The sequence below is a fragment of the Massilia sp. BKSP1R2A-1 genome (assembly GCF_050586525.1).
Lineage (GTDB): Bacteria > Pseudomonadota > Gammaproteobacteria > Burkholderiales > Burkholderiaceae_D > Telluria.
In genome coordinates this window covers 1-53,581 of sequence record NZ_JBOBRE010000022.1, presented here as the reverse complement: position 1 = coordinate 53,581, position 53,581 = coordinate 1, and the positions used below count along the sequence as shown (strand labels likewise).

Sequence of the window (53,581 nt, the reverse complement as noted above, 5' to 3'; positions counted from 1 at the left end):
GACGCGCGCCAGCCACCTCCTGAAGCCCGCCGCCTGCATTGCCGCCTCCGCTATCGACCGAGATGGCAATCAGACAGCGAAGCAGCTCGAGAGTTCAACTTGGCCCAACAGCCAACGGTGACAGCGCCAAAGAATATGAGGCGTGTCTATTGTGGCAAGCCATCCACGAATACCTTCAGCTCGCCGGGCTGGAACTCGGTCCAGGTTTCGTTATTGGTCAGCGGTTCGGTGACGATGATGGCGACCCGGTCGTTCGGCGTCGTCTCCTGCGAGAAGTCCACCGACAGGTCTTCGTCGGAGAGGCATGCGGAGGCGAAGGGATACTGGCGCACGATGTAGCACAGCTTGGTCGAGCAGTGCGTGAACAGCGCCGTGCCGTCCGAGAGCAGCATGTTGAAGGTGCCGTGGGCGGCGATTTGCGGCACCAGGCGTTCGAGCGCCGTGCGCAGGTCGGCGACCGCCGGCGGCGTGTCGCCGAAGGTATTGCGCAGCTCCTGCATCAGCCAGCAGAAGGCCAGCTCGCTGTCGGTGTTGCCGACCGGGCGGAACGGGCCGTGCAAGGTTGGCGCGAAGTCCTTCAGGTCGCCGTTGTGGGCGAACACCCAGTAGCGGCCCCACAGCTCGCGCACGAAGGGATGGCAGTTCTCGAGCGCGACCTGCCCTTGCGTGGCCTTGCGGATGTGGGCGATGACGTTGGTGGACTTGATCGGGTAGCGCTTGATCAGTTCGGCGATCGGCGAATCGATGGCGGCCTGGTGGTCGACGAAATGGCGTACGCCGGAACCTTCGAAGAATGCGATGCCCCAGCCGTCGTGGTGGGTGTCGGTGCGTCCGCCGCGGTGGGCGAAGCCGGTGAAGGAGAAGACGATGTCCGTGGGGACGTTGCAGTTCATTCCGAGGAGTTGGCACATGCGCGAGAGCTTACCACGCCAGAGGTGCCGGTGTCGGCCACTGTCCCCTCGAAACGGACAGTGGCTTCTTCCTGATGGATCAGTGCAGCACGACCGGCTGGCTCATCAGGGTGTCGTAGGAACCCAGGAAGTCGTCGATTTCTTCCATGGTCGGCTCGCTGGCGATGAGATTGTTCACATCGCGGCGGAAAGATTGAGCCAGTTTGCCGCCGATGAACGCTTCGCGCCGGCCGGCCTTGTCGACGATCTCGTACCCGCCGAAGCGCAGGGCTTCGAGGTCGCGATCCACGCCGAATTCGACGACGCTGTACTGTTCGCTGTTATAGATCATGTTCATGATGACTCCTTCTCTTGATCAGAGTAATTGTGCTGCCAGGCGCTTGGCGGCAGGTGCCTGGCTGATCACTTCGCTTAAGAGGTGGGGCTGGCTGGACCGATTTCAAGTGCGTTGGCCTGAAGGAGCCGACAAGGCCGAACATCAGGCGCGTACTACGGGTTCCAGTGCCAACAGCTGATCGTATGGCGCTTCTTGCAGCCACGATCGCAACTGATCAAGGTGTTCGCTGCTGGCCAAACCGATGAACAAACGTTCCGGCCCCTGGCGCAACAGACGATTCAATGTTACACGCAAAACCAGGTTCCCGGCGCAGCAAGGACACCCGACTGCGAGTCGGACAAGTCTTACGGAAGAGGATGCATGAAGGGGCGAGCTGCCTGAAGCCAGTCCTTCGAGGATGACGGCGCTGAACGCTCCATCGGAAGAAAGAGGCGTCGCGGCGAGCTGCGCGGCGATGGCCTCCTCGCGCTGCGCCGCGCTCGCGCCCGTGACCAGGATGGTCGGCAGGCGCGCAGCCGGCAAGGCCAATCAGCCGCCTTTCTTGGCGAGCTTGCCCGGCTCCACGCCGAGCTGCTTGAGCTTGCGGTACAGGTGGGTGCGTTCCAGCCCGGTCTTCTCGGCCACGCGCGTCATGCTGCCGCCTTCGCGGCCCAGGTGGTGTTCGAAATACATGCGCTCGAAGGCGTCGCGCGCCTCGCGCAGCGGCAGGTCGAAGGACAGGGTGTAGCCGGTGCCCTCGCCCTGCGAGATCGCATGCACCAGGCGCGAACCGTTGGGCGCCAGCGGCGCGGCCTGCGGCGCGTACATCGGCGCGGGCGCTGCCGCGGTGGCGGCCTCCATGGCCGGCATGGTGGTGTTCGGGACCACGGCCGGGCGCGGCGGCGCCATCGGCGCGCGCGCCACTTCCTGGGCGCGGGTCAGGCCCTGCTGCACGGCCTTGAGCAGCTTTTGCAGGGCAATCGGTTTTTCGAGGAAATTCAGGGCGCCGATGCGCGTCGCCTCGACGGCGGTGTCGATGGTCGCGTGGCCGGACATCATGATGACCGGCATGGTGAGCAGGCCGTCGCGCTGCCATTCCTTGAGCAGGGTAACGCCGTCGGTGTCCGGCATCCAGATATCGAGCAGCACCAAATCGGGAGCGCCCGCGGCACGCGCCTCGCGTGCCTGCTGCGCGTTCTCCGCCAGCGTGATGGCATGGCCTTCGTCGCCCAGGATTTCCGAGAGTAACTCCCGGATTCCCATTTCATCGTCCACTACGAGTATGTTCGCCATCTGTCTGCCTTCCTGATCTCTTACCCGTTTCGTGCGCGCTGCTCTCCCGGAACACGCCGCGTCACTGTTTAGTGAGATTTTATGCGTGTTTTATATTTCGGCCAAGTTCGCCTCGGGAGCTAACTTTAACAGCAAAATGAATACCGACGCGCCACTTCCGTCCGCCCGGTTGCCGATATCGATGCGTCCGCCATGTTCGTCGATGATCTTCTTGACCATCGGCAGGCCCAGGCCGGTGCCGCGCGCCTTGGAAGTCACGTAAGGCTCGAAGGCGCGCGCCAGGATGCGCGGCGAGAAGCCGGGGCCGTTGTCCGTGATCGCCAGGCGCACCGCGGTGCCGGCGGCGCCGTCCGCGCCCTCGTAGTGGATGGCCTCGGTGACCACGTCCACCCGCGCGGGCGGCGCGTCCGGGCCGCGGTCGGCCAGGGCGTCCTGGGCGTTCTGCACCAGGTTGTGGATCACCTGGCGCAGCTGGGTCGGGTCGCCCATCACCTGCGGCAGGCTCGGGGCCAGCGCGGCGTGGATGATGTCCGAGCCGTCCTCGGCCAGGTAAAGCTGCAGGATCTCGTCGATCAGGCCGTTCAGGTCGAGCGGCTCGAGCACCGCCGGCGGCGTGCGCGCGTAGTCGCGGAAGTCGTCGACCATGCGCTTCATGGCGTCGACCTGGTTGACGATGGTGGTGGTGCTCTTCCTGAGCAGTTCCGCTTCCTGCGGCGGCAGGCTCGATTCGAGCTTCATCTGCAGTCGCTCGGCCGAAAGCTGGATCGGGGTCAGCGGGTTCTTGATCTCGTGCGCCAGGCGGCGCGCCACCTCGCCCCAGGCCACCGAGCGCTGGGCCGAGATCACGTCCGAGATATCGTCGAACACCACGATGAAGCCGTTGCCCGAGCCGACCGGCAGGCGCGAGCCGCGCGCCAGCAGCGTGATGTCGTGGTCGTGTTCGTGATCGTGATCATTGCTGCCGCGGCGCGGGATCTCGATCTGCTGCTGCCAGTGGGCGCGGCGGCGCCGGTCGCCGTTTGCAGGCGCGGCGGCCGACTGCGCGCTCTGCGCCGAGATGGCGCGCGTGACGCAGTTGTAGAAGGTCTCCAGTCCCGCGATGCTGGCCAGCGGCCCGGCCAGCGCGCCCGGCTCGACCTGCAGGATGCGGTAGGCGGCGTCGTTCGAGTTCACTACCCGGCCTTCGGCATCGAGCACGATCACGCCCGCCGACATGTTCGCCAGCACCGACTCCAGGTGGGCCTTGGCGTTCTGCAGCGCGGCGCGGTTGCGCTCGACGGCGCTGCGCGCCTCGAACAGCTGGCCGGTCATGGCGTTGAACGAGCGCGTCAGCGTGCCCAGTTCGTCGTTGGTCTCGACCGTCGGCCGCGGCGACAGGTCGCCCTCGGCCACGGCCTGCGTGCCCTCGGCCAGCACCAGCAGCGGCTGCGCCAGGTTGCCCGCGATGAGGAAGGCGCTGCCGATCGCCCCGAAGATCGCCAGCAGCAGCGTCAGGGTCAGCGTCTCGATGTACATCTTGCGCAGGCCCAGCCTGGCCTGCGCGCGACTTCGGTATTCGTCGGAGGCGCTCCTGAGCACCACCGCGTTCGACGCCAGGTTGACCGGCACCGACTGCAGCAGCTGCAGGTAGCGCGGCTCCAGGCCGGGAGATTCGGGCACCGCCAGCACCACCCGCAATCGCAGGCCGGTGGCGGCGTCGAGCGCATTGGGACCGTTGGCCATCCCTTCGCTGCTGCCCTCGGGCCGCGCATAGCCGCCCGGCAGCGCGGCGGACTTGAGCATGTCCGGTGTGGGTTTGTCGAGCTCCAGGCTGGCATTGCGGTCCTGGGCGCTGGAAGCGAGCACGGTCCCGTCGGCGGTGAGCAGCATGGCGCTCTGCATGCCGCGCACGTCGTTGGTCAGCCCGCTCAGCACGCCCTGCACCATCACCGCATCCTGGCCCGCCAGGGTGGCGGCCGCGGTCTGTCCGGTGGCGCTTAGTTCGGCGACGGCTTCGTCGAGCGCGGCGCGCCCGAGGTTCAGGCCCGATTCGATCGCGGCCTCGATCTTGACGTCGAACCAGGATTCAATCGAGTGCGAGACGAAGCGCACCGAGACCATGAAGATCAGGAGGCCCGGCAGGATGCCGATGGCGGCGAACAGCAGCACCAGCCTCGCCACCAGGCGCGAGCCGAACTTGCCGGCCTTGTAGCGCACGTACAGACGGCCCAGCGCGACGACGACGAGCACCAGCAGCAGCACCGCCATGCCGGCGTTCACGCCCAGCAGCCAGGTGTAGTAGCGGTCGAAGAAGCCCGAATTGTCCGAGGCGGACGCGAGCAGGAACAGCAGGATCGAGACGATGGCGCCGCCCACCACGAGGGCGTAGCGCAGCGCACGGTTGATCGACCTAACCCGCACTTGGCCCCGCTTTATAGGTGAAGGTCTTGCGGTTGGAGGCGAGGCGCCAGCTGGAATCGTTGATGGCGTTCACCTGCAGCGGCTTGGACAGGAAGTCGCGGTCCATGAACATGCGGATCGACACCTCGTAGGTCTCCCCAAGCTTGAGCGCGCTCTTGGGCGCGATCAGCCAGCGCGCCGGACGCCGGATCAGGGACAGGGCTTCGTCCAGCGTCGGGAAACTCTGGGGCACGGTGCCGCCGCTCGACACATTGTACTGGCGCGTCAATACATCGTAGGAGATGCTGATGGTGCGCTTCGAGAACACCGCCTTTTCGTCGCGCCACCACCAGCGCGGGCGCGTCATCTCGATCTCGGTGGTGAAGGCCAGCTTGATGCCGTTCTGGACCGCTTCCTGCAGCTCGTGATTGAGCTCGAAGGCGAAGCGGGTGTTGAGGCGGTAGCCTTCGTCGGTGAGCTGGATCTCGGCCTGCGTGATGTCGACCCCGTCGGCCGCCCGCGCCTGCGTGCACGCGAAGACCAGCAGCAGCTGGCAGGCGAGTAGGCAGAAGAATCGTAACGTCACGGGTGAGCGGGGCCTTGGTTTAAACGTGATGAGGGAAGGTCATCACGCCGCGTTTTTCTGGAACAGGGCGTAGAACAAGCCGTCATGATCCTGCGCGGCACCGCTGGCTGGCAGCAGCTGGCCCGGCGCGTCGAGGCGGAGTGCATTATGGCGGGCCGCAAAAGCAGCCGCCTGCGCCTCCGATTCCTGGGGCCAGAGCGAACATGTCACGAACAGCAATTTACCATTGGGCAGCAACATCTGCCAAAGGTTGTCGAGTATTTTGCTGGAAAGTGTTGCAAGTTGGAGCGTATCGGACTTGCGGCGCAGCCAGCGGATGTCGGGGTGGCGGCGCACGATGCCCGAGGCCGTGCAGGGCACGTCGGCCAGGATGCGATCGTACTGCTGCCCGTCCCACCAGCCGCTATCCTGGGCCTCGGCCGCGATCAGCTTCGCCTGCAGGCCCAGGCGCCCTAGATTGTCGCCGACCCGCGCCAGGCGCTGGGGGTCGGCGTCGACCGAGGTGAGGTCGACGTCGGCCGTCTCGAGGATGTGGCCGCTCTTGCCGCCCGGGGCGGCGCAGGCGTCCAGCACCCGCATGCCATCGTGCAGGTCGAGCAGGGGCGCGGCCAGCTGGGCGCCGGCATCCTGCACCGACACCACGCCCTCGTGGAAACCCGGGATCTGGCTGACATTCACGGCCTGGGCCAGGCGCACGGCGCTGGGGCCTACCCTGCCCGCTTCGATGCCGGCCTCCGCCAGGGTCGCCAGGTAGGTGTCGACGTCCGTGCGGCGGCGGTTCACGCGCAGGGTCAAGGGTGGATGCACGTTGCCGGCCGCGAGGATGCTTTCCCATTGCTCGGGATAGGCGGCGCGGGTGCTGTCGATCCACCACTGGGGGTAGTTCCAGCGCGCCAGCGGCTGCCCGAGCGCTTGCGCGACCAGGGCCTCGCGCTCGCGCAGGAAGCGGCGCAGCACGGCATTGACCATGGCCTTGGCATGGGCGAAATCGGGGTGGCTGGCGGCCGCGTTCACGGCCTGGTCGACCACGGTGAAGGCCTCGTAGGGCGGCTGGGTCCCCTGCGGCGGATCGAGCAGGGCCAGGGCCGCCGACAGCAGGCCGGCCAGCATCGGCGGCTCGGGCGCCTTGGTGGTCATCAGGCCGAGCAGGGTATCGCTGCGGCCCAGCTGGCGCATGGTGCGGTAGGCGATGTCCTGGATCGCGCCGCGCGCCTGCGGGGTGACGTCATAGGCCGTAAACACGCCGGCCAGCGCCTGCGGCAATGCGCTGCCGCCGCGCACGCGGGCCACGGCATTGGCCGCGCCCAGCAGGGCCAGGGCCAGCGAGTCGGATTTCAGGTCGGGGCGGTAGTCGCGCTGCGGAGCGACCTTGGCCTGGTGGCTCTCGCGCAGTCGCGGCGCTTCCCTGGTGAGCGGCGCGCGGCGCTCAGGCGTGGCCGCTTCGCGCTCCGCCGAAGGGCGGTAGGTCGGCTTGGCGGCCGGCTTGGCAGGCATCGCACCGTCAGTACGGCTGCCGGATGGCCGGACCCTCTCCGACGTGGTGGAACGCGCCGGCTTGGCTTTCGGTTTGAGGGTGAGCGTCGGGCGCTTGTCGGTCATGGCAGGGTCACTACAGATGCAAAAGGCCCTCATTGTAACGGTTTAGGCTTTGGCGCCGCTTAAATAACAATCAACCCATAGAGGGTGTGAAAAAACCGCCGTGGCAAGGCGCCGAGTCGAAGACAGTACGCTAGTACGGCGAGACGAGGCAACGCAGCCATGGCGGAATTTTTCACACCCTCGTACACTGGGGAACATGTTTCCGTGCCCCGCCAAACCAGTATAATGGCCGCTGTTTGCCTGCCTGCAGGCCTCCCTCTTTTATCAGACAGACATCCCCATGCTCGCCCAACAAAAACAAGAAATCGTTGCCCTGTTCCAGGCCGCCCTTGCGCCGATCGTTGCCGGCACCGATCTGACCCCTAACGTGGTGCTGGAGCGTCCGCGCGACCCCAGCCACGGCGACATCGCCTGCAATATCGCCATGCAGCTGGCCAAGCCGCTGAAAACCAATCCGCGCGACCTGGCCACCCGCCTGGTCGCCGCCCTGCTCGCCGAACCTGCTGCCGCCGAGCTGGTCGAGTCGGCCGACGTGGCCGGCCCCGGCTTCATCAACCTGCGCGTGGCTGCCGGCGCCAAGCAGTCGGTCGTGCGCACCGTGCTCGCGCAGGGTGAAGTGTTCGGCCGCGGCGCCTCGGGCAAGGGCCACCACGCCATCATCGAATTCGTCTCGGCCAACCCGACCGGTCCGCTGCACGTCGGCCACGGCCGCCAGGCCGCGCTGGGCGACGCGCTTTCGTCGCTGTTCGAATCGCAGGGCCATGAGGTGACCCGCGAGTTCTACTACAACGACGCCGGCGTCCAGATCGCCACCCTGGCCACCTCGGTGCAGGCACGCGCACGCGGCTTCAAGCCGGGCGACGCCGAATGGCCTGAGTCGGCCTACAACGGCGACTACATCGCCGAGATCGCCGCCGACTTCCTGGCGAAAAAGACCGTCTCGGCCAGCGACGGCGAGCCAGCCACTGCCTCGGGCGACGTCGAAGACATCGAATCGATCCGCCGCTTCGCGGTGACCTACCTACGCAACGAGCAGGACCAGGACCTGCAGGCATTCGGCGTCAAGTTCGACAACTACTACCTCGAGTCCTCGCTGTACGCGGACGGCAAGGTCGAAGCGGCCGTGAAGGCGCTGGTCGATGCCGGCGTCACCTACGAGCAGGAAGGCGCGCTGTGGCTCAAGACCACCGACTACGGCGATGACAAGGACCGCGTGATGCGCAAGTCGGACGGCGGCTTCACCTACTTCGTGCCGGACGTGGCCTACCACATCCAGAAATTCCGCCGCGGCTTCGACCAGGCCATCAATATCCAGGGCAGCGACCACCACGGCACCATCGCGCGCGTGCGCGCCGGCCTGCAGGCGGTCAATATCGGCATCCCGAAGGGCTATCCCGACTACGTGCTGCACAAGATGGTCACCGTGATGAAGAACGGCGAAGAGGTCAAGATCTCCAAGCGCGCCGGTTCCTACGTCACTGTGCGCGACCTGATCGAATGGTCGGGCAACGGCGACATCACGCGCGGCCGCGACGCGGTGCGCTTCTTCCTCATCTCGCGCAAGGCCGACACCGAATTCGTGTTCGACGTCGACGTCGCGCTGAAGACCTCGGACGAGAACCCGGTCTACTACGTGCAGTACGCCCACGCGCGTATCTGCTCGGCGCTTGCCAACTGGGGCGGCGACGCATCGCAGCTGGCCGGCGCCGACCTGTCGCTGCTGACCGAACCGCACGAAGCCAGCCTGCTGGTCAAGCTGTCCGCCTATCCGGAAATGCTGGAGCGCGCCAAGGTCGAGCTGAGCCCGCACCACGTCGCCTTCTACCTGCGCGAACTGGCCGGCGAGCTGCACAGCTACTACTTCGCGCACAAGTGGCTGCTCGACGACAACGAGCCCCTGAAGCTGGCGCGCCTGGCGCTGGCCGTGGCCACCCGCCAGGTGCTGCGCAACGGCCTGGCCCTGATCGGCGTTTCCGCCCCCGACAAGATGGAACGCGCGCCCCTCGACGCTCAAGAGTAATCGCAACATGACCACCCTTCGTTCCTTTTCTTCGCTGCGCCAGCGCGGCAGCACCCTGACCGGCATCATCATCGGCCTGATCATCGGCCTGGGGATCGCGGTGGTGGTCGCGCTCGTGATCACCAAGGGCCAGTCGCCCTTCACCGACCGCTCCAACAAGATGGGCCGTCCGGCCGATCTCGCGCCGAGCCAGGCGACCGATCCGAACAAGCCGCTGTATGGCAACCGCGACGCCGCGCGCGAAGCCAACCGCGAGATCGCGGAACGCGCCAACCGTCCGGAACCGGCGCCCGCGCCGGCGCCGGCGGCTGAGGCCGACCCGCTGGGCCAGGCGATCGCCGGCATGCAGGGCGGCGCGGCGCAGCCTGCCGCACCGAGCGCGCCCGCCGCGGCGCCCGCTCCGAGCGCACCCGCGCCAGCAGCCGCACCGGCCGGCGCCGGCGACGGCTATATCTACTACCTGCAGGCGGGCGCCTTCCGTGAGATGTCGGATGCCGAGAACACCCGCGCCAAGCTGGCGCTGCTCGGCTTCGAGGCCGCGATCAGCGACCGCAGCACCGACGGCGGCGTGCTGCACCGCGTGCGCGTCGGCCCCTACAACCAGGTCGAAGCCATGAACAAGGCGCGCGCCAAGCTGCTCGACAGCGGCATCGACGTCGCCATCGTCCGCAACCAGCGCTAGGGAACACCATGCAGCCACTTCGCCGCCTCGCCTGTGCCGCCGTCCTGCTCGCCGCCACCGCGCTCGCGGGCGCTTCGCCGACCAGCCCCCGGGAAGGCGCCGAGTTCCTGAGCTTGCCGGATCCGCAGCCGACGGACAGCGGCAGGAAGATCGAGGTCATCGAGTTCTTCGCCTATTACTGCCCGCACTGCTACGCCTTCGAGCCCAAGCTGGCGGCCTGGGTGAAGAAACAGGGCGACAACATCGTGTTCCGCCGCGTGCACGTGCCGCGCGGCGAGGCGGTGGCGGCGCAGCAGCGCCTGTTCTTCACGCTGGAATCGCTCGGCATGCTCGAGCAGTACCACGACAAGGCCTTCAAGGCCATGCACGTCGACCGCCTGCCGCTGGCGCAGGACGAGCAGGTGTTCGACTGGGCCAGCCGCGCCGGCATCGACCGCGCCCGCTTCATCGACACCTACCGCTCCTTCGGCGTGCAGGCCAAGGTGCGCCGCGCCCAGGCCATGATGGAAGGCTACCGCATCACCCACTGGCCCATGGTCGCCATCGACGGACGCTTCCTGACCTCGCCAGGCATGGTGTCGGAAGCGAACGACAGCAGCGGCGAGCAGGCCCTGGCCGGCACCCTGTCGGTGATGGACGTGCTGGTCGCGCGGGCGCGAGCGGACAAGAAATGACCCTCGTGCCGGGCCGCGCGGACCGGGTGTTCATCACCGGCGCCTCGAGCGGCATCGGCGCGGCCCTGGCGCGCGAATACGCGGCGCGCGGCGCCGTGCTCGGCCTGCTGGCGCGGCGCCGCGAGGCCCTGGCCGAACTGGTCGAAAGCCTCCCCCACCCCGAACGCCACCGCATCTACGCCGTCGACGTGCTGGACCGCGAGGCGCTGGCGAACGCCGCCGCCGACTTCATCGCGGCCAATGGCGGCGCCGACATCGTCATCGCCAGCGCCGGCATCTCGCACGGCACCCTCACCGAACGTCCGGACGACCTGCCGGTGTTCGACGCGGTGTTCGCCACCAACGTCAACGCCACCGTGTCGACCTTCGCGCCCTTCATCTTCCAGATGAAAGTGGAAGGCACGCCATGCCGCCTGGTCGGCATCGGCAGCGTGGCGGGCATCCGCGGCATGCGCGGCGCCGGCGCCTACTGCGCCTCGAAAGCGGCCGTGCACAGCTACTGCGAAGCGCTGCGCCTCGAATTGCGCGCCTCGAACATCCGGGTGGTGACCATCGCCCCCGGCTACATCGATACCCCCATGACCCGCAACAACCGTTTTCCCATGCCTTTCCTGATGCCGGCCGGGCGCTTCGCCATGCAGGCCGCCAACGTCATCGCGCGCGGCCGCAGCTACCGCGTCCTGCCGTGGCAGATGGGCGTGACCGCCAAGGTCCTGCGCCTGCTGCCCAACGTCCTCTTCGATGCCCTCTTCTCGCGCGCGCCGACCAAGAAGCGCCTGCAGGCCGGGAGGAAGGCATGAAGGCGGAGCGCATCGCCGCGCTCTCCACTTCCGGCGTCGCCGTCGAAGTGGTGGCGCAGACCGGCTCGACCAGCGCCGACCTGCTCGCGCGCGCGGCGACCCTCACGGAACCCCTGCTGCTGGTGGCCGAACACCAGACCGCCGGGCGCGGACGCGCGGGACGCAGCTGGCTCTCGTCCAGCGAAAACTCGCTCACTTTTTCGCTGGCCTGGAAGTTCGCTGGCGGGCCGCAGGCGCTGCTCGGCCTGCCGCTGGCGATCGGCGCGGCGCTCGGCGACGCTCTCGGCCAGCTGGGCGTACAGGTGCAGCTCAAGTGGCCGAACGACGTGCTCAAGGACGGCGACAAGCTGGCCGGCATCCTGGTCGAGACCCAGGCCGCGCCGGGCGGCGGCACCTGGTGCGTGATCGGCATCGGCCTGAACCTGATCATGCCCGACGAGGTGGAGGCGCAACTCGGCCGCAGCGCCGCCGGCGCGCCCTGGCTGGCGCGCATGGAACGCGACGTCCTGATGGCCGCCCTGCTCGACGCCCTGGCCGACTGCCTGCGCCTGTTCGAACGACAAGGCTTCGGCGCCTTCTGCGCGCGCTGGAACCTGCGCCATGCCTGGCAGGGCGAAACCGTGGTCGTGCTCGACAACGGCGTGGTGCTGCATGAAGGGCGCGCGGCCGGCGTCGACGAGACCGGCCGCCTGCTGCTCGATACGGATGCAGGCCGCATCACCGTCATGGCGGGCGACGTGTCGCTGCGGGTGAAGGCATGAAGCTGCTCCTGATCGACGCCGGGAACACGCGTATCAAGTGGGCCGTCGCCGGCCCCGATGCAGCCCTGGGCGCGTGGGAACTGGCCGATGCGGCGCCGCATGCGGAGCTGGACACGATGGCCGGCGCCTGGCGCGCGGCCGGCGTGACGCGCGCCCTGGTCTCGAACGTGGCCGGACACGAAGCGCGCGCGCGCATCGCGGCGGCGCTGCCGGACGGGATCGACATCGAGTGGTTCGCCTCCACGCCCGAGCGTGCAGGCCTGCGCAACGGCTACCGCAACCCCGGCCAGCTGGGCTGCGACCGCTTCGCCGCCGCCATCGGCGCGCACGCGCTGGCGCCGGGCGAGAACCTGGTCGTCGCCACCTGCGGCACCGCGACCACGGTCGATGCAGTGACGGGCGACGGCCGCTTCGTCGGCGGCATGATCCTGCCCGGCCTCGCCCTGATGGCCGGTTCGCTGGCCCGCGATACCGCCCAGCTGCCGCAGGTCAAACCGGGCGCCGCTCCGCCTCCGGTCTTCGGCGACAACACGGTCGACGCCATCGTCTCCGGCTGCCTGTCGGCCCAGGCCGGCGCCATCGAACGCGCCTGCGCCGCCCATGGGGCGACGGCCTGCATCGTCTCGGGCGGCGCGGCGCCGTATATCTCCCCTACCCTCAAGCTTGCCCACCGCCTGGTCGATAATATCGTGCTGGTCGGCCTGCACGCGGTGGCCAGGGATTGATCAAGGGAGAGCGCACTTGTTGAAATTGATATTCTGGGCCCTGCTCGCCGCGAATGCGACGCTGTTCGCCTACGGCCAGGGTTATCTCGGGAAGGTCGAGGGCGGAGAACGCGAACCGCAGCGCCTGAAGAGCCAGCTGGCGCGCGAACGCATGGTGATGCTGAGCGCTGCCGAGGCACGCGCCGCTGCCGAGGCGGCGCCCGCGGTCACGGAGGTTCCCCTGGTGCCGGAACCGGCGCCCGCGCCGGTGGCTACCATCGCCTGCACCCAGGCCGGCAGCTTCGCGGCGCCGGACGCGCGCCGCTTCGAAACCCGGATCGAGCGCCTCGGCTTTGGCGAGCGCCAGTCGCGCACCAGCGTGCCCTACCAGGAAGTGACCAGTCACCTGGTCTACCTGCCGCCGAATGGCGGCAAGGAAGGCGCCGACCGCCGCGTGGCCGAGCTGAAGGAAAAAGGCGTGACGAACTACTTCGTGATGCAGGGCGAGGGACCGATGAAATGGGCGGTGTCGCTGGGCGTGTTCAAGACCGAGACCGCGGCCCAGAGCTTGATTGCGGCCCTGGGCAAGCAGGGTGTGCGCGGCGCACGCGTGCTGCCGCGTGGGCCGCAGACCACGCGCGCGGCGTGGCAGTTCCGCAATATCACCAATGAGGAGCGCACCCGCCTGGCCGGCATTGCCGACGATTTCGCGGGCGTGCAATTGAGGCCCTGCCCGTAGGGTGGACGGCGAAGCCGACCACCCTACCGTTTGACGACGATTGGCTTGAGCCCGAACGACGACGGCACCCCACGCGCCGCTTCCTGCGCCGCCTCGCGGGTCTCGAAGGGTCCTCCGAACAAGCGGTTCACCGAGCCCACTTTCACCACTTCCAGCTTGCCCACCTCGACCCCGGCCTCGCTCAGCTTTTCGCCCATCGCCTCGGCGGTGCCGGCGCGGCCGTAGGCGCCGAGCTGCACGTAGTAGCCGTTGCGCGGCACGAGTTTGGCGACCGGCGGCGCGACCTCCGCCACCGCGGCGCTGTCGGTGCGCACCCGGTCTTCCAGCATCAGCGCCGCGATTTCCGGCGGCGCCGACTGCGCCTCGGAAGCGATGGCGCGGCGCACGGTGGCGATGCGGGTCGGGTCGTTCGGGAACAGGCGCTCGATCTCGACCTGGTGGCTGCCCTTGCCCAGCAGGCCCAGCTTCAGGGCCGCCGTGTAGGAAACGTCGATGACGCGGCTGGCGTGGAAGGGGCCGCGGTCGTTGATGCGCACCACCACCGACTTGCCGCTCTCGACGCTGGTCACGCGGGCGTAGGACGGGATCGGCAGGGTCGGGTGCGCGGCCGTCATCTTGTACATGTCGTAGAGCTCGCCCGACGAGGTCTTCTGGCCGTGGAACTTCACCCCATACCAGCTGGCGATGCCGGTCTGGACGAAGGGATCGCTGTGCAGGATCGGGGTGTAGGTGGTGCCGAACACGGTGTAGGGACGGTTGGCCCACTTGGCGTAGGGCTCGGCCTTGACCACCGCATCGGGCAGGTCCAGCAGGCCGGGGGGCGGGTTGGCGCCGGGACCGTCGTCCTTGTAGTAGCCGCCGCGGCCCGAGTTGGCCGGCGGCAGCTTGGGCGCATCCGAATTCTTCGCCGTGGGATGGTGCTTCCAGGGAAGTGGGATGAGGCTCTTGTGTTCGCCAGTTTCGGTGGTGCTGCAACCGGCGAGGAAAGTGGCCAGTGTAATGACCGTGGCAAGTTGTTTTCTTGGAACGGTCATCGACAGCGTCCTCCTTTATTACGTCTGCACCAGTTTACGATGTCTTTGAATACTCATCAATATACCAGCGCCGAGGCCCAGGGTAATGAACGCGGTGCCGCCGTAGCTCATGAATGGTAAAGGAACTCCCACGACCGGCAGGATGCCGATGACCATGCCCATGTTGACGAAAGCATAAGTGAAGAACATCATCGTGATGGCGCCGGCCAGCAGGCGCGAGAAGGTGTTCGGGGCGTTGGCCGCGATCATCATGCCGCGCCCGAGCAGGAGCAGGTAGACGAAGAGCAGGAACAGGTTGCCGACCAGGCCGAATTCCTCCGAATACACGGCGAACACGAAGTCGGTGGTCTGCTCGGGAACGAATTCGAGCGCGCCTTGCGTGCCCTGGCCGTAGCCCTTGCCGAACAGGCCGCCGGAGCCGATCGCGATCTCGGACTGGATGATGTGGAAGCCCTTGCCCAGCGGATCGGAGGTCGGGTCGATCAGCGTCATCACCCGGTCGCGCTGGTAGTCGTGCAGCATCGACCAGGCGATCGGCAGCGCGGCGGCGCCGGATACGGCCAATGCCGCCAGCGCCTTCCATGGCAGGCCGGCCAGGAAGATCACGTAGAAGCCCGAACTGCCCACCATCAGCGCGGTGCCGAGGTCGGGCTGCTTGGCGATCAGGGTGAAGGGAATCAGGAGGATCACGGCGGCCACGAGGTAGTTCTTCCAGGTGGCGGCATTGGCGCGCTGCTGGAAATACCAGGCCAGCATCAGCGGCGTCGCGATCTTGAGGATCTCGGAAGGCTGGATGTCGACGCCCACGTGCAGCCAGCGCCGCGCGCCCTTCTTGATGATGCCGAAGACGGCCACCGCGATCAGCAGGGCCACTCCGAAGGTATAGATCGGCACGGCGAGCCGCATCAGGGTTTGCGGCGGCACGTTCGCCGCGACCCACATGATGCCGAAGGCCAGCAGGAAGTTGCGGATCTGGTGCTCGACGCGGTCCGGGAATTCGGCGCCGGCCGAGGTCATGGTGATCACGCTGGTCATCATCAGCATGAACAGCACCAGGCCGAGCGGCCAGTCGAAGACCGCAAAATAGGGACGCAGGCGGCGCCGCAGCGAGCGGCGTTCTGGAATGTGCGCCATGGGCTTATTCCTTCAAGGTGGCTGGTGCGGCGGCCGGCGCGGCGGCCTGGATCACGGGGGCGGCCGGCTGCGCGGCAGGCCTGGGCGCGCCTGGCGCTGCGCCGGGGGCCGGATCCTTGGGCTTGGGCGGCGCCGGGCGCTTGCCCAGCAGGTAGTAGTCGAGCGCCTTGCGCGCGATGGGCGCGGCGAAGGAAGCGCCGAAGCCGACGTTCTCCACGATCAGCGCCAGCGCGATCTTCGGGTTGTCGGCCGGGGCGAAGGCGACGTAGAGCGCGTTGTCGCGATGGCGCTCGTCGATCGCGTTGGCGTTGTACTTCTGGCCTTTCAGGCCGATCACCTGCGCGGTGCCGGTCTTGCCGGCCGAGATGTACTCGGCGCCCGCGAAGGCGCGGCGGCCGGTGCCGTAGGATTCCTGGGTCACGCCCACCATGGTGTGCTTGATGAAATCGACATTCTCCTGCTTGAGCGGGATGCGCCGGGTTTCCTTGGGCACGGTCAGGGTGCGCTGCCGGGTGGCGCCGTCCTCGATGATCTTGACCAGGTGCGGCTTCATCACGACGCCGTTGTTGGCCAGGGTCGAGACCGCGTGCGCCAGCTGGATCATCGAATAGGTGTTGAAGCCCTGCCCGATCGAGATCGAGATGGTGTCGCCGCCGACCCACTTGCCGGCGCGCGGGTTCTTGCGGAAGCGCTGCGCCTTCCACTCCTTGGACGGGCGCACGCCGGCCTTTTCATGTTCGAGGTCGATGCCGGTGAGTTCGCCGAAGCCGAACTGCTTCATGAAGTTCGAGATGTTGTCAATGCCCATCTCGTTGCCGAGCTGGTAGTAATAGGTGTCGCAGGATTCCACCACCGAGCGGTACATGTCGACGTAGCCGTGTCCGCCAGGCTTGTCGTCGTTGAAGCGGTGCCCGCCCAGCATGTAGAAGCCGGGATCGCGGATGGCGTCCGAAGGCTTGCGGAAGCCCATCTCGAGCGCGGCCAGCGCCATGAAGGGCTTGAAGGTCGACCCCGGCGGATAGCCGCCCTGCAGCGGACGGTTCATCAGCGGCCGGTCGAGCGAGGTGTTCAGCTCGTTCCAGTTCTGGCTGTCGATGCCGTCCACGAAGAGGTTGGGGTCGTAGCCGGGGCGCGAGACGTAGGCCAGCACGTCGCCGGTGGCGGGTTCGATCGCCACCAGGGCGCCGCGGTTCTCGCCGAAGGCTTCCTCGATCACCTTCTGCAGCTCGATGTCGATCGACAGGATCAGGTTGCTGCCCGGCGTGGGCGGCGTCCGCGACAGCGTGCGGATCGCGCGTCCGCCGGCGGTGCGCTCGACCTGTTCGTAGCCGGTGGTGCCGTGCAGGTATTCCTCGTACTTCTTCTCGACGCCTTCCTTGCCGATATGCTCGGTGCCGTTGTAGTTGGCGTCGACGCCGTCCTTCTCGAGCTGGTCGGCTTCCTTCTGGTTGATGCGGCCGATGTAGCCGATCACGTGCGAGGCGGTCTCGCCCAGCGGGTACTGGCGGAACAGGCGCGCCTGGACCTCCACGCCGGGGAAGCGGAAGCGCTGCGCGGTGAAGCGCGCCACTTCGTCGTCGGTCAGGCGGGTGCGCAGCGGCACGCTGGCGAAGCTGCGCGACTCTTCCAGCAGGCGCTTGAAGCGGCGCCGGTCGCGCTGCTCGATGGTGACCAGCTTGGCCAGCTCGTCGATCACCGATTCCAGGTTCGCCTCCAGCTTGGAGGGCGTGATCTCGAGCGTGTAGGCGGAATAGTTGCGCGCCAGGACCACGCCGTTGCGGTCCACGATGAGGCCGCGGTTGGGCACGATCGGCACCAGGGCGATGCGGTTGCCCTCGGCCTGCAGCGCGAACTGGTCGTGGCGCAGCACCTGCAGCCACACGAAGCGCGCGACCAGCAGGCCGAAGCAGATGAAGACGAGCGCCACCAGCGCCGTCAGGCGCAGGCGAAACTGGTGGATCTCGCGGTCGTTGTCCTTGAATTCGGTCACAGCGGAGAACTCGGCATGGGCGGAAGGATCGTGTCGATCAGATCGGACGGGTATGGTCGCGGTCGACGGCGCGGCGTTGCGGCGCCAGCAGCAGCCAGGTGATCACCGGCCACAGGCTGACTGCGACCACGCTCTCGGCAAAGTGCAGCAGGCCGGGGAAACGACCCGAGGCCGTGAAGTGCACGAAGGCCTGCACGGCCTGGGCCAGCAGCAGCAGCGGGAACACATGCATGGCCTGGGTCATCAGGCGGAACCACAGCACGCGGCGGTGGATCATGATGGCGAGGTAGGACAGCAGCGTATAGGCCAGCGCGTTCTCGCCCAGCAGGCTGGCGTCGTGCACGTCCATCAGGAGGCCCATCAGGAAGGCCACGCCGATGCCGACCTTGCGCGGCTGGTGGATGCCCCAGAAGACCAGCACCAGGGCGACGAAGTCGGGAGCGCCGACCCAGCGGCCCATCGGCAGCAGGTTGAGCATGAAGGCGCAGACCAGGCTGAAGGTGATGAACAGCGGGCTGACGGGCAGCAGGATGTAATGGGGGCGGTTACCTGGCATTGGCCGGTCCTCCTGGTTGCGAAGTTGCTGGCGGCGTTGCAGGCTGCGTGGCCGGTGCGGCCGCGGCCGGCGCGGCGGCAGCCGGGGCCGGGCGGGCCGGCGCGGCGCCGTTCGCGGGTGCGGTCCCCGGCGCGGCCACGCCCTGCCCTGCGGTGGGCTGTCCCTGCGGCGGCAGCGGCGAAGGCGGCAGCGGTGGCGCCGGGATCGGCGCCATGGCCGGCAGCTTGCGGCGCGAGGTGGTGGCGGACGGCGTGACTTCGGCGGCCGGGCGCGGCGGCAGGTCGGACTGCGACATGATGATCAGGAGCTGGCGGTTGCGGTCGATGCCGCCCAGCGGCTGGCACACCACGCGGCCGAAGGCGCCGGCGGCGACGTTCTCGACCTGCACCACCTTGGCCACGGCCAGGCCCGCCGGGTACATGCCGTCCAGGCCCGAGGTCACCAGCACGTCGCCGACCTGGATGTCGGCATTGGCGACCACGAAGCGCAGGTCCAGCAGCCCCGATTGTCCGCGGCCGTAGGCGATGCTGCGCAGGCCGCTCCGGAGCACCTGCACGGGAATCGCCTGGTCGCGGTCGGTCAGCAGGGTGACTTCGGAAGTGAAGGGGAAAACGCGGGTGACCTGGCCGACCACGCCAGCATGGTCGATCACCGGCAGGCCGGGCACGACGTTGTCGCGCGAGCCGCGGTCGATCACGATGCGTCGGGTGGACGGGTCGCGTGCGTCGTAGAGGATCTCGGTCAGCTGGGCCTTGAGCGGCAGGTGCTGGCGCGCGTCCATCAGGCGGCGCAGCTGGGCGTTCTCGGCCATCTGGAACTGGGCCTGCTGCAGCACCCTGGCCTGGGCCAGCTGCTGGGTCTTGAGTTCGCGGACTTCCTTCTGCAGCGTGGAGATCGAGGAGAAGTAGCCGGCCATGTTGCCGAGCGCCTCGCGCGGCAACAGGGCCGCCATCTGCAGGGGATAGAGGACGGTGGCGGCGACCTGGCGCACCGCGCCGAGGGTGTGGTAGCGGGCATCGACCACCAGCAGCGTCACCGAGATCAGGGCGAAGACGATGGCCTTGACCCGTGCCGGGGCACCTTGTTTGAAAAGCGGCGGAGGACTGTATTGCATGCCCTGTTGGCGTCCTGTCTAGTCGCGCGCGTCAATCAATGTCAACGCGGGCAGATGCGCGCGGTCTGACCGCACGCCCTGCCCGCTGTCACATCGGCCGCGCCGCTGTTGTGGTGGTGTGGTGTGATTACTCGTAGGAGAAGATCGAGCCCAGCTTGTCCATGCGCTCGAGCGCCATGCCCGAGCCGCGCACCACGCAGGTCAGCGGATCTTCGGCCACCAGCACCGGCAGGCCGGTCTCTTCCATCAGCAGGCGGTCCAGGTCGCGCAGCAGCGCGCCGCCGCCGGTCAGCATCATGCCCTTCTCGGCGATGTCGGCGCCCAGTTCCGGCGGTGCCTGCTCCAGCGCGTTCTTGACGGCCGAGACGATGTTGTTGAGCGGGTCGGTCAGCGCTTCCAGGATCTCGTTCGAGGAGATCGTGAACGAGCGCGGGATGCCTTCGGACAGGTTGCGGCCCTTGACTTCCATCTCCTTGACTTCCGAACCCGGGAAGGCCGAACCGATGGCCTTCTTGATCGCTTCGGCGGTCTGTTCGCCGATCAGCATGCCGTAGTTGCGGCGGATGTAGTTGACGATGGCTTCGTCGAACTTGTCGCCGCCCACGCGCACCGAGCCCTTGTAGACCATACCGCCCAGCGAGATGATGCCGACTTCGGTGGTGCCGCCGCCGATGTCGACCACCATCGAGCCGGTCGCGTCCGAGACCGGCAGGCCGGCGCCGATCGCGGCCGCCATCGGCTCTTCGATCAGGTAGACCTGCGAGGCGCCGGCGCCGAGGGCCGATTCGCGGATCGCGCGGCGCTCGACCTGGGTCGAACCGCAGGGCACGCAGATGATGATGCGCGGCGACGGGCGGAAGAATTTCGAGTCGTGGACCATGCGGATGAACTGCTTGAGCATCTGCTCGGTCACGGTGAAGTCGGCGATCACGCCGTCCTTCATCGGGCGGATGGCCTCGATATTGCCCGGCACCTTGCCCAGCATCTGCTTGGCTTCCTTGCCGACTGCCTGGATGGTCTTCTTGCCGTTCGGGCCGCCTTCCTGGCGGATCGCCACCACCGAGGGTTCATCCAGCACGATGCCCAGGCCGCGCACGTAAATCAGGGTGTTGGCGGTACCGAGGTCGATCGCCAGGTCATTCGAGAAGTAGCTGCGTAAAAAACCAAACATGGGTGTCCTGATTGCGCACCGGGGTGCGCGTGAAGATTGATCGGGTTGTCTTCGCCGCGCCTGCCGGGGTTCGTGAACCCTGAATCGTGCATCGCGGTCTTTCCTGCGGCGGGCGAGCTTTCAGCCCGGCAGCGCATTAGCCCGCCATTCTACCTTATAATTTGTCGATTAAATGCTGAAAACGGGTGGTTTTAGCCCCCATTTCCGAGGCGAGATCGACGGTGTTACCAAGGTTTTATCGGCCATAGCACGCCGTTGGCTGACCTCTTGCCAACTTTCATTATTAGCCCAACCACACTTTGCACGCGGCCCGCGCCGCGCCCCTAGCCATGTCCCTGACACTTTCAGACGTAAAACGCATCGCCAACCTGGCCCAGCTCGAGATGGATGAGGCCCACGCGGAAACCGCGCTGGCCGAGCTGAACGGCATCTTCGCCCTGGCCGAGCAGATGCAGGCGGTGGACACGAGCGGTGTCGCGCCGCTGTCACAGCCGCTGGCCGCCATCATGGCCCTGCCGCTGCGCCTGCGCGACGACGTGGTGACCGAAGAGAACCGCCGCGAGGACTACCAGGCGCCGGCGCCGAAGGCGCAGGACGGCCTCTACCTGGTCCCGAAGGTTATCGAGTAAACGCTTAGAACAGAAGAACGCACATGCACAACAAGACCCTCAAAGAGCTGTCCGCGCTCCTGCAATCGAAGCAGGTCTCGAGCGTCGAACTCGCCAGCCACTACCTCGGCCGCATCGAAGCGAGCGGCCATAACGCCTTCCTGCACCTGGACCGCGAACGCACCCTGGCGCAAGCCGCCAGCGCCGACGCCCGCATCGCCGCTGGCACCGCCGGCCCGCTGACCGGCGTGCCGATCGCGCACAAGGACATTTTCGTGACCCGCGGCTGGCGCACCACCGCCGGCTCGAAGATGCTGGCCAACTACGAGAGCCCCTTCGATGCCACCGTGGTCGACCGCTTCGGCAAGGCCGGCATGGTCACCCTGGGCAAGGTCAACCTCGACGAATTCGCGATGGGCTCGGCCAACGAGAACTCGGCCTTCGGCCCGGTGAAGAATCCCTGGGATCCGCTGGCGGTGCCGGGCGGCTCCTCGGGCGGCTCGGCCGCCGCGGTCGCCGCGCGCCTGGCGCCGGCCGCGACCGCCACCGACACCGGCGGCTCGATCCGCCAGCCGGCCGCCTTCTGCGGCGTCACCGGCATCAAGCCGACCTATGGCCGCGTCTCGCGCTTCGGCATGATCGCGTTTGCCTCCTCGCTGGACCAGGGCGGCCCGATCGCCCAGACCGCCGAGGACTGCGCCCTGCTGCTGAACGACATGATCGGTTTCGACGAGCGCGACTCGACCAGCCTGACCGTCGAACAGGGCAACGTGGCGGAGGACTATACCCGCGACCTGAACAAGCCCTTGAACGGCCTGCGCATCGGCGTGCCGAAGGAATACTTCGGCGAAGGCCTGGCCTCGGACGTGGAAAGCGCCGTGCGCGCCGCGCTGGAGCAGTTCGTGAAGCTGGGCGCCACCCTGGTGGACATCTCGCTGCCGAAGACCGCGCTGTCGATCCCGACCTACTACATCATCGCCCCGGCGGAAGCCTCGTCGAACCTGTCGCGCTTCGACGGCGTGCGCTACGGCCACCGCGCCAGCGAGTACAAGGATCTGCAGGACATGTACCGCAAAACCCGCGCCGAAGGCTTCGGCCGTGAAGTGCAGCGCCGCATCATGGTCGGCACCTATGTGCTCTGCCACGGCTACTACGACGCCTACTACGTGCAGGCCCAGAAGATCCGCCGCCTGATCGCGGACGACTTCCAGGCGGCGTTTGCCGACAAGTGCGACGTCATCATGGGCCCGGTGGCCCCGACCGTCGCCTGGGATCTCGGCTCGAAAGCCAACGATCCGGTGGCGAACTACCTGGCCGACATCTTCACCCTGTCGACCAGCCTGGCGGGCCTGCCGGGCATGTCGATCCCCTGTGGTTTCGGCGCCGGCGAGAAGAACGCCAAGCGCCCGGTCGGCCTGCAGATCATCGGCAACTACTTCGCCGAAGCCAAGCTGCTGAACATCGCGCACCAGTACCAGCAGGTTACCGACTGGCATACCCGCGCGCCGGAAGGCGTCTGAGCCCCGCACAGAAAAAGAGAGAACACATCATGCAATGGGAAGTCGTCATCGGTCTTGAGAACCACGTGCAGCTCACGACCAACTCGAAAATCTTCAGCGGCAGCTCGATCCGCTTCGGCGCCGAGCCGAACACCCAGGCCAGCCCGGTCGACCTGGCGCTGCCGGGCGTGCTGCCGGTCCTGAACCGCGGCGCCGTCGAGCGCGCGATCCGCTTCGGCCTGGCCGTGGGCGCGAAGATCGCGCCGCAGTCGGTCTTCGCCCGCAAGAACTACTTCTACCCCGACCTGCCGAAGGGCTACCAGATCAGCCAGTTCGAAGACCCGGTGGTACAGGGCGGCACCATCAGCTTCGCCTACGAGAAGGACGGCAAGCTGGAGACGAAGACCGTCAACCTGACCCGCGCCCACCTCGAGGAAGACGCCGGCAAATCGCTGCACGAGGACTATGCCGGCATGAGCGGCATCGACCTGAACCGCGCCGGCACGCCGCTGCTCGAGATCGTGTCCGAGCCGGAGATGCGCAGCGCGAACGAGGCGGTGGCCTACGCCAAGGCCCTGCACTCGCTGGTCGTGTGGCTGGGCGTCTGCGACGGCAACATGCAGGAAGGTAGCTTCCGTTGCGACGTCAACGTCTCGGTGCGCCCGATGGGCCAGAAGGAATTCGGCACCCGCTGCGAGATCAAGAACCTGAACTCCTTCCGCTTCATGGAAGAAGCGATCCACTACGAAGTGCGGCGCCAGATCGAGCTGATCGAAGACGGCGGCAAGGTAATCCAGGCGACCCGCCTGTGGGACCCGGATAAGAAGGAAACCCGCTCCATGCGCACCAAGGAAGACGCGCAGGACTACCGCTACTTCCCGGACCCGGACCTGCCGCCGCTCGTGATCGGCCAGGACTGGATCGCGCGCATCCAGGGCGAGATGCCCGAGCTGCCGGGCACCCTGCGCGCGCGCTTCACGGGCGAGTACGGCCTGCCTGAGTACGACAGCCTGGTGCTGACCTCTTCCAAGGCCATGGCGACCTACTACGAGGCCGTGGTGGCTGCGGCCGGCAAGGAGAACGCCAAGGCCGCCGCCAACTGGATGATGGGCGACGTCTCGTCGACCCTGAACCGCGAAGGCGTGGAGCTCGACGACTCGCCGGTGTCCGCCGCCCAGCTGGCCCTGCTCCTGAAACGCATCGCCGACGGCACCATCTCGAACAAGGCCGGCAAGGAAGTGTTCGCGGCCATGTGGGAAGCCAAGTCGGATGACGTGGGCCTGGCCGACGCCGTGATCGAGCAGAAGGGCCTGAAGCAGATCTCGGACACGGGTGCGCTGGAAGCCATCGTCGACGAAGTCCTGGCCGCGAACGCCAAGTCGGTCGAGCAGTACCGCGCCGGCAAGGAAGCCGCGATCAATGCGCTGATCGGCCAGGCCATGAAGGCCTCGAAGGGCAAGGCCAACCCGGCCCAGGTGACCGAGCTGCTGAAGAAGAAGCTGGCAGCGTAAACTGCCTGCCCCAAAAAACCGGAGCGTGCTCCGGTTTTTTTTCGCCTTCGTAGGGTGGGCAATCCTTTGCCCACGCGTTCAAATCGCGGATGCGTCGCTTGATCGCATCCGTGAGCTGAACGCGTGGGCGGTGGACCGCCCACCCTACGAACATCACTGGCTCAGGGCCGAGATCTTCTGCAGACCGGTGGCGATGTTCTTGCGGATCGCACCCGCGATCGACATCTTGAGGCGTTCCGCGCCCACGAAGGCTTCGGTGCCGCCGGTGGTGTGCTCGGTGGTAATCGACTCCTGCCACACGACGGCGCCGTTGTCGGCGCGCTTCAGGGTCCAGCCGATCTCGATCTTCGAGGTCATCGACACGCCGAACATCGGGTATTGCAGATTGAAGATCTGGACCGCCAGCTGGTAGTCGCCGCCATCCTTTTTCACGTCCGCGAAGGTTTTCGAGGCGACGATGGCCTCGCCGATCGCGGTACGCAGCTGCTCGGCGGCGATGGTCTCGGCCACCGGGTCCTTCTTCGTCATCGGCAGCACCGCGACGTTCACCGACTGCGGGTGCTGCCTGGCTGCCGCCACCTGCGGCGGCGTCATTTCCTGGGAAGTCATCTGCGAGGCGCAGCCGGTCAGGGCCGCGAACACGCACAGGGCCGACAGCGATGCGAGGCGGCGGAAAGCGGAAGTCATCTGGTTCGTCATGTCTTAATTCCTCGGGGCGGAAAGGATGTTATTCAGGACTTCGTCCACCATCGCGTCAGGCGATTTGCGGGTCAGCGAGGTGTGCAGGGAATTACCGTTCGCAAGCGGGAAATTCGTTTTCGGATCGCGAAAATCGATCGTCAATTCGACCATGTACATGGTGATGTCCCACATCCATTTATCGATATAGGTCACGGAAATATCGGTCGCGGCCGGCGCAGCGGCCTGGGTGCCGGTCGTGACGGCATAGCCCTTGTTCTCGAGCTTCGAGCGGATGATCTCGTTGACCTTGTACTTGTCGTTATCGTGCTTGACCACGTAGGCGGTCTTCACTTTCGACAGGTCCGCCCCCGGCGAGAGCGAAGCATTGGCACGATTCACGGCACAGCCGCTGGTCAGCGCCATCGCGCCGGCGAGCAGCGCAAGCGGTACGATGCGTTTAATTGCTGAAATCATTCAGTTCCCCAGTTTTAGCGTTATCGAATCGCGCAGGACGATTCGGACTTATCCACCGTGACGGTGGCCGGGAATTATATTTATTTTCAGCAACAGGGGATATATGTATTTATCCCGCATAGAAATGACGCGAAATACCGGCTTCTTCCTATTTACAGGCGCCGCATTCGCTCCCGGCCGATAGCAGCGCCAGCGCCTGCTCGCGCGCCGCCGCGCGCAGCGATCGGCGCAGCACCGGGTCGTCGGTGGTGCGCGCCAGCACCATGCCGCCCACGCACAGCGACACGATGGCCTGGGCCCGCCGCTCACCGTCCGGCACACCGGCCAGCGCGCTGGCATAGACCTGCGTCAGGTTGCGGATCAGCTGCGTATAGGCCTTCTGCGGCGACAGCCCGGCCCGCGCCACGTCGCCCGGCAGGGCGTACAGCGGACAGTGGAAATCGACGTTGTCGAAGACCTTGTCGCTCAGGTAGACGTCGAGCAGCATGCGCGCCAGCTCGGCGGGCGCGGGCATGGGACTGTTCGCGAGATCGGCGCGGAAGGGATTGCAGTTGGTGAAGCTGGCCACGGCGGCGGCGTAGAGCTCGTCCTTGCTGCCGAAGTGGTGATAGAAGCCGCCGCGCGTCAGGCCGGCCTCAAACATGACGCGGTCGATGGACACCTGCTCGAAACCGTGCCGGTTGAACAGCCTGCGCGCGGCGCTGACGATGCGCTCGCGGGTCTGGGCCTTGTGCTCGCTGCTATAGGGCATGTCGATTCTCCTCCAGCCACCATTATCCTCCGGTCGATATTATGTTCTTGAAGATAATATGGCCCCGCGTATTCTCGCCTTCACCACACCACAAGGAGGAGCCGAGATGATTACCCTGACCACTTTCCGCAGCGTGCCGTCGTTCGCCGCCGGCTATGTGCGCGACCTGCGCGTGCGCTGGGCCCTGGAGGAAGCGGGCCTGCCCTACAGCCTGCGGCTGCTCGATTTCGAGGAAGCGGCAAAGCCCGCCTACCGCAAGGAACAGCCCTTCAGCCAGATCCCGATGCTGCACGATGGCGACCTGGCGCTGTTCGAATCCGGCGCCATCCTGCTGCACCTGGGCGGGCGCTGCCCTCTCCTGTTGCCGCAGGATGCGAACGCCCGCGCGCAAGTGACGGTGTGGATGTTCGCGGCCCTCAATTCGGTGGAGCCCTACCTGGCCGAGCTCGTGACCCTGGACCTGTTCCACGCCGGCGAAGACTGGGTGGCCGGCGCCCGCCCTTCGGCCGAAGAGATGGCATTGAAGCGCCTGCGCGACCTCGACGACTGGCTCGAGGGCCGCGACTGGCTGGCAGGCGAATTCAGCGTGGCCGACATCCTCATGTGCACCGTGCTGCGCCTGCTGGACGGCATGGACCTGGTCGAGCGCTTCGCAAGGCTGAGCGCCTACCGGGACCGCTGCATGGAACGCCCGGCTTTCCGGAAGGCGCTGGCCGACCAGCTGGCCTTGTATGAGCAGACGTCACAGGCGGCATGACGTGGCCGTGGACATCGGTGACATTTGCGGGGACGGCGGCTGCCTATAATCGCCATCACCCTCGTTCGAAAGCCCTCGATGCGCCACGCTGCCTTTTTCGTCCTGCTTTGCCTGCTCGCCAGTCCGCCTGCACGATCCGCCCCGGAGACGACCCAGGTCTTTCTCGACAATGGCGAACTGAATTACGTTGGCGGCGTGGACGCGGATGCGAACCGGCGCCTGTTCGCCCTCTACGACAGCCTGGCGGCCAAGCCGACGGTGCTGTCGATCCGCAGCAGGGGCGGCCCGGTGACGGCCGGCGTACCGCTCGGGCGCTGGGTGCGCGAGCGAGGGCTCGACATAAAGGTGATGGAATACTGCCTGTCCTCGTGCGCGAACTATGTCTTCCCCGCCGCGCGGCGCAAGGTGGTCAGCAATTTTGCGGTGATCGGCTACCACGGCGGTCCGGGCAGCGGGCAAGTCGAGTTCGATGCCGACACCCGGAAGATGGTCGACGCGATGCCGCCCGCGCAGCGCAAGGCATTCATGGACGACCTCGACAAAACCATCAAGACCCGTGTCGACGAGGAGCGCGCCTACCTGCGCTGGCTGGGCGTGCGCGAAGACCTGTCGACGCTCGGCCAGCAGGATCGCTTCCAGCAACGCCACCTTGCGGAACCGAACGTGCTCGGCTGGACCTACTCGCTCGCGGGATTCGCAAAGCTCGGCGTGCGCGACATCAGCGTGATCAATCCGCCCTGGAAGCCCGGCAGCGCCATGCAGAAGGCCAGGTTCGCGCTGATCGAACCCGACTGACTCAGACGCCGTAGCGCGTGCGGTAGGCGGCGACGGCATCCTTGTGGGCGCCCAGGTCGGCGGCAGCTGCACCGGTCGACAGGTAAGTAAACAGGTCGTCCAGGTTGGCGATCGCGATCACCGGAATGCCGAATTCCTGCGACACCTGCTGCACCGCCGAATGCTCGGACAGGGCGCCGTCCTTGCCGGAGCGCTCCATGCGGTCCAGCGCGATCAGCACGGCCGCCGGCTCGGCGCCAGCGGCGCGGATCATGTCGACCGATTCGCGCACCGAGGTGCCGGCCGAGATCACGTCGTCGATGATGACGACCTTGCCCGCCAGTTTCGCGCCGACGATGGTGCCGCCTTCGCCGTGGTCCTTGGCTTCCTTGCGGTTGTAGGCGAACGCCGTGTTGCGGCCCTTGGCGGCCAGCGCCACCGCGGTGGCGCTGGCCAGCGTGATGCCTTTATAGGCCGGGCCGAACAGCATGTCGAAGGCCACGCCGGAATCGAGCAGGGTCTGGGCGTAGAACTGGGCCAGCTTGCCGAGGGTGGCGCCGTCGTGGAACAGGCCGGCGTTGAAGAAGTAGGGCGACAGGCGGCCAGCCTTGGTGGTGAACTCGCCGAACCTCAATACCTCGGCCTCGACCGAAAATGCAATAAATTCCTGGCGCAGATCGCTCACGTGCTTCTCCTGTTGGTTCGAAAAACGCCTATTGTAAACCGGCCTGCGCCGGCCTCGGCATTCCGGGCTGCGGCAAAACACGCTACACTGGCAGATGCATCCTGGCCGCGCGGCGGTCATCTCCCATTCACTACAATCCATGCCACGAATTATTTCCGCCAACCTGAACGGCATCCGTTCGGCCCACAAGAAAGGCTTCTTCAACTGGCTCGCCACCCAGTCCGCCGACTACATCTGCGTGCAGGAACTGAAGGCGCAGGAAGCCGACATGACCGAGGAATTCCTGTCCCCGCACGGTTACCACGGCCATTTCCACTACGCCGAAAAGAAGGGCTATTCCGGCACCGGCGTGTATAGCCGCAGCGCGCCCGACAACAAGCGCATCGGCTTCGGCTGTCTCGAATTCGATGCCGAGGGCCGCTACACCCGCTGCGATTTCGGCAACCTCACCATTATCTCCGTCTACTGCCCGTCGGGCTCGTCCTCGCCGGAGCGCCAGGAAGCCAAGTTCCGCTTCATGGAAGTCTTCCTGCCGCACCTGCAGGAGCTCAAGGCAGAGGGCCGCGAGGTGGTGATCTGCGGCGACTGGAACATCGCCCACAAGGAAATCGACCTCAAGAACTGGAAAGGCAACCTGAAGAATTCGGGCTTCCTGCCGGAAGAGCGCGCCTGGATGACGCGCATCTTCGACGAGATCGGCCTGGTCGACGTGCACCGCAAGGTGCATCCGGACGCCGAGCACTACACCTGGTGGAGCAACCGCGGCCAGGCCTATGCGAAGAACGTCGGCTGGCGCATCGACTACCACGTCGCCACCCCGGGCATCGCGGCGACCGCCAGGACCGTGTCGATCTACAAGGACGAAAAATTCAGCGATCACGCGCCGCTGATCATCGATTACGAGCTCTGATCGATCCATAAGCTTAGCTAATAGATAATAGTCGTCTATTAGCTTTGCTTCTAAATCCGCCCCCCCATACCGGGGGGATTCGCCACGGAAATGATGCTAAATTGCAGCATTTCCCTCTGTTTGGCGAAATGACAAATGGGTTTCTTGATACTATCCGTCTGGTAACTTTCCAACGAGAATGTTCCATTGACGGAATATCAAGAAATCATGACTGCCATCGCCACGTCTCCCACCCTGCTCGCCAAGACGGTCTCGACCACCGCAGGCGTCACCCACATCGACCTGCATTTCTCGGTGACGATGGCCAAGGGACGCGGAAGCATTTTCGTCACCGACGGCGCCGTCCAGACCGTCATCGACCGCGTCACCGGCGAACCCAAGCTGCGCGTGGTCGGCGCCAGCTTCACGAAGGAAGTCCCGCTCAGCCAGGTCACGATCAACGGCAGCCACGTCAGCTTCGACGCCGCCGGCCTGGCAACGGGCAAGCACTACAGCATCTTCATGGGCGCCGGCACCCTCACCAGCGGGGGCGCGCCCTTCGCCGGCTATACCGTGCCGACCCAGGTCGCCTTCGACATACCAGCCACGACGCCGCCGCCGCCGGCGATCAGCGCCACTTTCGTTTTCGAGCAAACCGTCCTGAAGGCCGGCCAGGATATCCAAGCCTTCGTGACCCTTTCGCGCAGCGTGACCGGCCTGAATGCGAGCGCCTTCAGCGCCGAGAACGCGTCGGTGAAGAGCGTCACGGCGACCGACAATCCGCTGGTCTGGAAAGTCGTGCTGACCAAGAGCGCCAGCATCGCAGACGCAGTGAATGCGCTCAGCCTGGATCTGAGCATGGTCGAGATCGCGGCAGGCGTGCACGGTAGCGGCACGGCCACCTCGCCCAACTATGCGGTGGATACGCTGGTCAATCCCTGGATCTCGGCGGCTGGCAGCGCTCATGACACGGGGGTGTCCGACACCGACAACCTGGTCAGCAGCCACTGGGCGGGCGTTTCCGGCGAATTGCATGGCGGCATGGACGACGGCGACAGCATTGAACTCCTCATCAATGGCGTGGCCGTGGACCCGGCAGACATCAGCATCAATCACGACCGCTCGCCATGGAGCTGGTCCTACGAGCCAGAGGTAGGCGACGACGTGGTCTGGCTGGAAGACGGTGCGAACACCATCGTCGTGCGCGTGAAGAACGGTGAGCACACCAGCGCGGACTACACCACCACCATCACTGTCGATGCGACCGATCCTGTCATCACAGCATCGCCCGAAGGCGCAACCAGCCTATCCCTGAACAATGACTTCACCATCAGCTTCAGCGAGAAGCTGTACTGGCAACCCGGCGAAGGCGGGGTCGACATGCAAGTTTCGATCTATTGCATCGAGGACGATACTTACCAGCAGATCGACATCGATCCCGCCCCTTTCCAAGCGGGCAGCGATACGCTGACCTTGTCTCCGGCCGCGCTTGGCCTCGACCCGGGCAAGCACTACGAGCTCGCCCTTCCCGGCTCCCTGACGGACAAGGCCGGCAACGATCTATGGGACAATCCCATTACGTTCAAGACATCGGGCCCGGCGAATGCCACCCACGCCGTCGTGGACGGCAAGCTGGCCTACAAGGCAGGCGACAAGATCACGTTCCGCATCAAGTTCGACGAAGACGTCCGTCCCACTTCGGACGCCATCCTGTCGCTCGGCCTCAGCAACGGCCAGCGCGCCGCGATTCAGTCCGTCGACGGCGATGAGTGGACCTTCGCCTACACGGTCGAAGCCGGCGTGGGCGTGGACACGAACGACCTGACGATCAGCGATTTCTCCCTGCTGGTCGACAATGTCGAAGACCTGGAAGACTTCCCGCTGACGGGCGCCCATATCCTCATCGACGGCATCCACCAGTACGCGGGTTCGGGCTACGGTTACCTGCCAGTCGACATCGTCGTCGATACGGTCGCCCCGGCAGCCCCAGGCACCCCGTCACTGGCGAGCGGCAGCGATTCCGGCACCCTCGGCGACAACCGCACGAACGTCCTCAAGCCGACCCTGACCGGCAGCGGGGAGTCAGGCGCAGTCGTCAGCATCTACGACGGCGGCACGCTGCTCGGCGCCGACCGGGTCGACTCCGGCAACTGGACCATCCAGGTCGGATCGAACCTCGCTGCCGGGCTGCACAACCTGACGATCGTCCAGACTGACCGTGCCGGCAATGTCAGCAGCAGCACTTCCTACGCCCTGACCATCGAATCATCGGTGCCGAGCCTGGCGGCCCCGGTGCTGGCCAACGACACCGGCAGCTCGTCCTCGGACCGCTTGACGAACGACACCACGCTCGAGGGTAGCGGCGCGCTGGCGAACGCCCACATCAAGATCATGTCGGGCGCGGACATCGTCGGCGTCGGTAGCGCCGACGCCGACGGCAACTGGACCGCGGTCTTCGGCAGCAGCCTGCCGGATGGCAGCCATACCTACACGGTGCGCCAGGTCGACGGGGCCGGCAACAGCAGCGCCGATTCTCCGGCCATCACCTTCACGGTCGACCGCAGCGCGCCCGGCGTGCCGTCCGGCGCGCCGGACCTGGCCGCCGCCAGCGACAGCGGCGTATCGAGTACCGACAACATCACCAGTGAGCGCGAACCGACCTTCAACGGCAGTGGCGCGCTCGCCAATACCGGCGTGGCGCTGTTCGCGAACGGCGTCGAGATCGGCCGCACCGCGGCCGACGCATCGGGCAACTGGACGTACACGGTGCCGAGCGCCAAGGCCCTGGGCGACGGGACCTACGCCATCACGGTGCGCCAGTTCGACACGGCCGGCAATATGAGCGGCGATTCCACGGCGCTGTCGATCACCGTCGACAACGTCGGCCCGAGCGCGGGCGTGGCCTCGGTCAACGTCTTCGGCCGCAAATTCGCCCTGCCCTTCAGCGAAGCCATCGTGTTCCAGCCGGGCGGCAGCTTCAACCTGTTCGAAGGCAGCACGCAGCGCGATGCCTACTGGGGCAACAACGGCAGCAGCTGGAGCGTCACGGCGGACAGCGACGGCGACCTGTCGATCCTGAACTTCAACATCTCGCTCAACGGCCTGCTGCGCATGCAATGGAATAACGGCAGCGTGACCGACCTGGCAGGCAATGCCGCCATCGTCGGCGTGGCGGGCTGGGACTTCGAGATGCCCGGATCCGCGTAAGCGACGCTCAGGGCCAGTCGAGCCGGAAGCCGCTGTCGAAGCGGCGCGCTTCCCCGCTCAAGGGATCGATGAAGGAAATCGAACGCGCCAGCAGCTGCAGCGGCGCGCCGAAGTCGTCGCCCTTGCACGGCAGCGCCACCGGATAGAAGGCGTCGTTCACGATCGGCGCGCCAAGGCGCGAGAGGTGCAGGCGCAGCTGGTGCTTGCGTCCCGTATGCGGATGCAGGCGGTAGCGGGCAAGATCGCCACGGCGTTCGATCAGCTCCACCACGGTCTCCGAATTCGGCTCGCCCGGCACCTCTTCGCTGACAAAAAACTGCTCCGCATCCTGCATGCGGCTGCGGTAGGTGATGGGGAATTCCCGCCCCTCGATCGGACCCGCCAGGGCCTCGTAGACTTTATCGACCACCCGCTTCTGGAACATCGACTGGTAGGCCCCGCGCGAGGCGGGGTTGTGCGAGAAGATCACCACGCCGGCGGTCTCGCGGTCGAGGCGGTGGATCGGGGTCAGGTGCGGCAGGTCGAACCGTTTTTTCAGGCGCACGAGCAGGGTCTCGTGCAGGAAGCGGCCGGTCGGGATGGTCGGCAGGAAGTGCGGCTTGTCGGCGACCAGCAGGTGCTCGTCCAGATGCAGCACGCTTTCCTTGAAGGGAATCGGCGTCTCGGGCGCTTCCAGTTCGCGGTAGTACCAGATGCGCATGCCCTGGCGCACGTGGCTGTCGGCGTCCAGGGGCGCCCCCTTCGCGTCGACGATCTCGCCGCGCGCCAGGCGCTGGGCCCAGGCGGCCTCCGACACGTCGGGGAAGCGCTCCACCAGGAAGCGCAGCATGCCGCCGGCGCGGGTTTCGGTCAGCCACAGGTAGCTGGGCGCGACGCCGTCGCGGGTCGGCAGCGGGACATAGGCGTTTGCTTCGGCCTGGTGGCCCTTCCTGCTACTTCCCATTAACGCAGTGCGACGTTGGTCCGGTAAGGCGGCAGCTTGGCGGCCGTGGTGCCCTTGGCGCGCGCGTAGACCGGCAGCAGCAGGTTCATATGCTGTTCCATGATGGCGATACGGTTCTCACCGCCCGGATGGGTCGACAGCAGCTCGATCGGAGCGCGCTTGTCGAGGGCCGCCATCTTGCGCCACAGGACGATACCGGCGCGCGGGTCGTAGCCGGCGCGGGCGGCAATATCGAGGCCTACAAGGTCGGCTTCTCGTTCGTCGTCGCGCGAGTACTTGAGGCCAGCGAATTGGGCGAGATAACCAGCGCCCATATTGGTAAGGTTCGGATCGATCCCGAAAATGCCAGAAATTAAGGCTCCGCCGATGCGGGCCGCGGCATTGGTTCCCATCTGCTTGCCCATCTTTTCGCGGCTATGCTCGCGCAGGGCATGGGCGATTTCATGCCCCATGACGACGGCAACTTCGTCATCAGTCAGCTTCAGCGACGTCAGAATTCCAGTAAAGAAGCCAATGCGGCCACCCGGCATGCAGAACGCGTTGACATCCTTTGCATCGATGAGATTCACCTGCCACTGCCATTGCGTAGCCAGTTCGTTCCAGCGCGGCGTCTGCGGAATGATGCGCTTGGCAATCGCGCGCAGGCGCTGCACTTCCGGATGTGAAGGCGGCAGCAGCACGCCCTTCTGCTGCGCCTGGCTCATCATCTGCGTGTACTGCTGCGCCGCCGCTTCGTTGAGCTGCTCTTCCGGCACCACGTTACGCCAGCGTGAAAGCGGTCGCACCTGAATACCATCCTGGACCGTCGTATTGCGGTCATCTCGCGCGACCGCGTCGCCAACACTGACGGTACCGAATGCGGCGACCATGGAAAGGCTGACTGCCAGATGCTTCATTTTTTTCATGTCGTCAACGATAGCCTGTTCTTAGCAGCACTATCTCCAAAGAAAGTGGCGGCAATTTGTATGCACAATAGCGCAGATGATCGTGGATGGAGAGCGGCTCGACAAGCCGCCACCGCACATAAGCGCATCACATTCAGTCAGTCGTTCCTGTGCGCTTGCGCAAACGAAACACTGCCAGGCTGCCGCGCAGGTTGGGCAGGAATGTCACCACCTTGCCCTCGGCCAGCGCCACATATTCCAGCACCTCCAGCCCGCACTTCTCGGCCAGGTCCTTGAAGTCGTGGATGGTCGCGTAGCGCACGTTGGGCGTATCGAACCACTGGTAGGGCAGCGAGCGCGAGACCGGCATGCGGCCGCGGATCAAAGCAACGCGGTGCGGCCAGTAGGCGAAGTTCGGGAAGGACACGATGGCCTCCTGCCCCACGCGCACGATGTCGCGCAGGCGCGCCTCGACGTGCTGCATCATCTGCAGCGAGGACAGGCAGAGCACCATGTCGAAGGCGTTGTCGCGGAACAGGTCGAGGCCCTCTTCCATGTCATGCTGGATCACGCTGACGCCGCGCTGGGTGCTCTCGAGCACCTTGTCGTCGGCGATCTCGACGCCGTAGCCGGTGCACCCCTTGCCCATTTCCAGGTAGCGCAGCATGGCGCCGTCGCCGCAGCCAACGTCGAGCACGTGGGAACCCTCGCGCACCCAGTGCGCGATGAAGGCCAGGTCGGGACGCAGGGAGTTCAGGTCGTCGAAATTCATGCCGCTGCTCCGGTAAATTCACCGGCAATCCGGTCATAGTAGGCACGCACCACGCCCATATAGCGCGGGTCTTCCAGCAGGAAGGCGTCGTGCCCGTGCGGCGCGTCGATCTCGGCGTAGCTCACCTTGCGCCGGTTCGAGATCAGGGCTTCCACGATCTCGCGGCTGCGCTCCGGCGAGAAGCGCCAGTCGGTGGTGAAGGAGGCGATCAGGAACTGCGCCTGGGTGCCCGACAGGGCCTTGGTCAGGTCGCCGCCGTGGGCGCGCGCCGGATCGAAGTAGTCGAGCGCCTTGGTGATCAGGAGGTAGGTATTGGCGTCGAAGTATTCCGAGAACTTGTCGCCCTGGTAGCGCAGATAGGATTCGATCTCGAAGTCGACGCCGAAATCGAAGGCGTAGTCGTCTTTTTCCGCAGCGTTGCGCAGCTTGCGGCCGAACTTCTCCGCCATGTCGTCGTTCGACAGGTAGGTGATGTGGCCGACCATGCGCGCCACCTTCAGGCCGTTCTTCGGCACCACGCCATGTTCGTAGAAATCGCCACCGTGGTAGTCCGGGTCGGTCAGGATGGCCTGGCGCGCGACGTCGTTGAAGGCGATGTTCTGGGCCGAGAGCTTCGGGGTCGAGGCGATCACGATGCAGTGGCGCAGACGCTCGGGGAACATGATGCTCCAGGAGAGCGCCTGCATGCCGCCCAGCGAACCGCCCATCACGGCGGCGAATTGCGCGATGCCGAGGCGGTCGGCCAGGCGCGCCTGGGCGCTCACCCAGTCTTCCACGGTCAGCAGCGGGAAGGCCGCGCCATAGGGCTTGCCGGTGGCGGGATTGGTGTGCATCGGCCCGGTCGAACCGAAGCAGGAACCCAGGTTGTTCACGCCGATCACAAAAAAGCGGTTGGTGTCGACCGGCTTGCCCGGGCCGACCATATTGTCCCACCAGCCCTGGCTCTTGGGCTTGTCGGCATAGGTGCCGGCCACGTGGTGGGAGGCGTTCAGCGCGTGGCAGATCAGGACCGCGTTCGATTTATCTTCGTTCAGGGTCCCGTAGGTTTCGTACATCAGCGTGTAGTCGCCGATGCTGGCGCCGCTTTGCAGGCGCAGCGGCTCGGCGAAGTGCATCGCCTGCGGTGTGACTGTTCCAATCGATCCCATGGATGGTGTTCGCGTTCATGTAAGCGCGCACGAAGGCGCGCTTGGGTAAATCAGAGGGATTGCAGCTGCTCCACAGCGGTGGCGATCTCGTTCGGTTCGATCGAGCGCAGGATGCGGCGCGTACGGGACGTGATCGCGGCCAGGTCGCTGTTCAGGATTTCCTGCTTCACCGCCAGCAGCTGCGCCGGATGCATCGAGAATTCGCGCAGGCCCATGCCGAGCAGCAGGCGGGTGAGCTTGACGTCGCCCGCCATCTCGCCGCAGACGGCGACGTCGAGGCCCGCCTTCTGGCCCGTGGCGATGGTCTGGGCAATGAGCATCAGGACCGCCGGGTGCAGCGGATTGTACAGGTGCGCCACTTCGTAGTCGACCCGGTCGATCGCCAGGGTGTACTGGATCAGGTCATTGGTCCCGATCGACAGGAAGTCCATGCGCTTGACGAACATCGGCAGCGCCAGCGCGGCGGCCGGGATCTCGATCATGGCGCCCACTTCCACTGCCGGGTCGTACTTGACGCCCTCGTCGCGCAGCTGGGCCTTGGCCTGTTCGATCATGGCGAGCGTCTGGTCGATCTCGAAGGCGTGCGCCAGCATCGGAATGAGGATGCGCACCTTGCCGAAGGCGGACGCACGCAGGATCGCGCGCAGCTGGGTCAGGAAGAGCTGGGGCTCGGCCAGGCAGTAGCGGATCGCGCGCAGGCCCAGCGCCGGGTTCAGCGCCGTGTGCTCGGTCGGGTCGAGCGGCTTGTCGGCGCCGACGTCCAGGGTGCGGATCGTCACCGGCCTGCCCTTCATCGCCACCACGGCCTTGCGGTACTGCTCGAACTGCTCGTCCTCGCTCGGGACTTTCAGCACGCTTCCCAGCACACTTGCGCCGCGGCCCATGAACAAAAATTCGGAACGGAACAGCCCTACGCCGTTGGCGCCGGCGTCCAGCGCGGCCGGGCAGTCGTCGGGCAGTTCGATATTGGCCAGCAGGGTGATCGGGGTGCCGTCTTTTGTTACCGCCGGGGTCTTCTTGAGCTTCAGCAGGCGCTTGCGGGCCTTGGTCAGCGCCGCCTGGCGCGCGCGGTACTGCTCCAGCACCAGCTGGCTCGGATTGCAGATCACCACGCCGGCATCGCCGTCGATGATGACCCAGTCGTCCTGCTCGATCAGGCGCGAGGCCTGGCTCATGCCGACCGCCGCCGGGATGTCGAGCGAGCGCGCGACGATGGCCGTGTGCGAGTTCTGGCCGCCGACGTCGGTGACGAAACCGGCGAAGCTGCGGTCGCGGAAGGCCAGCATGTCGGCCGGCGAGATGTCGTGGGCCACCACGATCATCGAGGGCGGCGCCTGGTCTTCGCCTTCGTACACCGGCGGGATGGCGAGCGCGGTGCCCATCAGGACCTTCAGCACCCGCTCGGCCACCTGCTGGATGTCGTGCTTGCGCTCGCGCAGGTACTCGTCCTCGATCTCGTCGAACTGGGAAGACAGCTCGTCGATCTGGGTCACCAGCGCCCATTCGGCGTTGTAGTGGCGCGAACGGATGATGTCGAGCGGCGCTTCCGAGATCATCGGGTCCGACAGGATCAGGGCGTGCACGTCGATGAAGGCGCCCAGCTCCGTCGGGGCGTCCTTGGGCAGCTCGGTCCACAGGGCCTGCAGGCCGCGGTGGACTTCGGCGATCGCATCCTGCAGGCGCTTGACTTCCGCCTCGACCTGCTCTTCGGGGACGAGGTAGTGCTTGACGTCGAGCGCGGCCGGCGTGAGCAGGTGGGCGCGGCCGATCGAAATGCCGCGCGAAACCGGAATGCCGTGGAGCGTGAACGATGCCATCGAGGGTCCCGTGTGGCGGGGCGTTGCCGCTTCGCGCGGCATTACTCGCCTTCGCCGAACTTGTCGTTGATCAGGCCCGTCAAGGCGGCGATGCATGCCTCTTCATCTTCGCCGTCGGCCTCCAGCAGCACTTTCGCGCCCTTGCCTGCGGCGAGCATCATGACGCCCATGATGGACTTGGCATTGATGCGGCGGCCGTTGCGGGTGAGCCAGACGTCGCTCTTGTACTTGGCGGCCAGCTGGGTGAATTTGGCGGAGGCGCGGGCATGGAGGCCCAGCTTGTTGATGATCTCGAGTTCCTGTTGAATCATATTGTCGTGGTCTATGCCTTGGCCAAATGTCGTTGTGATTGTGTTCAGCTCGATCCGACGCGGATCCGGTTGTCGACCCGCACCGCGCCGTTCTGGGCGCCGGCCAGGGCCATCTCGACCACCACGTCGAGGGTGTCGCGGCGGTAGGTGATCGCGCGCAGCAGCATGGGCAGGCTGATGCCGGCGATGACTTCCACGTGGCCGGCGTCCTGCAGTGAATTGCAGCAGTTCGAGGGGGTGCCGCCCTTGATGTCGGTAATGACCAGCACGCCGTCGCCTTCGTCCAGGCGCGCGATCGCCTCCTTGGCCAGGCAGTTCACCTGGGCCAGGTCCTGGTCGGCGCTCACGTCGATCGCCTCGAAACGCTCCGTCGGGCCCCGGAATACGTGGGCCACCGCGGTGATGAATGCCTGGCCCAGCGGTGCGTGGGTCAGGAGCAGGATGCCTACCATGTCGTTACTTCTCGTTTGCTTTCAGTTCGACCGCGTCGATGAACATCGCGGCCACGTCGAATCCGGTCTGGTCGGTGATCTCCTGGAAGCAGGTCGGGCTGGTGACGTTCACTTCTGTCAGGAAATCGCCGATCACATCCAATCCTACCAGCAACAGGCCACGCGCCGCCAGTTCCGGGCCGATGGCCTCGGCAATCGCCTGCTCGCGCTCCGTGATCGGCATGGCCACGCCCTTGCCGCCGGCCGCCAGATTGCCGCGGACCTCATTGCCCTGCGGAATGCGCGCCAGGGTGAAGGGGACCGGCTTGCCGTTAATCACGAGCACGCGCTTGTCGCCCTGCTTGATCGCCGGGATATATTTCTGCGCCATGATGGTGTGCTTGCCGTTGTCGGTCAGCGACTCGATCACAGAGCCCAGGTTCATGCCGTCGTCTTTCACGCGGAAGATGCCGGCGCCGCCCATGCCGTCCAGGGGCTTGAAGATCACGTCGCCGTGTTTCTCGTGGAAGGCGCGCAGGCGCGCCGGGTTCGAGGATACCAGCGTCGGCGAGGTGAACTGGCTGAACTGGCCGATGGTCAGTTTCTCGTTGTGGTCGCGGATCGCGCCGGCGCGGTTGAATACGCGCGCGCCCTGGCGCTCGGCCAGTTCCAGCAGATAGGTGCCGTAGACATATTCCATGTCGAAGGGCGGGTCCTTGCGCTCGATGATGGCGTCGAACACGTTCAGCTCCACGATTTCCGGCGCGTCGGCGCGGTACCAGGGCTCCTGTTCGCCCGTCAGGTGGATGCGCGTGACTTCGGCGGTGACGACGCCCTCTTCCAGCACCATGTCGCGCTGCTCGAAGGCGTAGACGGCATGGCCGCGCTTCGCCGCTTCGCGCATCATGGCGAAGGTGGAATCCTTGTAGATCTTGAAGGTGGAGAGCGGGTCGGCGAGGAAGGCGATTTTCATGGGCTGTCCAGTGCGGGCAATGCACTGATTTTAGCCGGAAACGCGATTTCTCGCGGACGGCGACCCTATTTGCGGGGGTGTGGGCGCTCACCGGCGTTCGATGCTACCGTCTTGCCAAACCATCCATGGAGGAGCGCATGACGCCGGAAGCACGCCGGGAAGCGAACGAGAAACTCTTGCAGGAACACGGAATTCCCATCAATCCGCACCTGCCGATGATCGAGGATGCCGGAGCGACCACCCTGCGCACCGAGGAGGAACTGTGGGGACGGCTGGTGGCCCTGTGGGGCGTGGTCGGCACCGCCATGCTGCGCCAGAACGCCTTTTTCAAGGAATATTTCTCGCCCCTGGCGCGACGTACCCTGCTGACGGCCGACGAAGCGACCTTCCTTTTCGACGACGCCCCGCAGGAAGAAGACCGGATCCGCTTTTCCTGGCGCCTGGAAGCAATGATGTTCCTGGCCTGGTGCGCGGGGCTGGTCGACGATCCGGGCATGCCGGCCGCGCCCTCGAGCGCCGAAGCCATCCTGCCGCTGTATCCGCACGATCTGGGCGACGCCGTCATGCTGCGCGAGGCGATCCGGGTGCGTCCGAAAGAAGAGATCCTCGATTGGGCCGATCGCCTGTACCGCCTGCACTGGGCAGTGCGCGACGCTCACCTCAACCGGCGCGAGCCGCCCGCCGGCCTGAACCCGGGCGTGGTGCTGGAATGGCACCACGCAATCAACTGGATGATCCGCTACGGCGATGAGGACGACTGGGACGCCGTCGGCACCGATACCTGAATCAATACACTTCGGGGTTGGGGTCGGTGCGCTCGAGCTCGAGCGACGCCGCCAGCAGGCCCAGGCGCGCCACCACGCCATAGACGTAGAAGCGGTTCGGCGCGGCCGTACCCGGCTTCGCCTTCAGGTCCGGCACGGCATGTTGCTGGGCAAATGCCAGCGGCACGTACCGGGAACCGGGCGCGTTCAGGTTCTGGTCGATGCCGCGCTCGGCGTGCACACGGTAGAAGCCGCCGACCACGTAGCGGTCGATCATGTACACCACCGGTTCGGCCACCGCATCGTTGATGGATTCAAAGGTCGGCACGCCTTCCTGCACGATCATGTCGGTGACGGCCAGGCCATCCTTGATGACGGTCATCTTGGCGCGCTGGGCACGGCTCAGGTCCTTCACCTCGCTGGCATCCTTGACGCTCAATACGCCCATGCCATAGGTGCCGGCGTCCGGCTTGACGATCACGAAGGGCTTCTGCTCCTTCATGCCGTATTCCTTGTACTTCTTCTTGATCTTCGAAAGCAGGGCCGAGACGGCGTCGGCCAGTTGTTCCGTGCCCACGTCTTCCTGCAGGTCGACCTCGCCCACCTTGCTGTGCAGGGGGTTGACCAGCCAGGGATCGATCTCGATCAGCTTGCCGAACTTCTTGGCAACCTCATCAAACGCTTTCAGGTGGTTGCTCTTGCGGCGCAGCGCCCAGCCGGCATGGACCGGCGGCAGCAGCGACTGCTCGTGGATGTTTTCCAGGATCGAGGGGATGCCGGCCGAGAGATCGTTGTTCAGCAGGATGGTGCAGGGATCGAAATCGGCCAGGCCGACGCGGCGCCCGTTCGGCGAGCGCACCAGGGGCTCGACCACCAGCATATTGCCGTCAGGCAGCGCCAGCGGGGTCGGCTGGGTGACCTCCGGCGACAGCGAACCCAGGCGCACGTGCAGGCCGGTCTGGCGGAAGATCTGCATCAGGCGCGCCACGTTCTGCAGGTACATCGGGTTGCGCGTGTGGGTTTCCGGGATCATCAGGAGGTTGCGCGCGTCCGGACAATACTTGTCGATCGCAGCCATGGCGGCCTGCACCGCCAGCGGCAGCATCTCGGTGGACAGGTTGTTGAAGCCGCCCGGGAACAGGTTGGTGTCCACCGGGGCCAGCTTGTAGCCGGCGTTACGCAGGTCCACCGAGCAATAGAACGGCGGTGTGTGCTCCTGCCACTCGAGACGGAACCAGCGCTCGATCGCGGGCGTGGCTTCGAGGATTTTCTTTTCCAGGTCGAGAAGAGGACCGGTCAGGGCGGTGGCGAGGTGCGGAACCATGGGTGGACGTCCTAGTGATGGCTTGTTTGAATTATATCGTCGCGCAAAGGTGGGGACGATGTTGCCATTTTAAAGACGTATGATTGCCCGTGACGCAAAAAAGGCGCCCGAAGGCGCCCCGCGAAGCATTCAGCCGTTCCGGATCAGGAATGGTAGGCCGATTCCCCATGGCTGGTGATGTCCAGCCCTTCGCGCTCCTGCTCCACCGGCACGCGCAGGCCGATCACCACGTCCACCAGCTTGAAGGCGATGAAGGCGACGACGGCCGACCACACGATGGTGATGCCGACGGCTTGCGCCTGCACCCAGACCTGGCCGGCGATCGAGTAGTCCGGCGAACCTTTGTTGGCGATGTAGTCCCAGATGCCCTGCCCGCCCAGCTGCGGCGAAGCGAAGACGCCGGTCAGCAGCGCGCCCAGGATGCCGCCCACGCCGTGCACGCCGAACACGTCCAGCGAGTCGTCGGCGCCCAGCAGGCGTTTCAGGCCGGTCACGCCCCACAGGCAGACCACGCCGGCCAGCAGGCCGATGACCAGGGCGCCCATCGGACCGACGAAGCCGCAGGCCGGGGTGATGGCCACCAGGCCCGAGACCGCGCCCGACACCGCGCCCAGCAGCGAAGGCTTGCGCTTGAAGATCCACTCGCCGAACATCCACGAGACGGCCGCGCAGGCGGTCGCCAGCAGGGTGTTGATGAAGGCCAGGGCGGCGATGTCGCCCGCTTCCAGCGCCGAGCCGGCATTGAAGCCGAACCAGCCCACCCACAGCAGCGAGGCGCCGATCATGGTCATGGTCAGCGAGTGCGGGGCCATCGATTCGCGCCCCAGACCCGTGCGCTTGCCGATCACATAGGCGCCGACCAGGCCGGCCACGGCGGCGTTGATGTGCACCACGGTGCCGCCCGCGAAGTCGAGGGCGCCCTTCTGCCACAGGAAGCCGGCGTCGGCGGTGACCTTGGCCAGCGAAGCCGCATCGGTGATCGCGTCGGGACCGGCCCAGAACCAGACCATGTGGGCCACCGGCAGGTAGCCGAAGGTGAACCAGATCACCATGAAGGCCAGCACTGCCGAGAAGCGCACGCGCTCCGCGAACGCGCCGACGATCAGGCCGCAGGTGATGGCGGCGAAGGTGCCCTGGAAGGCGACGAAGATGAACTCGGGGATCATCGTCTCCTTGCTGAAGGTCGCGGCCTGGCTGAAGGTGCCGGCGGCGGCGTCGTAGATGCCGTTCAGGAAGACGCGGTCGAAGCCGCCGATGAAGGCGGTGCCGCCCTGGGTGAAGGCCAGCGAGTAGCCGTACAGGCACCACAGGACAATGATCAGCGAGAACACCATGAAGACCTGCATCAGCACCGACAGCATGTTCTTGGCGCGCACCAGGCCGCCGTAGAACAGGGCCAGGCCGGGAATCGACATCATGATGACGAGCAGGGTCGCCACGAACATCCAGGCGGTGTCGCCCTTGTTGATGGAAGGCGCCGCCAGGGCCGGCAGCGCCACGCTGGCGGCGGTAAGGCCGGCCAGGACTTTGGTAAGGGTGGATTTCATCGGGTTCCTCTTACAGTGCGTCGTTGCCGGTCTCGCCGGTACGGATACGGATGACCTGGTTCAGGTCGGCCACGAAGATCTTGCCGTCGCCGATCTTGCCGGTGCGGGCGGCGCCGGAAATGGCGTCGATCACCTGCTCGGCCACGGCGTCGTCGACGGCGGCCTCGATCTTGATCTTCGGAAGAAAATCGACCACGTATTCCGCGCCGCGGTACAGCTCGGTGTGGCCCTTCTGGCGGCCGAAACCCTTTACTTCGGTGACCGTCATGCCTTGCACATTGATCTCCGACAGCGCTTCACGGACTTCGTCCAGCTTGAAGGGCTTGATGATGGCGGTAATCATTTTCATGGTGATACCTCTTTGACTATCAGAAAGTTTTGGACAGGCTGAGCACGACCATCGAGCGACCCAGGTCCTTGCCTTCGGGGCTCAGGTAGGCCTTGGTAGTGGCCTTGACCCAGGCCATCGACACGCTGGCGACGCCGAAGTCCTTGGTGATGCCGGCCTTGTAGTCGGTGTACGAGTAGGCGCCGTTGTTGTTCACTTCCTGGCGGCCCGCATGCAGGTTCAGGAGCATCTTGTCGCCGATGTCGATGTCGGCGCCGAGATCCAGGTAGCCGCTGCGCTTGCTGTTCGCGGTGCCGAACAGGTTGGTGGTCGAGTGCGAGTACTTCACGTAGGCCGGGCCGAAGCCGAGGCGCGCGTAGAGTTCGAAGGTGTTGGCACTCGGGTTCAGGTCGTTCGACGGGTAGTAGTAATACAGGCCGCCAACGTCATAGGTCAGGTTTTCGCTGATGTTGCCGCGCTTGCCGCCATACAGATCCCATTCGATGCTGCCGTCGCCGCCAAGATCCTTGGTCCACTTGATGGTGGACAGCCAGGTGCCCACGTACAGGCCGGTCGGGCTGTGCGTGTAGTCGACGCCGCCCTGCAGCGCGCCGTTCAGGCGGGTCTGCGACAGGCCGCGGTAACGGTAGTCGCTGGTGATCGAGGCGTTGTAGCTGATCTGATGTTCAGGAGTCGCTTCTTGCGCGAAGGCGGGAACGCTGGAAAGGGCCAGGATGGCCCAGCTCACTGCTGCTGCACTTGCTTTGCACTTCATGACATTCCCCTTATAGTCAACTTGGCTCCGGGCGGAGCTGTTGCGGTTTACAATCCTGTCTGCTGCACGCCTGATAACTCTTTAGCAGGATGCGTGCCAGCGCAAAAACCGCTGCCTGGGGTGGTTTCGGGTGCTTGTTTTCTCAGCCATCCGCCCCATTTGCGATAAGAACAAGCCCGTCAACCGGCGCAAAGGGTTGCCAAGCCCGCGCCACGCACCAAAGCGGATGTCGCTGCACTGTCGTGGTGCAGCACGCCGCCTGACCAGGAAATGGATATGAACAACTTCTTCAACGACATCCAAGGCAAGATCAACCAGGCGCTGGAAAGCACCCCGGCCAAGGACATCGAGCGCAACGTCAAGGCGATGATGACCCAGGGCTTCTCCAAGCTCGACCTGGTCACCCGCGAAGAATTCGACATCCAGGCCCAGGTGCTGGCCAAGACCCGCGCCCGCCTGGAAGCGCTGGAGCTGCGCGTGGTGGAACTGGAAGCCCGCCTGGCCGGCCAGTCCGGCGCGAGCGCTTCGGCCACCCCTTCGGCCGCCGCATCTTCCGCCGGCCCGCTCCCCGGCGCCACCGATCCGGCCACGCCCCACGTCGTCCTCGACAAACCCTGATTCTGCGACGGCATTCATGCCGGTGAGGTGCGCACCATGAATGCAGTCGACACGGCGCCGGGCGGCCTGCCGCCGCAGGAAGTCTCGCTCGACGTCCTGCGCGAGAAATACGCCAAGGGCGCCGAAACCGGCATCGTCGACGTACGCCGGCGCGTGGCGCGCGCCCTGGCCGCGCTCGAAGCCGAAGACGGGCGCGAGGAGCGCGAAGCGCACTTCCTCTGGGCCCAGGAACAGGGCTTCGTGCCCGCCGGACGCATCGCCTCGGCCGCCGGCCTCGGCCTGCAGGCCACCCTCATCAACTGTTTCGTGCAGCCGGTCGGCGATTCGATCTCCGGCAACGACGGCCCCCTGCCCGGCATCTATACCGCCCTGGCCGAGGCGGCCGAGACCATGCGCCGCGGCGGCGGGGTCGGCTACGACTTCAGCGCCATCCGCCCCATGGGCAGCAAGGTCCACGGCACCCGCTCGCGCGCCTCCGGACCGGTCTCCTATATGGAAGTGTTCGATGCCTCCTGCCGCACGGTCGAATCGGCCGGCGCGCGGCGCGGCGCCCAGATGGGCGTGCTGCGCATCGACCACCCCGACATCGAACGCTTCATCGCCGCCAAGGACGCGGGCGGCCTCACCAACTTCAATATCTCGGTCGGCGTCAGCGACGACTTCATGCGCGCGGTGGAAAGCGACGCCATGTTCGACCTGGTCCACCGCGCCGAGCCGGGCGAGGAAGACATGGCCGGCGCGCGCCGCCTGGACGATGGCCGCTGGTCGTATCGCCAGGTGCGCGCACGCGAGCTGTGGGACCGCATCATTGCCTCGACCTACGACCACGCCGAGCCGGGCGTGCTCTTCATCGACCGCATGAATGCGGAAAACAATCTCTGGTACGCCGAACAGCTGCACGCCACCAATCCCTGCGGCGAGCAGCCCCTGCCCGCCTACGGCTGCTGCGACCTGGGTTCGGTGAACCTCACGGCTTTCGTCGACGATCCGTTCGGCGCCAGCCCCTCCTTCGACTTCGAGCGCATGTGCGAAGTCGCGGCGGTGGGCGTGCGCATGCTCGACCTGGTGCTGGACGCGACCGAATGGCCGCTGCCGCAGCAGCAGGCGGAATCGCAGGCCAAGCGCCGCATCGGCCTCGGCTTCCTGGGCCTGGGCAGCGCCCTCGTCATGCTGGGCCTGCGCTACGATTCCGACGAGGGGCGGGCGATGGCCGCGCGCATCGCCGAGACCCTGCGCGATGCGGCCTATGCCACCTCGGTGGCGCTGGCGCGCGAGAAGGGTCCCTTCCCGCTGTTCGACGCGGACAAGTACCTGGACGGCCAGTTCGTGCAGCGCCTGCCCGACTGGCTGCGCGAGGCGATCCGCATGTACGGCATCCGCAACTCCCACCTGCTGTCGATCGCGCCCACCGGCACCATCTCGCTGGCCTTCGCCGACAATGCCTCGAACGGCATCGAGCCGCCCTACTCCTGGACCTACCAGCGCAAGAAGCGCATGGCGGACGGTTCCATGCGCGGCTACCAGGTCGAGGACCATGCCTGGCGCCTGTACCGCCGGATGGGCTACGACGTGGACGCCCTGCCGCCCGCCTTCGTGACCGCGCTCGAGATGCGCGCGATCGAGCACTTGCGCATGGTGCAGGCAGTGCAGCCCTTCGTCGACACGGCGATCTCGAAGACCGTCAACGTGCCGGAAGACTATCCTTTTGACGACTTCCGCGATCTCTACAGCCAGGCCTGGCAGGCGGGCCTGAAGGGCCTGGCGACCTACCGTCCGAACACGGTGCTGGGCAGTGTGCTGTCGACCTCGAACGCAGCCCCGCAGGCCGCGCAGCCTGACGAAGACCCGCTGCGCAAGCGCTTCGAGCGGCGGCCGCTGGGCGAGCTCGAATCGGTGACCTCCAAGATCGAATACTCGACCCAGGAAGGCCGCAAGACCGCCTACCTGACGGTGAGCTTCATCCGCGCCGACGGCATCTTCGATGGCAGGCCGGCGACCATCGAGCGTCCCTTCGAGTTCTTCATGCCCTCCAACCAGCGCACCGACGGACAGCAGTGGATTACCGCCTCGATGCGCCTGCTGTCGATGGTGGCGCGCGCCGGCGGCCCGATCGCGCGGGCGCTGGCGGACATGCGCGACGTGGTATGGGAAAAGGGCCCGGTGCGCTGCGGCTACCTCACGCGCGAGGACGGCACCCAGGTGCCGGTTTACCACGATTCGGAAGTGGCGGCGATCGCCTTCATGCTGCAGCGGGTCCTGATACGCCGCGGCTTCCTCGACGCCTGGGGCAACCAGCTGGCGGTGCCGGAACTGGCGCGCCGCTTCGCCGCGCGCGGCGAGGGCCTGTCTCTGGAAACCGAGCCGCAGCCGGCGACCGCAGCCGGCGCCCTGCCGACGGTCAGCGGGGCCAAGTGCCCGGAATGCGGCGCGCGGGCCCTGCGCAAGGTGGATGGCTGCACCCGCTGCGGCGAGTGCCACTACGTGGGCGAGTGCGGCTGAGCGCCGTCGAACGCGCCCGGCTATATCTCAGGCAGGTCGTAACCCGTGCGCAGGCGCGCCTCGCGCAGCACGGCCTGGGGCGGCTTGCCCAGGATGCGGACAAAGGCCCGCCGCATCCTTTCCTCGTCGCCCAGTCCGACCAGTTGCCTGTCGATGCGGGCCGTCACCAGCGCGTGCGAGTTGCGCAGCGCCGCCATGAGCTGGACCGGCTTCTCGCTCGAGGACCAGCCGTTGGCGCGATACAGGTGGAGGACTTCGTCCTGCTCGATGGTGTCGGCGAGCGATACGTCGATATTCAATTGAGGGCTTTCGGGTTGATGAATCAGGAGCAGAAGCTGCCGACGTCGCGCTGGGCGACCTCGCGGTCGTTCCGGTCGCCGGAATCCACCCTCCCCGAGGCATCGACCCATTTGTACACCTGGGCATGGCTATCGGCTGCGGCCATCGCGCACAGCAAACCCAGCGCGGCGGCCAAGCACTTCACTCCCACAACATTCTCCAGCGCAAAAAAGACAGCCTAGCACGGCGATGTACCTGGAAAAGTCTCCAAATCTCGCAGCAACATCGCGCAGCCTTTGCGCAGACCGGCGATAATCGCGCTTCCCTCTCCATTCGCTTCACCATCCACCGCTACTACCCATGAACGATTTCAACAGCGTTCCCCTGGAATTCTTCCAGGACTATCCGGAACCGGGCGTCAATTTCATCGACGTCGGCTGTATTTTCGATAATCCCGAGTATTGGCGCCTTGCCGTCGACACCTTGCACGCGAAGACCGATGAATTGCACTTCGATTTCATCCTGGCCATGGATGCGCGCGGATTCATGATCGCCGGCGCACTGGCTTTGGAGCACAAGGTCGGCTTCGCCATGGCGCGCAAGGCCGGTAAATTGCCGGGAAAATCAATCAGCATCGATTACAAGCGTGAATATGGCAGCGCGACCATCGAGATCCAGCCCGAGCGCATCAAGGGCGAGCGCGTGCTGATCGTCGACGACGTGCTGGCCACCGGCGGCACCATCGAAGCGGCAGCAAGCCTGCTGCGCCAGCTGGGCAAGGAGGTGGTCGGCGCTGCGGCCCTGTTCGATATCGCTTTCTTCAAGGACAAACGCGCGCTGACGATGCCCGTCGTGACCTTGCGCGAGGTCTGAGGCCTGCCACCGCCAGCCCAGGCCGCGCGTGATGCAGGCTTGGGTGGGCTCAACAAGCGAAGTTTCAAGCGGTGCCACCATCCTGCGAGTTCTCACTTCCAGGATGCCCCATGAGCCTCGCCGTCTTACGCAGTCGCGCCCTGGCCGGCATGGCGGCGCCTGCCGTCAATGTCGAGGTCCACCTGGCGAACGGGCTGCCCGCCTTCACCATCGTCGGCTTGCCCGACGCCGAAGTACGCGAGGCCAAGGACCGCGTGCGCGCGGCCCTGCAGAACTCCGGTTTCACCATCCCGCCGCGCCGCATCACCGTCAACCTGGCGCCGGCCGATCTGCCGAAGGAATCCGGCCGCTTCGACCTGCCGATCGCGCTCGGGATCCTCGCGGCTGCGCAGATGATCCCTTCCGAAGGGCTGGCGCGCTACGAATTCGCAGGTGAGCTCTCACTCTCGGGCGAATTGCGGCCCATCCGCGGCGCGCTGGCCATGACCTTCGCCATGCACCGCCACAGCGATGGCGGCCGCCCCCGCGCCTTCATCCTGCCGCTCGCGAATGCGGATGAGGCCGCGCTGGTGAGCGACGCCGCCATCTATCCGGCGCGCACCCTGCTCGAGGTGTGCGCCCACTTCGCCCACGGGGCCGACCATCACAGGCTGGCCCGCCATCAGGGCAGCGCCTCCATCGTTCCGCCCGACTACCCGGACTTCGCGGAAGTCAAAGGCCAGCAGATGGCCAAGCGCGCCCTCGAGGTGGCGGCGGCGGGCACGCATTCGGTACTGCTCATCGGGCCGCCCGGCGCGGGCAAAAGCATGCTGGCCTCGCGCTTTCCCGGCCTGCTGCCGCCGATGAGCGAGGACGAGGCGCTGGAGTCGGCCGCGGTGCAGTCGATCGCCGGGACGTTTGCGCCGGAGCGCTGGCGCCGCCGGCCGTTTCGCAGTCCGCACCATACGAGTTCCGGGGTGGCCCTGGTCGGCGGCGGCAACGTGCCGCGGCCCGGCGAAGTCTCGCTGGCGCACCACGGGGTGCTGTTCCTGGACGAGCTGCCGGAGTTCGACCGGCGCGTGCTCGAGGTGCTGCGCGAACCGCTGGAGTCGGGCCACATCACGATCTCGCGCGCCGTGCACCAGGCCGACTTCCCGGCCCGCTTCCAGCTGGTCGCGGCGATGAATCCCTGTCCCTGCGGCTGGCTCGGGCACGTGTCCGGCAAGTGCCGCTGCACGCCGGAGGCGGCGCAGCGCTACCAGGACCGCGTTTCCGGCCCCCTGCTCGACCGCATCGACATCCAGCTGGCGGTTACGGCCATGCCGGCGGAGAGCATCAGCGCACAGGCCGAGGGCGAGGCGAGCAGCCAGGTGGCCGAGCGGGTCGCACGCGCCAACGCGATCCAGCTCGCGCGCCAGGGCAAGCCCAACCAGCAACTGGCGCCACGCGACATCGACCGCCATTGCCGGCCTGACGCCGCCGGCGAAGCGCTGCTGCGCGCGGCCATGCAGCAGCTGCACTGGTCGGCGCGCGCCTACCACCGCGTGCTCAAGGTGGCGCGCACCATCGCCGACCTCGCCGGCGCGGAACACGTCGCGGCCGGGCACGTCGCGGAAGCGATCCAGTACCGGCGCGCGCTGCGCGAGGGGTGAAACGCGAACGGTGTACGGAAGAAGTGCTGCCTGCTACCATCGTGGCATGCACATCAAACAACTGTTTCTCGCAGGCCTGGGCGCCGCGCTGCTGGGCGGATGCTCGCCGACCTACAACTGGCGTGACTACACCAGCAGCGACGGCGCCTATCGCGTGCTGTTCCCGGCCAAGCCGTCCACGCACACGCGCAGCGTCGATCTGGGCGGCATCCGTGTCGACATGACGATGACGGCCGCCGAGGTCGAAGGCAATACCTTCGCCGTCGGCACCGCGGTGGCGCCGGATGCCGCCATGGCGCAGGCAACGCTGCCGGCGATGCGCCAGGCGCTGCTGCGCAATATCGGCGCCGCCGACACCGCCGCCGCTCCATCGTCCGGCGCGCCGCTGGAGGTCGACGCGACCGGCAAGGGCAATGGCGGACCGGTCCGGCTGGTGGGACGCTTCGTGGCGAAAGGCACGCGCGTCTACCAGGTCATCGTGGTCGGCAAGCCGGGCGCGATGAAGCCCGAGGAAACCGAGCAGTTCCTTTCTTCCTTCGCGCCGCAATGACGACGAACGACACCTTTCCCGCCCTGCGTATCAAGGGACTGCACAAGGCCTACGGCCGGCCCGCCGTCGACGGGCTCGACCTCCAGGTCGAGCGCGGCGAGCTGTACGCCCTGCTCGGCCCCAACGGCGCCGGCAAGACGACCACGCTGCGCATCGTATCCGGCCTGGTGGCGCCGGATGCGGGACGCATCGAGGTGCTCGGGATCGACCTGGGAGAGGCGCCTGGGGAGGCCAAGCGCAGGCTGGCCTACCTGCCGGACGATCCCATGTTGTACGGGAAGCTCAAGCCATTCGAATACCTCGAATTCGTCGCCGGCCTGTGGGGCGTAGGCGCCAAGAAGGCGGAGGCGCGTGCCCGCACCCTGCTCGACTGGCTCGACCTGAGCCAGCATGCGCACGAGCTGACCGAAGGCTTTTCGCGTGGGATGAAGCAGAAGCTGGCGCTGGCGGGCGCGCTGATCCACGATCCGGAACTGCTCATCCTCGACGAGCCGCTGACCGGACTGGACGCCGCCGCAGCGCGCCAGGTGAAGGACCTGCTGCTCTCCCACGTCGCCAAGGGCGGCACGGTGATCCTGACCACCCACATCCTCGAAGTGGCGGAGCGCCTGGCCCAGCGCATCGGCATCATCCGCCAGGGGCGCCTGATCGCCGAAGGCACGTTTGACGAGCTGCGTGAACGCACCAGTGGCGCCAGCCTGGAGGAAGTGTTCCTGCAACTGACCGCGCAACCATGATGGGCGCACCCGGCAGCATCGGCTGGTTGCTGCGCCACGAGGTCAGGCTCGCCTGGTATAACGCGTCCCCGGGAAAGGCGAACAGCGCCCGGCGCCCGGGAGCGGCGGGCCTGGCCACGGTCGGCCTGGTATGGCTGGCCCTGCACGGGATCGCCTTCTTCATCGTCGGACGTACTGGCGACATCGACACGAGCGATCCGCGCGTGCTGGTCGCGGTGACGGCGCTGCTGTATGGCTGCATGACCTTCATGCTCTCGAGCGCACTGCACACCAGTGTGCTGGTGTTGTTCGAACGCGGCGACATGGATCTGCTGCTCTCTTCGCCCCTGTCCTCGCGCAGCATCTTCACGGTGCGCCTCGGCGTCGTGGTGGCGGGCACCGCGGCCCTCTACCTATTCTTCCTGACACCGTTCGCGCATGCAGGCGCCGCGCTCGGGCATGTGCGCTGGCTGGCGGTGTATCCGGTGGTGGTGGGCTGCGCGACGGTGCTGGCCTGTGCCGCGATGCTGCTGACGCTGGCGCTCGTGCGTCTCATCGGCGCGCGCCGCACGCGCGTGGTTGCCCAGGTCATCGGTGCGCTGGCCGGCGCGCTGCTGTTCATCCTGGCGCAGCTCTTCAACTACCTGTCGGGATCGCGCGAAGCGCAAGCGATGGAGGCATTCTCGCGCGCCTTCTCTTCCAGCGGTGCGCTGGGCGCAGCCAGTCCCCTCTGGCTGCCGGGCCGCGCGCTGCTGGGCGAGCCGTGGCCGATCCTTGGCCTGGTGCTGCTTGCCGGCGCGGCATTCGCACTGACGGCGGCGTGGACGCACCGCTTCTTCGTCCATGGCTTGCAACAGGTGGCGTCGTCCTCCAGGGTGTCGCAGCGCTCGGGGCGCGAGGTGCGCTACCGCTTCGGCGCCGGCCTCTTCGACACCGTCGTGCGCAAGGAGTGGCGCCTGATCAGGCGCGATCCGCACCTCATTTCACAGGTGGCGCTGCAGCTGATCTACCTGCTGCCGATTTTCCTGCTCGTATTCGGCGAGACCGACATCCAGTACCCTGCCATCACGGCCGGCCTCACCCTGCTGTGCGCGTCCCTGACTGCCTCGCTGGCGTGGATCGTCGTGTCGGCGGAAGACGCGCCGGACCTGCTGGTGATGGCGCCTGCCTCCTCGAGACTGATACGCCTCGCGAAGCTGGCGGCGGGCGCGATGCCGGCGCTGGCGATCGCCTTCATTCCCCTGGCCTGGCTGGTCATGCGCGAGCCGCTTGCAGGGCTGCTGGCCTGCTTCACGGTGAGCGGCGCGACCTGTACCGCGGCGGTGATCGTGCACTGGTGCGGCAAGCCGGCCACGCGCAGCGATTACACGACCCGCGGCAAGACCGACACGCTCACTTCCCTGCTGGAGGGGGCGAACAGCCTGGCATGGGGTGGACTGGGATTTTGCATGAGCTCGATCGCCGGTGGAAGCGCCACGGACGGCTACCTGGCGGGCGCCGCGCTGACCGCGATGGCGACGGTGGCGATTCTGGGGCTCGCATGGCTGCTGCGGCGGCCTGGCGCATAAATGCGTGCGCGGGATGACCGCTTTTTCAAGACGTGTTATCGTTTAGTCACTAACAGAAGAACGGAATAGCTATGCTGATCACTTTCAAATGCAAATCCTATCCTGAGGTCCTGATGTACCAGGAACATGCCAAGCGCATCCTCGACCTGCTGCATAAGGATCTGGAACGCGGTGTCATCACCGCCGAGGAAGCGCCGCGCGCCGTCGCGCTGCTCGAGGGCGAAATCGAGGAAAGCCGCAAGCACCAAGTCTCGGAACAGGTGGAGCGCGATGTTCAGGCGCACCATGGCGAAGTCGAGGACAACGAACACGAGCCGATCGAGCTCGTCACCTTCTCCACGCGCGCCTACCCGCTGCTGGAAATGCTGCGCTCGGCGCGTGACAACAAGACCGACGTGCTGTGGGGCGTCTGACCGGATTCGATTCCTGCTTGGCAAACTGAAGAGAAAGCCCGCCCGACGCAGAGCGGGCTTTTTTATTGCTGCGAGGGTGAACAGGAATGACGGCCGCAAAGCAAAAAGCCCGCTCAGA

General features: G+C 66.2%; 53 protein-coding genes and 1 pseudogene. 23 read left to right on the top strand and 31 right to left on the bottom strand.

All coding sequences use genetic code 11. The features are described from left to right. Positions 1 to 146: 146 nt before the first annotated feature. From ACQ7JA_RS24235 to rsmB, 7 genes are all read right to left on the bottom strand, one after another. Positions 147 to 911, bottom strand: a complete 765-nt coding sequence (locus ACQ7JA_RS24235) for a class II glutamine amidotransferase (RefSeq protein ID WP_430902262.1) — start codon at positions 909 to 911, stop codon at positions 147 to 149. 79 nt (positions 912 to 990) lie between these two features. Then, on the bottom strand, positions 991 to 1,248 hold the full coding sequence (locus ACQ7JA_RS24230; protein WP_027865841.1) for a BTH_I0359 family protein: 258 nt from the start codon (positions 1,246 to 1,248) through the stop codon (positions 991 to 993). Positions 1,249 to 1,389: 141 nt separating this feature from the next. Next, the gene (locus tag ACQ7JA_RS24225) at positions 1,390 to 1,776 is read right to left on the bottom strand and encodes a GTPase (protein ID WP_430902261.1); all 387 of its coding nucleotides are present in this window, start codon (positions 1,774 to 1,776) and stop codon (positions 1,390 to 1,392) included. Next, positions 1,777 to 2,520, bottom strand: coding sequence for a response regulator (locus ACQ7JA_RS24220; protein WP_430902260.1), 744 nt, complete (start codon positions 2,518 to 2,520; stop codon positions 1,777 to 1,779). It abuts the gene before it with no gap. 90 nt (positions 2,521 to 2,610) lie between these two features. Continuing rightward, a complete protein-coding gene (locus ACQ7JA_RS24215) occupies positions 2,611 to 4,920 on the bottom strand; it encodes an ATP-binding protein (RefSeq protein ID WP_430902259.1) in 2,310 nt (769 codons plus the stop codon). Beyond that, entirely contained in the window at positions 4,910 to 5,485 is a 576-nt protein-coding gene (locus tag ACQ7JA_RS24210; protein ID WP_430902258.1) for a DUF4390 domain-containing protein, read from the bottom strand. The genes ACQ7JA_RS24215 and ACQ7JA_RS24210 overlap by 11 nt, the downstream gene beginning before the upstream one ends. Positions 5,486 to 5,527: 42 nt before the next feature. Further along, positions 5,528 to 7,084 (bottom strand): 16S rRNA (cytosine(967)-C(5))-methyltransferase RsmB, encoded by a 1,557-nt coding sequence (gene rsmB / locus ACQ7JA_RS24205; RefSeq protein WP_430902257.1) that lies wholly within the window; start codon positions 7,082 to 7,084, stop codon positions 5,528 to 5,530. A gap of 280 nt (positions 7,085 to 7,364) precedes the next feature. Here rsmB and argS point away from each other — a divergent pair, with 280 nt between their 5' ends. From argS to ACQ7JA_RS24170, 7 genes are read left to right on the top strand one after another with little or no spacing between them, the layout of a single operon-like run. Further along, a complete protein-coding gene (gene argS / locus ACQ7JA_RS24200; protein WP_430902256.1) occupies positions 7,365 to 9,104 on the top strand; it encodes an arginine--tRNA ligase in 1,740 nt (579 codons plus the stop codon). Between the two features lie 7 nt (positions 9,105 to 9,111). Continuing rightward, positions 9,112 to 9,786 (top strand): SPOR domain-containing protein, encoded by a 675-nt coding sequence (locus tag ACQ7JA_RS24195; RefSeq protein ID WP_430902255.1) that lies wholly within the window; start codon positions 9,112 to 9,114, stop codon positions 9,784 to 9,786. A gap of 8 nt (positions 9,787 to 9,794) precedes the next feature. Beyond that, complete coding sequence (locus ACQ7JA_RS24190; protein WP_430902254.1) at positions 9,795 to 10,460, top strand: thiol:disulfide interchange protein DsbA/DsbL; 666 nt, start codon at positions 9,795 to 9,797, stop codon at positions 10,458 to 10,460. Continuing rightward, positions 10,457 to 11,260, top strand: a complete 804-nt coding sequence (locus ACQ7JA_RS24185; RefSeq protein ID WP_430902253.1) for an SDR family oxidoreductase — start codon at positions 10,457 to 10,459, stop codon at positions 11,258 to 11,260. Before ACQ7JA_RS24190 ends, ACQ7JA_RS24185 begins: the two co-directional genes overlap by 4 nt. Beyond that, positions 11,257 to 12,021, top strand: a complete 765-nt coding sequence (locus ACQ7JA_RS24180; RefSeq protein WP_430902252.1) for a biotin--[acetyl-CoA-carboxylase] ligase — start codon at positions 11,257 to 11,259, stop codon at positions 12,019 to 12,021. The genes ACQ7JA_RS24185 and ACQ7JA_RS24180 overlap by 4 nt, the downstream gene beginning before the upstream one ends. After that, positions 12,018 to 12,746: a type III pantothenate kinase gene (locus tag ACQ7JA_RS24175; protein ID WP_430902251.1), complete on the top strand. Its 729-nt coding sequence runs from the start codon at positions 12,018 to 12,020 to the stop codon at positions 12,744 to 12,746. The genes ACQ7JA_RS24180 and ACQ7JA_RS24175 overlap by 4 nt, the downstream gene beginning before the upstream one ends. 16 nt (positions 12,747 to 12,762) lie before the next feature. Next, positions 12,763 to 13,464, top strand: coding sequence for an SPOR domain-containing protein (locus ACQ7JA_RS24170; protein ID WP_430902250.1), 702 nt, complete (start codon positions 12,763 to 12,765; stop codon positions 13,462 to 13,464). 23 nt (positions 13,465 to 13,487) lie between these two features. Here the strand turns inward: ACQ7JA_RS24170 and ACQ7JA_RS24165 are convergent, their stop codons facing one another. The 6 genes from ACQ7JA_RS24165 to ACQ7JA_RS24140 all read right to left on the bottom strand — a co-directional run bounded on the left by ACQ7JA_RS24165 (position 13,488) and on the right by ACQ7JA_RS24140 (position 20,463). Further along, a complete protein-coding gene (locus ACQ7JA_RS24165) occupies positions 13,488 to 14,498 on the bottom strand; it encodes a septal ring lytic transglycosylase RlpA family protein (protein WP_430902249.1) in 1,011 nt (336 codons plus the stop codon). A gap of 18 nt (positions 14,499 to 14,516) precedes the next feature. After that, positions 14,517 to 15,632: a rod shape-determining protein RodA gene (rodA, locus tag ACQ7JA_RS24160; RefSeq protein WP_430902248.1), complete on the bottom strand. Its 1,116-nt coding sequence runs from the start codon at positions 15,630 to 15,632 to the stop codon at positions 14,517 to 14,519. 4 nt (positions 15,633 to 15,636) lie between these two features. Beyond that, positions 15,637 to 17,622 carry a penicillin-binding protein 2 gene (gene mrdA / locus ACQ7JA_RS24155; protein WP_430902247.1) on the bottom strand — a complete coding sequence of 662 codons (1,986 nt, stop codon included), beginning with the start codon at positions 17,620 to 17,622 and terminating at the stop codon, positions 15,637 to 15,639. Positions 17,623 to 17,659: 37 nt separating this feature from the next. Continuing rightward, positions 17,660 to 18,178, bottom strand: coding sequence for a rod shape-determining protein MreD (mreD, locus tag ACQ7JA_RS24150; protein WP_258827498.1), 519 nt, complete (start codon positions 18,176 to 18,178; stop codon positions 17,660 to 17,662). After that, positions 18,168 to 19,292 carry a rod shape-determining protein MreC gene (gene mreC, locus ACQ7JA_RS24145; RefSeq protein WP_430902246.1) on the bottom strand — a complete coding sequence of 375 codons (1,125 nt, stop codon included), beginning with the start codon at positions 19,290 to 19,292 and terminating at the stop codon, positions 18,168 to 18,170. The genes mreD and mreC overlap by 11 nt, the downstream gene beginning before the upstream one ends. A 127-nt stretch (positions 19,293 to 19,419) precedes the next feature. After that, entirely contained in the window at positions 19,420 to 20,463 is a 1,044-nt protein-coding gene (locus ACQ7JA_RS24140; protein WP_036247668.1) for a rod shape-determining protein, read from the bottom strand. A 329-nt stretch (positions 20,464 to 20,792) separates the two neighbouring features. Here ACQ7JA_RS24140 and gatC point away from each other — a divergent pair, with 329 nt between their 5' ends. The 3 genes from gatC to gatB are packed head-to-tail and all read left to right on the top strand — an operon-like array spanning position 20,793 to position 24,081. Then, on the top strand, positions 20,793 to 21,092 hold the full coding sequence (gene gatC / locus ACQ7JA_RS24135; RefSeq protein ID WP_258827496.1) for an Asp-tRNA(Asn)/Glu-tRNA(Gln) amidotransferase subunit GatC: 300 nt from the start codon (positions 20,793 to 20,795) through the stop codon (positions 21,090 to 21,092). A gap of 23 nt (positions 21,093 to 21,115) precedes the next feature. Then, positions 21,116 to 22,591, top strand: a complete 1,476-nt coding sequence (gene gatA, locus ACQ7JA_RS24130) for an Asp-tRNA(Asn)/Glu-tRNA(Gln) amidotransferase subunit GatA (protein ID WP_430902245.1) — start codon at positions 21,116 to 21,118, stop codon at positions 22,589 to 22,591. A gap of 29 nt (positions 22,592 to 22,620) precedes the next feature. Continuing rightward, on the top strand, positions 22,621 to 24,081 hold the full coding sequence (gene gatB / locus ACQ7JA_RS24125; RefSeq protein WP_430902244.1) for an Asp-tRNA(Asn)/Glu-tRNA(Gln) amidotransferase subunit GatB: 1,461 nt from the start codon (positions 22,621 to 22,623) through the stop codon (positions 24,079 to 24,081). Between the two features lie 153 nt (positions 24,082 to 24,234). On the opposite strand, the gene ACQ7JA_RS24120 is transcribed toward gatB, so the two are convergent. The 3 genes from ACQ7JA_RS24120 to ACQ7JA_RS24110 form a co-directional block, all read right to left on the bottom strand. Then, positions 24,235 to 24,780 carry a hypothetical protein gene (locus ACQ7JA_RS24120; RefSeq protein WP_430902243.1) on the bottom strand — a complete coding sequence of 182 codons (546 nt, stop codon included), beginning with the start codon at positions 24,778 to 24,780 and terminating at the stop codon, positions 24,235 to 24,237. 3 nt (positions 24,781 to 24,783) lie between these two features. Next, on the bottom strand, positions 24,784 to 25,236 hold the full coding sequence (locus tag ACQ7JA_RS24115) for a hypothetical protein (protein ID WP_430902242.1): 453 nt from the start codon (positions 25,234 to 25,236) through the stop codon (positions 24,784 to 24,786). A gap of 148 nt (positions 25,237 to 25,384) precedes the next feature. Continuing rightward, a complete protein-coding gene (locus ACQ7JA_RS24110; RefSeq protein WP_430902241.1) occupies positions 25,385 to 25,987 on the bottom strand; it encodes a TetR/AcrR family transcriptional regulator in 603 nt (200 codons plus the stop codon). 106 nt (positions 25,988 to 26,093) lie between these two features. Here ACQ7JA_RS24110 and ACQ7JA_RS24105 point away from each other — a divergent pair, with 106 nt between their 5' ends. Both ACQ7JA_RS24105 and ACQ7JA_RS24100 read left to right on the top strand, forming a co-directional pair. Next, positions 26,094 to 26,744 carry a glutathione S-transferase family protein gene (locus ACQ7JA_RS24105; protein WP_430902240.1) on the top strand — a complete coding sequence of 217 codons (651 nt, stop codon included), beginning with the start codon at positions 26,094 to 26,096 and terminating at the stop codon, positions 26,742 to 26,744. 78 nt (positions 26,745 to 26,822) lie between these two features. After that, on the top strand, positions 26,823 to 27,539 hold the full coding sequence (locus tag ACQ7JA_RS24100) for a hypothetical protein (protein WP_430902239.1): 717 nt from the start codon (positions 26,823 to 26,825) through the stop codon (positions 27,537 to 27,539). A gap of 1 nt (position 27,540) precedes the next feature. Here ACQ7JA_RS24100 and pyrE read toward each other — a convergent pair whose 3' ends face one another. Next, positions 27,541 to 28,203: an orotate phosphoribosyltransferase gene (gene pyrE / locus ACQ7JA_RS24095; RefSeq protein WP_430902238.1), complete on the bottom strand. Its 663-nt coding sequence runs from the start codon at positions 28,201 to 28,203 to the stop codon at positions 27,541 to 27,543. 139 nt (positions 28,204 to 28,342) lie between these two features. On the opposite strand from pyrE, the gene ACQ7JA_RS24090 reads away from it, so the two are divergent. Continuing rightward, positions 28,343 to 29,113: an exodeoxyribonuclease III gene (locus ACQ7JA_RS24090; protein WP_430902237.1), complete on the top strand. Its 771-nt coding sequence runs from the start codon at positions 28,343 to 28,345 to the stop codon at positions 29,111 to 29,113. Positions 29,114 to 29,320: 207 nt separating this feature from the next. Continuing rightward, positions 29,321 to 32,299 (top strand): Ig-like domain-containing protein, encoded by a 2,979-nt coding sequence (locus tag ACQ7JA_RS24085; RefSeq protein WP_430902236.1) that lies wholly within the window; start codon positions 29,321 to 29,323, stop codon positions 32,297 to 32,299. A gap of 7 nt (positions 32,300 to 32,306) precedes the next feature. On the opposite strand, the gene ACQ7JA_RS24080 is transcribed toward ACQ7JA_RS24085, so the two are convergent. From ACQ7JA_RS24080 to gshB, 8 genes are all read right to left on the bottom strand, one after another. After that, positions 32,307 to 33,242: a pseudouridine synthase gene (locus tag ACQ7JA_RS24080; RefSeq protein WP_430902235.1), complete on the bottom strand. Its 936-nt coding sequence runs from the start codon at positions 33,240 to 33,242 to the stop codon at positions 32,307 to 32,309. Further along, entirely contained in the window at positions 33,242 to 34,147 is a 906-nt protein-coding gene (locus ACQ7JA_RS24075; protein WP_430902234.1) for a M48 family metallopeptidase, read from the bottom strand. Before ACQ7JA_RS24075 ends, ACQ7JA_RS24080 begins: the two co-directional genes overlap by 1 nt. Before the next feature lie 133 nt (positions 34,148 to 34,280). Continuing rightward, positions 34,281 to 34,898 (bottom strand): methionine biosynthesis protein MetW, encoded by a 618-nt coding sequence (gene metW, locus ACQ7JA_RS24070; RefSeq protein WP_430902233.1) that lies wholly within the window; start codon positions 34,896 to 34,898, stop codon positions 34,281 to 34,283. Then, positions 34,895 to 36,046 carry a homoserine O-succinyltransferase MetX gene (gene metX / locus ACQ7JA_RS24065; RefSeq protein ID WP_430902232.1) on the bottom strand — a complete coding sequence of 384 codons (1,152 nt, stop codon included), beginning with the start codon at positions 36,044 to 36,046 and terminating at the stop codon, positions 34,895 to 34,897. The genes metW and metX overlap by 4 nt, the downstream gene beginning before the upstream one ends. A gap of 50 nt (positions 36,047 to 36,096) precedes the next feature. Beyond that, on the bottom strand, positions 36,097 to 37,863 hold the full coding sequence (ptsP, locus tag ACQ7JA_RS24060; protein ID WP_430902231.1) for a phosphoenolpyruvate--protein phosphotransferase: 1,767 nt from the start codon (positions 37,861 to 37,863) through the stop codon (positions 36,097 to 36,099). Positions 37,864 to 37,904: 41 nt separating this feature from the next. Continuing rightward, complete coding sequence (locus tag ACQ7JA_RS24055; RefSeq protein ID WP_430902230.1) at positions 37,905 to 38,174, bottom strand: HPr family phosphocarrier protein; 270 nt, start codon at positions 38,172 to 38,174, stop codon at positions 37,905 to 37,907. A gap of 44 nt (positions 38,175 to 38,218) precedes the next feature. Continuing rightward, positions 38,219 to 38,626, bottom strand: coding sequence for a PTS sugar transporter subunit IIA (locus ACQ7JA_RS24050; protein ID WP_430902229.1), 408 nt, complete (start codon positions 38,624 to 38,626; stop codon positions 38,219 to 38,221). 4 nt (positions 38,627 to 38,630) lie between these two features. After that, the gene (gene gshB, locus ACQ7JA_RS24045; RefSeq protein ID WP_430902228.1) at positions 38,631 to 39,578 is read right to left on the bottom strand and encodes a glutathione synthase; all 948 of its coding nucleotides are present in this window, start codon (positions 39,576 to 39,578) and stop codon (positions 38,631 to 38,633) included. Between the two features lie 137 nt (positions 39,579 to 39,715). Between gshB and ACQ7JA_RS24040 the strand changes: the two genes are divergently transcribed. Further along, entirely contained in the window at positions 39,716 to 40,363 is a 648-nt protein-coding gene (locus ACQ7JA_RS24040; RefSeq protein ID WP_430902227.1) for a DUF4272 domain-containing protein, read from the top strand. A 1-nt stretch (position 40,364) separates the two neighbouring features. Here ACQ7JA_RS24040 and gshA read toward each other — a convergent pair whose 3' ends face one another. The 4 genes from gshA to ACQ7JA_RS24020 form a co-directional block, all read right to left on the bottom strand. Continuing rightward, on the bottom strand, positions 40,365 to 41,666 hold the full coding sequence (gene gshA, locus ACQ7JA_RS24035; protein ID WP_430902226.1) for a glutamate--cysteine ligase: 1,302 nt from the start codon (positions 41,664 to 41,666) through the stop codon (positions 40,365 to 40,367). Between the two features lie 143 nt (positions 41,667 to 41,809). Then, positions 41,810 to 43,213, bottom strand: coding sequence for an ammonium transporter (locus ACQ7JA_RS24030; protein ID WP_430902225.1), 1,404 nt, complete (start codon positions 43,211 to 43,213; stop codon positions 41,810 to 41,812). Between the two features lie 10 nt (positions 43,214 to 43,223). Beyond that, complete coding sequence (gene glnK, locus ACQ7JA_RS24025; RefSeq protein ID WP_231059620.1) at positions 43,224 to 43,562, bottom strand: P-II family nitrogen regulator; 339 nt, start codon at positions 43,560 to 43,562, stop codon at positions 43,224 to 43,226. 19 nt (positions 43,563 to 43,581) lie between these two features. After that, positions 43,582 to 44,316 carry a TorF family putative porin gene (locus tag ACQ7JA_RS24020; RefSeq protein WP_430902224.1) on the bottom strand — a complete coding sequence of 245 codons (735 nt, stop codon included), beginning with the start codon at positions 44,314 to 44,316 and terminating at the stop codon, positions 43,582 to 43,584. A 270-nt stretch (positions 44,317 to 44,586) separates the two neighbouring features. Between ACQ7JA_RS24020 and ACQ7JA_RS24015 the strand changes: the two are divergent. Then, a pseudogene (locus tag ACQ7JA_RS24015) lies at positions 44,587 to 44,817 on the top strand (accessory factor UbiK family protein); the annotation flags it as partial. Positions 44,818 to 44,970: 153 nt separating this feature from the next. Next, positions 44,971 to 47,433 carry an adenosylcobalamin-dependent ribonucleoside-diphosphate reductase gene (locus ACQ7JA_RS24010; protein ID WP_430902223.1) on the top strand — a complete coding sequence of 821 codons (2,463 nt, stop codon included), beginning with the start codon at positions 44,971 to 44,973 and terminating at the stop codon, positions 47,431 to 47,433. Between the two features lie 20 nt (positions 47,434 to 47,453). Here the strand turns inward: ACQ7JA_RS24010 and ACQ7JA_RS24005 are convergent, their stop codons facing one another. Together ACQ7JA_RS24005 and ACQ7JA_RS24000 are read right to left on the bottom strand one after the other, a co-directional pair. Next, a complete protein-coding gene (locus ACQ7JA_RS24005) occupies positions 47,454 to 47,732 on the bottom strand; it encodes a hypothetical protein (RefSeq protein WP_430902222.1) in 279 nt (92 codons plus the stop codon). A 23-nt stretch (positions 47,733 to 47,755) separates the two neighbouring features. After that, on the bottom strand, positions 47,756 to 47,917 hold the full coding sequence (locus ACQ7JA_RS24000) for a DUF4124 domain-containing protein (RefSeq protein ID WP_430902221.1): 162 nt from the start codon (positions 47,915 to 47,917) through the stop codon (positions 47,756 to 47,758). A 155-nt stretch (positions 47,918 to 48,072) separates the two neighbouring features. Here ACQ7JA_RS24000 and ACQ7JA_RS23995 point away from each other — a divergent pair, with 155 nt between their 5' ends. The 6 genes from ACQ7JA_RS23995 to ACQ7JA_RS23970 all read left to right on the top strand — a co-directional run bounded on the left by ACQ7JA_RS23995 (position 48,073) and on the right by ACQ7JA_RS23970 (position 53,463). Next, a complete protein-coding gene (locus tag ACQ7JA_RS23995) occupies positions 48,073 to 48,585 on the top strand; it encodes an adenine phosphoribosyltransferase (RefSeq protein WP_430902220.1) in 513 nt (170 codons plus the stop codon). A 110-nt stretch (positions 48,586 to 48,695) separates the two neighbouring features. Continuing rightward, on the top strand, positions 48,696 to 50,216 hold the full coding sequence (locus ACQ7JA_RS23990) for a YifB family Mg chelatase-like AAA ATPase (protein ID WP_430902219.1): 1,521 nt from the start codon (positions 48,696 to 48,698) through the stop codon (positions 50,214 to 50,216). A 46-nt stretch (positions 50,217 to 50,262) separates the two neighbouring features. Beyond that, the gene (locus ACQ7JA_RS23985; RefSeq protein ID WP_430902218.1) at positions 50,263 to 50,766 is read left to right on the top strand and encodes a hypothetical protein; all 504 of its coding nucleotides are present in this window, start codon (positions 50,263 to 50,265) and stop codon (positions 50,764 to 50,766) included. Further along, a complete protein-coding gene (locus ACQ7JA_RS23980) occupies positions 50,763 to 51,503 on the top strand; it encodes an ABC transporter ATP-binding protein (RefSeq protein ID WP_430902217.1) in 741 nt (246 codons plus the stop codon). Before ACQ7JA_RS23985 ends, ACQ7JA_RS23980 begins: the two co-directional genes overlap by 4 nt. Continuing rightward, complete coding sequence (locus ACQ7JA_RS23975; protein WP_430902216.1) at positions 51,500 to 53,050, top strand: putative ABC transporter permease subunit; 1,551 nt, start codon at positions 51,500 to 51,502, stop codon at positions 53,048 to 53,050. Before ACQ7JA_RS23980 ends, ACQ7JA_RS23975 begins: the two co-directional genes overlap by 4 nt. 71 nt (positions 53,051 to 53,121) lie before the next feature. Beyond that, entirely contained in the window at positions 53,122 to 53,463 is a 342-nt protein-coding gene (locus ACQ7JA_RS23970) for a DUF1840 domain-containing protein (RefSeq protein WP_430902215.1), read from the top strand. The last annotated feature ends 118 nt before the right edge of the window (positions 53,464 to 53,581 follow it).

Coding starts and splice junctions, on each gene's coding strand:
- ACQ7JA_RS24030 (WP_430902225.1), bottom strand. CDS start 43,213: ATGAAATCCACCCTTACCAAAGTCCTGGCCGGCCTTACCGCCGCCAGC.
- rodA (WP_430902248.1), bottom strand. CDS start 15,632: ATGGCGCACATTCCAGAACGCCGCTCGCTGCGGCGCCGCCTGCGTCCC.
- mreD (WP_258827498.1), bottom strand. CDS start 18,178: ATGCCAGGTAACCGCCCCCATTACATCCTGCTGCCCGTCAGCCCGCTG.
- argS (WP_430902256.1), top strand. CDS start 7,365: ATGCTCGCCCAACAAAAACAAGAAATCGTTGCCCTGTTCCAGGCCGCC.
- metW (WP_430902233.1), bottom strand. CDS start 34,898: ATGAATTTCGACGACCTGAACTCCCTGCGTCCCGACCTGGCCTTCATC.
- ACQ7JA_RS24075 (WP_430902234.1), bottom strand. CDS start 34,147: ATGAAAAAAATGAAGCATCTGGCAGTCAGCCTTTCCATGGTCGCCGCA.
- ACQ7JA_RS23970 (WP_430902215.1), top strand. CDS start 53,122: ATGCTGATCACTTTCAAATGCAAATCCTATCCTGAGGTCCTGATGTAC.
- metX (WP_430902232.1), bottom strand. CDS start 36,046: ATGGGATCGATTGGAACAGTCACACCGCAGGCGATGCACTTCGCCGAG.
- ACQ7JA_RS24020 (WP_430902224.1), bottom strand. CDS start 44,316: ATGAAGTGCAAAGCAAGTGCAGCAGCAGTGAGCTGGGCCATCCTGGCC.
- ACQ7JA_RS24165 (WP_430902249.1), bottom strand. CDS start 14,498: ATGACCGTTCCAAGAAAACAACTTGCCACGGTCATTACACTGGCCACT.
- glnK (WP_231059620.1), bottom strand. CDS start 43,562: ATGAAAATGATTACCGCCATCATCAAGCCCTTCAAGCTGGACGAAGTC.
- ACQ7JA_RS23975 (WP_430902216.1), top strand. CDS start 51,500: ATGATGGGCGCACCCGGCAGCATCGGCTGGTTGCTGCGCCACGAGGTC.
- ACQ7JA_RS24050 (WP_430902229.1), bottom strand. CDS start 38,626: ATGGTAGGCATCCTGCTCCTGACCCACGCACCGCTGGGCCAGGCATTC.
- ACQ7JA_RS24195 (WP_430902255.1), top strand. CDS start 9,112: ATGACCACCCTTCGTTCCTTTTCTTCGCTGCGCCAGCGCGGCAGCACC.
- ACQ7JA_RS24010 (WP_430902223.1), top strand. CDS start 44,971: ATGAATGCAGTCGACACGGCGCCGGGCGGCCTGCCGCCGCAGGAAGTC.
- ACQ7JA_RS23980 (WP_430902217.1), top strand. CDS start 50,763: ATGACGACGAACGACACCTTTCCCGCCCTGCGTATCAAGGGACTGCAC.
- ACQ7JA_RS24190 (WP_430902254.1), top strand. CDS start 9,795: ATGCAGCCACTTCGCCGCCTCGCCTGTGCCGCCGTCCTGCTCGCCGCC.
- ACQ7JA_RS24110 (WP_430902241.1), bottom strand. CDS start 25,987: ATGCCCTATAGCAGCGAGCACAAGGCCCAGACCCGCGAGCGCATCGTC.
- ACQ7JA_RS24105 (WP_430902240.1), top strand. CDS start 26,094: ATGATTACCCTGACCACTTTCCGCAGCGTGCCGTCGTTCGCCGCCGGC.
- ACQ7JA_RS24085 (WP_430902236.1), top strand. CDS start 29,321: ATGACTGCCATCGCCACGTCTCCCACCCTGCTCGCCAAGACGGTCTCG.
- ACQ7JA_RS24220 (WP_430902260.1), bottom strand. CDS start 2,520: ATGGCGAACATACTCGTAGTGGACGATGAAATGGGAATCCGGGAGTTA.
- mreC (WP_430902246.1), bottom strand. CDS start 19,292: ATGCAATACAGTCCTCCGCCGCTTTTCAAACAAGGTGCCCCGGCACGG.
- gshB (WP_430902228.1), bottom strand. CDS start 39,578: ATGAAAATCGCCTTCCTCGCCGACCCGCTCTCCACCTTCAAGATCTAC.
- ACQ7JA_RS24185 (WP_430902253.1), top strand. CDS start 10,457: ATGACCCTCGTGCCGGGCCGCGCGGACCGGGTGTTCATCACCGGCGCC.
- ACQ7JA_RS24120 (WP_430902243.1), bottom strand. CDS start 24,780: ATGACGAACCAGATGACTTCCGCTTTCCGCCGCCTCGCATCGCTGTCG.
- ACQ7JA_RS23985 (WP_430902218.1), top strand. CDS start 50,263: ATGCACATCAAACAACTGTTTCTCGCAGGCCTGGGCGCCGCGCTGCTG.
- ACQ7JA_RS24115 (WP_430902242.1), bottom strand. CDS start 25,236: ATGATTTCAGCAATTAAACGCATCGTACCGCTTGCGCTGCTCGCCGGC.
- ACQ7JA_RS24180 (WP_430902252.1), top strand. CDS start 11,257: ATGAAGGCGGAGCGCATCGCCGCGCTCTCCACTTCCGGCGTCGCCGTC.
- rsmB (WP_430902257.1), bottom strand. CDS start 7,084: ATGACCGACAAGCGCCCGACGCTCACCCTCAAACCGAAAGCCAAGCCG.
- ACQ7JA_RS24175 (WP_430902251.1), top strand. CDS start 12,018: ATGAAGCTGCTCCTGATCGACGCCGGGAACACGCGTATCAAGTGGGCC.
- gatB (WP_430902244.1), top strand. CDS start 22,621: ATGCAATGGGAAGTCGTCATCGGTCTTGAGAACCACGTGCAGCTCACG.
- ACQ7JA_RS24090 (WP_430902237.1), top strand. CDS start 28,343: ATGCCACGAATTATTTCCGCCAACCTGAACGGCATCCGTTCGGCCCAC.
- ACQ7JA_RS24230 (WP_027865841.1), bottom strand. CDS start 1,248: ATGAACATGATCTATAACAGCGAACAGTACAGCGTCGTCGAATTCGGC.
- ACQ7JA_RS24235 (WP_430902262.1), bottom strand. CDS start 911: ATGTGCCAACTCCTCGGAATGAACTGCAACGTCCCCACGGACATCGTC.
- ACQ7JA_RS24140 (WP_036247668.1), bottom strand. CDS start 20,463: ATGTTTGGTTTTTTACGCAGCTACTTCTCGAATGACCTGGCGATCGAC.
- ACQ7JA_RS24100 (WP_430902239.1), top strand. CDS start 26,823: ATGCGCCACGCTGCCTTTTTCGTCCTGCTTTGCCTGCTCGCCAGTCCG.
- ACQ7JA_RS24055 (WP_430902230.1), bottom strand. CDS start 38,174: ATGATTCAACAGGAACTCGAGATCATCAACAAGCTGGGCCTCCATGCC.
- ACQ7JA_RS23990 (WP_430902219.1), top strand. CDS start 48,696: ATGAGCCTCGCCGTCTTACGCAGTCGCGCCCTGGCCGGCATGGCGGCG.
- gatA (WP_430902245.1), top strand. CDS start 21,116: ATGCACAACAAGACCCTCAAAGAGCTGTCCGCGCTCCTGCAATCGAAG.
- ACQ7JA_RS23995 (WP_430902220.1), top strand. CDS start 48,073: ATGAACGATTTCAACAGCGTTCCCCTGGAATTCTTCCAGGACTATCCG.
- ACQ7JA_RS24040 (WP_430902227.1), top strand. CDS start 39,716: ATGACGCCGGAAGCACGCCGGGAAGCGAACGAGAAACTCTTGCAGGAA.
- gatC (WP_258827496.1), top strand. CDS start 20,793: ATGTCCCTGACACTTTCAGACGTAAAACGCATCGCCAACCTGGCCCAG.
- ptsP (WP_430902231.1), bottom strand. CDS start 37,863: ATGGCATCGTTCACGCTCCACGGCATTCCGGTTTCGCGCGGCATTTCG.
- ACQ7JA_RS24080 (WP_430902235.1), bottom strand. CDS start 33,242: ATGGGAAGTAGCAGGAAGGGCCACCAGGCCGAAGCAAACGCCTATGTC.
- gshA (WP_430902226.1), bottom strand. CDS start 41,666: ATGGTTCCGCACCTCGCCACCGCCCTGACCGGTCCTCTTCTCGACCTG.